Source organism: Halobellus inordinatus (assembly GCF_024464655.1).
Lineage (GTDB): Archaea > Halobacteriota > Halobacteria > Halobacteriales > Haloferacaceae > Haloquadratum > Haloquadratum inordinatus.
The window spans coordinates 54,447-110,292 of the sequence record NZ_JANHAV010000008.1; the positions used below are offsets into that span (position 1 = coordinate 54,447).

57 protein-coding genes, 1 tRNA gene, 1 other RNA gene and 2 pseudogenes (2 of these 61 only partly in view) are annotated in these 55,846 nt (G+C 64.5%); 25 read left to right on the forward strand and 36 right to left on the reverse strand.

The window, feature by feature from the left end:
- From NO347_RS13935 to NO347_RS13945, 3 genes are all read left to right on the forward strand, one after another.
- Positions 1-827, forward strand: the 3' portion of a protein-coding gene (locus tag NO347_RS13935) for an Hvo_1808 family surface protein (protein WP_256290239.1). Its footprint begins 622 nt before the window's first position; the window shows 827 of its 1,449 coding nt (coding positions 623-1,449); its start codon lies beyond the left edge, outside the window; its stop codon occupies positions 825-827.
- Positions 828-925: 98 nt separating this feature from the next.
- Positions 926-2,089: a nicotinate phosphoribosyltransferase gene (locus tag NO347_RS13940; RefSeq protein WP_256290240.1), complete on the forward strand. Its 1,164-nt coding sequence runs from the start codon at positions 926-928 to the stop codon at positions 2,087-2,089.
- Between the two features lie 45 nt (positions 2,090-2,134).
- Entirely contained in the window at positions 2,135-2,749 is a 615-nt protein-coding gene (locus NO347_RS13945; RefSeq protein ID WP_256290241.1) for a histidine phosphatase family protein, read from the forward strand.
- Between the two features lie 63 nt (positions 2,750-2,812).
- Here NO347_RS13945 and NO347_RS13950 read toward each other — a convergent pair whose 3' ends face one another.
- On the reverse strand, positions 2,813-3,418 hold the full coding sequence (locus NO347_RS13950) for a TIGR00296 family protein (RefSeq protein ID WP_121569112.1): 606 nt from the start codon (positions 3,416-3,418) through the stop codon (positions 2,813-2,815).
- Positions 3,419-3,687: 269 nt separating this feature from the next.
- Here NO347_RS13950 and rnpB point away from each other — a divergent pair.
- From rnpB to NO347_RS13965, 3 genes are all read left to right on the forward strand, one after another.
- An RNA gene (gene rnpB / locus NO347_RS13955) (RNase P RNA component) lies at positions 3,688-4,111 on the forward strand.
- Between the two features lie 106 nt (positions 4,112-4,217).
- On the forward strand, positions 4,218-5,318 hold the full coding sequence (locus NO347_RS13960) for a matrixin family metalloprotease (protein WP_256290242.1): 1,101 nt from the start codon (positions 4,218-4,220) through the stop codon (positions 5,316-5,318).
- Between the two features lie 213 nt (positions 5,319-5,531).
- On the forward strand, positions 5,532-5,864 hold the full coding sequence (locus NO347_RS13965; RefSeq protein ID WP_121569114.1) for a WNWW family protein: 333 nt from the start codon (positions 5,532-5,534) through the stop codon (positions 5,862-5,864).
- Positions 5,865-6,006: 142 nt separating this feature from the next.
- Here the strand turns inward: NO347_RS13965 and aceB are convergent, their stop codons facing one another.
- The 3 genes from aceB to NO347_RS13980 form a co-directional block, all read right to left on the reverse strand.
- Positions 6,007-7,305, reverse strand: coding sequence for a malate synthase AceB (gene aceB, locus NO347_RS13970; protein WP_305148889.1), 1,299 nt, complete (start codon positions 7,303-7,305; stop codon positions 6,007-6,009).
- A gap of 158 nt (positions 7,306-7,463) precedes the next feature.
- Complete coding sequence (aceA, locus tag NO347_RS13975) at positions 7,464-8,495, reverse strand: isocitrate lyase (RefSeq protein WP_256290243.1); 1,032 nt, start codon at positions 8,493-8,495, stop codon at positions 7,464-7,466.
- A 1-nt stretch (position 8,496) separates the two neighbouring features.
- The gene (locus tag NO347_RS13980) at positions 8,497-8,901 is read right to left on the reverse strand and encodes a hypothetical protein (RefSeq protein ID WP_256290244.1); all 405 of its coding nucleotides are present in this window, start codon (positions 8,899-8,901) and stop codon (positions 8,497-8,499) included.
- Between the two features lie 393 nt (positions 8,902-9,294).
- On the opposite strand from NO347_RS13980, the gene NO347_RS13985 reads away from it, so the two are divergent.
- A complete protein-coding gene (locus NO347_RS13985) occupies positions 9,295-10,527 on the forward strand; it encodes an MBL fold metallo-hydrolase (protein ID WP_256290246.1) in 1,233 nt (410 codons plus the stop codon).
- Positions 10,528-10,537: 10 nt separating this feature from the next.
- Here the strand turns inward: NO347_RS13985 and NO347_RS13990 are convergent, their stop codons facing one another.
- Positions 10,538-11,305, reverse strand: a complete 768-nt coding sequence (locus tag NO347_RS13990) for a DUF5806 family protein (RefSeq protein WP_256290247.1) — start codon at positions 11,303-11,305, stop codon at positions 10,538-10,540.
- 338 nt (positions 11,306-11,643) lie between these two features.
- On the opposite strand from NO347_RS13990, the gene NO347_RS13995 reads away from it, so the two are divergent.
- From NO347_RS13995 to NO347_RS14005, 3 genes are read left to right on the forward strand one after another with little or no spacing between them, the layout of a single operon-like run.
- On the forward strand, positions 11,644-12,561 hold the full coding sequence (locus NO347_RS13995; RefSeq protein WP_256290248.1) for a winged helix-turn-helix domain-containing protein: 918 nt from the start codon (positions 11,644-11,646) through the stop codon (positions 12,559-12,561).
- 45 nt (positions 12,562-12,606) lie between these two features.
- Positions 12,607-12,975, forward strand: a complete 369-nt coding sequence (locus tag NO347_RS14000) for a universal stress protein (RefSeq protein ID WP_256290249.1) — start codon at positions 12,607-12,609, stop codon at positions 12,973-12,975.
- A complete protein-coding gene (locus tag NO347_RS14005; protein WP_256290250.1) occupies positions 12,972-13,526 on the forward strand; it encodes a GNAT family N-acetyltransferase in 555 nt (184 codons plus the stop codon). The genes NO347_RS14000 and NO347_RS14005 overlap by 4 nt, the downstream gene beginning before the upstream one ends.
- Before the next feature lie 9 nt (positions 13,527-13,535).
- Here NO347_RS14005 and NO347_RS14010 read toward each other — a convergent pair whose 3' ends face one another.
- Positions 13,536-13,994, reverse strand: a complete 459-nt coding sequence (locus tag NO347_RS14010; RefSeq protein ID WP_256290251.1) for a universal stress protein — start codon at positions 13,992-13,994, stop codon at positions 13,536-13,538.
- 138 nt (positions 13,995-14,132) lie between these two features.
- On the opposite strand from NO347_RS14010, the gene NO347_RS14015 reads away from it, so the two are divergent.
- Together NO347_RS14015 and NO347_RS14020 are read left to right on the forward strand one after the other, a co-directional pair.
- A complete protein-coding gene (locus tag NO347_RS14015; protein WP_121569124.1) occupies positions 14,133-14,600 on the forward strand; it encodes a universal stress protein in 468 nt (155 codons plus the stop codon).
- A 135-nt stretch (positions 14,601-14,735) separates the two neighbouring features.
- Complete coding sequence (locus NO347_RS14020; protein ID WP_256290252.1) at positions 14,736-16,007, forward strand: DHH family phosphoesterase; 1,272 nt, start codon at positions 14,736-14,738, stop codon at positions 16,005-16,007.
- Positions 16,008-16,114: 107 nt separating this feature from the next.
- Here the strand turns inward: NO347_RS14020 and NO347_RS14025 are convergent, their stop codons facing one another.
- The 11 genes from NO347_RS14025 to NO347_RS14075 all read right to left on the reverse strand — a co-directional run bounded on the left by NO347_RS14025 (position 16,115) and on the right by NO347_RS14075 (position 24,303).
- Positions 16,115-16,597: a DUF5807 family protein gene (locus tag NO347_RS14025; RefSeq protein ID WP_256290253.1), complete on the reverse strand. Its 483-nt coding sequence runs from the start codon at positions 16,595-16,597 to the stop codon at positions 16,115-16,117.
- Positions 16,598-16,674: 77 nt separating this feature from the next.
- A complete protein-coding gene (locus tag NO347_RS14030) occupies positions 16,675-16,830 on the reverse strand; it encodes a DUF7563 family protein (RefSeq protein WP_199723024.1) in 156 nt (51 codons plus the stop codon).
- Positions 16,831-16,983: 153 nt separating this feature from the next.
- On the reverse strand, positions 16,984-17,631 hold the full coding sequence (locus NO347_RS14035; protein ID WP_256290254.1) for an HAD family hydrolase: 648 nt from the start codon (positions 17,629-17,631) through the stop codon (positions 16,984-16,986).
- Positions 17,632-17,720: 89 nt separating this feature from the next.
- Entirely contained in the window at positions 17,721-18,596 is an 876-nt protein-coding gene (gene truA, locus NO347_RS14040) for a tRNA pseudouridine(38-40) synthase TruA (RefSeq protein WP_256290323.1), read from the reverse strand.
- A gap of 13 nt (positions 18,597-18,609) precedes the next feature.
- Positions 18,610-19,146: a universal stress protein gene (locus NO347_RS14045; protein WP_256290255.1), complete on the reverse strand. Its 537-nt coding sequence runs from the start codon at positions 19,144-19,146 to the stop codon at positions 18,610-18,612.
- Positions 19,147-19,225: 79 nt separating this feature from the next.
- Positions 19,226-20,521, reverse strand: coding sequence for a histidine--tRNA ligase (gene hisS, locus NO347_RS14050; RefSeq protein WP_256290256.1), 1,296 nt, complete (start codon positions 20,519-20,521; stop codon positions 19,226-19,228).
- 76 nt (positions 20,522-20,597) lie between these two features.
- Positions 20,598-21,479 carry an EamA family transporter gene (locus tag NO347_RS14055; protein ID WP_256290257.1) on the reverse strand — a complete coding sequence of 294 codons (882 nt, stop codon included), beginning with the start codon at positions 21,477-21,479 and terminating at the stop codon, positions 20,598-20,600.
- 60 nt (positions 21,480-21,539) lie between these two features.
- Positions 21,540-22,139, reverse strand: a complete 600-nt coding sequence (locus tag NO347_RS14060; RefSeq protein WP_256290258.1) for a DUF7411 family protein — start codon at positions 22,137-22,139, stop codon at positions 21,540-21,542.
- Between the two features lie 7 nt (positions 22,140-22,146).
- A complete protein-coding gene (locus NO347_RS14065) occupies positions 22,147-22,509 on the reverse strand; it encodes a DNA-binding protein (protein WP_121569132.1) in 363 nt (120 codons plus the stop codon).
- A gap of 67 nt (positions 22,510-22,576) precedes the next feature.
- Positions 22,577-23,032 (reverse strand): 30S ribosomal protein S19e, encoded by a 456-nt coding sequence (locus tag NO347_RS14070; protein ID WP_256290259.1) that lies wholly within the window; start codon positions 23,030-23,032, stop codon positions 22,577-22,579.
- 224 nt (positions 23,033-23,256) lie between these two features.
- Entirely contained in the window at positions 23,257-24,303 is a 1,047-nt protein-coding gene (locus NO347_RS14075; RefSeq protein WP_256290324.1) for a lysylphosphatidylglycerol synthase transmembrane domain-containing protein, read from the reverse strand.
- A 141-nt stretch (positions 24,304-24,444) separates the two neighbouring features.
- On the opposite strand from NO347_RS14075, the gene thiL reads away from it, so the two are divergent.
- Positions 24,445-25,317 carry a thiamine-phosphate kinase gene (gene thiL, locus NO347_RS14080; RefSeq protein ID WP_256290260.1) on the forward strand — a complete coding sequence of 291 codons (873 nt, stop codon included), beginning with the start codon at positions 24,445-24,447 and terminating at the stop codon, positions 25,315-25,317.
- A gap of 55 nt (positions 25,318-25,372) precedes the next feature.
- Here thiL and NO347_RS14085 read toward each other — a convergent pair whose 3' ends face one another.
- From NO347_RS14085 to NO347_RS14095, 3 genes are all read right to left on the reverse strand, one after another.
- A complete protein-coding gene (locus NO347_RS14085; RefSeq protein ID WP_256290261.1) occupies positions 25,373-26,512 on the reverse strand; it encodes a site-2 protease family protein in 1,140 nt (379 codons plus the stop codon).
- A 179-nt stretch (positions 26,513-26,691) separates the two neighbouring features.
- Complete coding sequence (locus tag NO347_RS14090; protein ID WP_121569137.1) at positions 26,692-26,961, reverse strand: DUF7123 family protein; 270 nt, start codon at positions 26,959-26,961, stop codon at positions 26,692-26,694.
- Positions 26,962-27,264: 303 nt separating this feature from the next.
- Complete coding sequence (locus NO347_RS14095) at positions 27,265-28,086, reverse strand: molybdopterin synthase (RefSeq protein WP_256290262.1); 822 nt, start codon at positions 28,084-28,086, stop codon at positions 27,265-27,267.
- A 153-nt stretch (positions 28,087-28,239) separates the two neighbouring features.
- On the opposite strand from NO347_RS14095, the gene pyrH reads away from it, so the two are divergent.
- Positions 28,240-28,959: a UMP kinase gene (gene pyrH, locus NO347_RS14100; protein ID WP_256290263.1), complete on the forward strand. Its 720-nt coding sequence runs from the start codon at positions 28,240-28,242 to the stop codon at positions 28,957-28,959.
- Positions 28,960-28,962: 3 nt separating this feature from the next.
- Positions 28,963-30,609: a lysine--tRNA ligase gene (gene lysS / locus NO347_RS14105; RefSeq protein WP_256290264.1), complete on the forward strand. Its 1,647-nt coding sequence runs from the start codon at positions 28,963-28,965 to the stop codon at positions 30,607-30,609.
- Between the two features lie 155 nt (positions 30,610-30,764).
- On the opposite strand, the gene NO347_RS14110 is transcribed toward lysS, so the two are convergent.
- Positions 30,765-31,304 (reverse strand): hypothetical protein, encoded by a 540-nt coding sequence (locus NO347_RS14110; protein ID WP_256290265.1) that lies wholly within the window; start codon positions 31,302-31,304, stop codon positions 30,765-30,767.
- A gap of 222 nt (positions 31,305-31,526) precedes the next feature.
- Here NO347_RS14110 and NO347_RS14115 point away from each other — a divergent pair, with 222 nt between their 5' ends.
- Entirely contained in the window at positions 31,527-33,341 is a 1,815-nt protein-coding gene (locus tag NO347_RS14115) for a site-2 protease family protein (protein ID WP_256290266.1), read from the forward strand.
- 101 nt (positions 33,342-33,442) lie between these two features.
- Positions 33,443-34,984: a heme-binding protein gene (locus NO347_RS14120; protein WP_256290267.1), complete on the forward strand. Its 1,542-nt coding sequence runs from the start codon at positions 33,443-33,445 to the stop codon at positions 34,982-34,984.
- Positions 34,985-35,345: 361 nt separating this feature from the next.
- On the opposite strand, the gene NO347_RS14125 is transcribed toward NO347_RS14120, so the two are convergent.
- The 6 genes from NO347_RS14125 to NO347_RS14150 all read right to left on the reverse strand — a co-directional run bounded on the left by NO347_RS14125 (position 35,346) and on the right by NO347_RS14150 (position 41,922).
- A complete protein-coding gene (locus NO347_RS14125) occupies positions 35,346-36,428 on the reverse strand; it encodes an aldo/keto reductase (RefSeq protein WP_256290268.1) in 1,083 nt (360 codons plus the stop codon).
- Positions 36,429-36,481: 53 nt separating this feature from the next.
- Positions 36,482-37,873: an FAD-binding oxidoreductase gene (locus NO347_RS14130; protein WP_256290269.1), complete on the reverse strand. Its 1,392-nt coding sequence runs from the start codon at positions 37,871-37,873 to the stop codon at positions 36,482-36,484.
- 65 nt (positions 37,874-37,938) lie between these two features.
- Positions 37,939-39,729 carry an oligoendopeptidase F gene (gene pepF / locus NO347_RS14135; protein WP_256290270.1) on the reverse strand — a complete coding sequence of 597 codons (1,791 nt, stop codon included), beginning with the start codon at positions 39,727-39,729 and terminating at the stop codon, positions 37,939-37,941.
- Between the two features lie 90 nt (positions 39,730-39,819).
- Positions 39,820-40,248 carry a DUF7112 family protein gene (locus tag NO347_RS14140; protein WP_256290271.1) on the reverse strand — a complete coding sequence of 143 codons (429 nt, stop codon included), beginning with the start codon at positions 40,246-40,248 and terminating at the stop codon, positions 39,820-39,822.
- Between the two features lie 6 nt (positions 40,249-40,254).
- Positions 40,255-40,677 (reverse strand): 30S ribosomal protein S6e, encoded by a 423-nt coding sequence (locus tag NO347_RS14145; protein ID WP_256290272.1) that lies wholly within the window; start codon positions 40,675-40,677, stop codon positions 40,255-40,257.
- Between the two features lie 114 nt (positions 40,678-40,791).
- On the reverse strand, positions 40,792-41,922 hold the full coding sequence (locus NO347_RS14150) for an aminopeptidase (protein ID WP_256290273.1): 1,131 nt from the start codon (positions 41,920-41,922) through the stop codon (positions 40,792-40,794).
- Between the two features lie 61 nt (positions 41,923-41,983).
- On the opposite strand from NO347_RS14150, the gene NO347_RS14155 reads away from it, so the two are divergent.
- The 6 genes from NO347_RS14155 to NO347_RS14185 all read left to right on the forward strand — a co-directional run bounded on the left by NO347_RS14155 (position 41,984) and on the right by NO347_RS14185 (position 48,712).
- The gene (locus NO347_RS14155; protein WP_256290274.1) at positions 41,984-42,901 is read left to right on the forward strand and encodes an ATP-grasp domain-containing protein; all 918 of its coding nucleotides are present in this window, start codon (positions 41,984-41,986) and stop codon (positions 42,899-42,901) included.
- Positions 42,902-42,940: 39 nt separating this feature from the next.
- The gene (gnd, locus tag NO347_RS14160; RefSeq protein ID WP_256290275.1) at positions 42,941-43,840 is read left to right on the forward strand and encodes a phosphogluconate dehydrogenase (NAD(+)-dependent, decarboxylating); all 900 of its coding nucleotides are present in this window, start codon (positions 42,941-42,943) and stop codon (positions 43,838-43,840) included.
- Positions 43,841-43,941: 101 nt separating this feature from the next.
- Positions 43,942-44,529 carry a 2Fe-2S iron-sulfur cluster-binding protein gene (locus tag NO347_RS14165; RefSeq protein WP_256290276.1) on the forward strand — a complete coding sequence of 196 codons (588 nt, stop codon included), beginning with the start codon at positions 43,942-43,944 and terminating at the stop codon, positions 44,527-44,529.
- Positions 44,530-44,605: 76 nt separating this feature from the next.
- Positions 44,606-44,678: transfer RNA gene (locus tag NO347_RS14170), tRNA-Arg, on the forward strand.
- A 289-nt stretch (positions 44,679-44,967) separates the two neighbouring features.
- Positions 44,968-45,825, forward strand: a complete 858-nt coding sequence (locus NO347_RS14180; RefSeq protein WP_256290278.1) for a universal stress protein — start codon at positions 44,968-44,970, stop codon at positions 45,823-45,825.
- Positions 45,826-45,982: 157 nt separating this feature from the next.
- Positions 45,983-48,712, forward strand: a complete 2,730-nt coding sequence (locus NO347_RS14185) for a cation-translocating P-type ATPase (protein WP_256290279.1) — start codon at positions 45,983-45,985, stop codon at positions 48,710-48,712.
- A 61-nt stretch (positions 48,713-48,773) separates the two neighbouring features.
- On the opposite strand, the gene NO347_RS14190 is transcribed toward NO347_RS14185, so the two are convergent.
- Positions 48,774-49,256, reverse strand: a complete 483-nt coding sequence (locus tag NO347_RS14190; protein WP_256290280.1) for a hypothetical protein — start codon at positions 49,254-49,256, stop codon at positions 48,774-48,776.
- 473 nt (positions 49,257-49,729) lie between these two features.
- On the reverse strand, positions 49,730-50,563 hold the full coding sequence (locus NO347_RS14195) for a universal stress protein (RefSeq protein WP_256290281.1): 834 nt from the start codon (positions 50,561-50,563) through the stop codon (positions 49,730-49,732).
- A 181-nt stretch (positions 50,564-50,744) separates the two neighbouring features.
- Here NO347_RS14195 and NO347_RS14200 point away from each other — a divergent pair, with 181 nt between their 5' ends.
- Positions 50,745-51,212 carry a 2Fe-2S iron-sulfur cluster-binding protein gene (locus tag NO347_RS14200; RefSeq protein ID WP_256290282.1) on the forward strand — a complete coding sequence of 156 codons (468 nt, stop codon included), beginning with the start codon at positions 50,745-50,747 and terminating at the stop codon, positions 51,210-51,212.
- Between the two features lie 155 nt (positions 51,213-51,367).
- Here the strand turns inward: NO347_RS14200 and NO347_RS14205 are convergent, their stop codons facing one another.
- The 7 genes and pseudogenes from NO347_RS14205 to NO347_RS17395 all read right to left on the reverse strand — a co-directional run.
- The gene (locus NO347_RS14205) at positions 51,368-51,643 is read right to left on the reverse strand and encodes an amphi-Trp domain-containing protein (protein ID WP_256290283.1); all 276 of its coding nucleotides are present in this window, start codon (positions 51,641-51,643) and stop codon (positions 51,368-51,370) included.
- 68 nt (positions 51,644-51,711) lie between these two features.
- Entirely contained in the window at positions 51,712-52,140 is a 429-nt protein-coding gene (locus tag NO347_RS14210; protein ID WP_256290284.1) for a pyridoxamine 5'-phosphate oxidase family protein, read from the reverse strand.
- Between the two features lie 109 nt (positions 52,141-52,249).
- Positions 52,250-53,140, reverse strand: a complete 891-nt coding sequence (locus NO347_RS14215; RefSeq protein ID WP_256290285.1) for a universal stress protein — start codon at positions 53,138-53,140, stop codon at positions 52,250-52,252.
- 29 nt (positions 53,141-53,169) lie between these two features.
- Positions 53,170-53,457: an amphi-Trp domain-containing protein gene (locus tag NO347_RS14220; protein ID WP_256290286.1), complete on the reverse strand. Its 288-nt coding sequence runs from the start codon at positions 53,455-53,457 to the stop codon at positions 53,170-53,172.
- Between the two features lie 115 nt (positions 53,458-53,572).
- Positions 53,573-54,034, reverse strand: a complete 462-nt coding sequence (locus NO347_RS14225) for a DUF2267 domain-containing protein (RefSeq protein WP_256290287.1) — start codon at positions 54,032-54,034, stop codon at positions 53,573-53,575.
- 131 nt (positions 54,035-54,165) lie between these two features.
- On the reverse strand, positions 54,166-54,999 hold the full coding sequence (locus tag NO347_RS14230) for a universal stress protein (RefSeq protein WP_256290288.1): 834 nt from the start codon (positions 54,997-54,999) through the stop codon (positions 54,166-54,168).
- Positions 55,000-55,115: 116 nt separating this feature from the next.
- A pseudogene (locus tag NO347_RS17395) lies at positions 55,116-55,247 on the reverse strand (DUF2267 domain-containing protein); the annotation flags it as partial.
- Between the two features lie 107 nt (positions 55,248-55,354).
- On the opposite strand from NO347_RS17395, the pseudogene NO347_RS14235 reads away from it, so the two are divergent.
- Positions 55,355-55,846: pseudogene (locus tag NO347_RS14235) on the forward strand (universal stress protein) (its annotated part continues 3 nt past the right edge of the window); the annotation flags it as partial.

A 55,846-nucleotide genomic window follows, 5' to 3' on the forward strand; every position in this document is an offset into this window, starting at 1 on the left:
ACGGCGGCGAGACCCAGGACGCACAGCTCGCGACCGACGGGCTCATCGAAGGCGACGCGAAGTACGTCGAACAGCGCTACGCCGACCGCTGCGGCGGCGCGTGGGAGTGCGTGGCGACGCCGTCCAGTAGCGGCGACAGCGGTGATGGTGGCGGTGATATGAATCTCGGGATCTTCCTGACGATCTTCCAGCCGTACTCCGACGGCCCGGTCTACGTCCACGACCTCGTCACGGCGGAGGGCTGGAGCGCCGTCGACGAGCGCTTCGAGAACCCCCCAGAGTCCACAGAGCAGATCATCCACCGGACCGGCGAGGAGCCGACGCCGATCAATTACCGTGACCGGGCGCAAAACGGCTGGGGTACGTTCGAAAAGCAGGGCGAAGGCGGCTCCGACACCGTCGGCGAGGCATCGATGTACGTGATGTTCTGGTACCAGGCGCGGAACGCGGGTGCAGACACGATCGACCCCCGGAGCATCAGCAGCGTCGACAGTCCCTACGACACGTACAACTACGACGCCGAACCGTCGGCTGGCTGGGCGAACGACCGTCTGTTCCCCTACCAGAAGCAGACCAGCGCCGGGAGCCAGTACGGCTACGTCTGGGCGACCGAGTGGGACACCGAACGCGACGCGCGCGAGTTCCAGCGCGCCTACCGCGCGATCCTCGACGCGCACGACGCCGAGCAGCGCGCGGCGAACACCTACGTCGTCCCTGACGGTCAGTTCGCGGACGCGTTCCGCGTCACCCGCTCCGGCACGCGCGTGACGATCGTGAACGGCCCGACCGTCGCAGACCTCGACGACATCCGACCGCGGGCCGCCTAGACCCGCGCCCAGCATCGCTGTCCCGGTTGAAGACAGATCGCCTTCGGAGAGTCGAGACGAACGAGTGAACTTTTCAGCGATCCCCCCGAACGGCGTGTATGGAGTTCGACATCGTCGGTCCCGACGCCATCAGGGATGGGAGCGCGACCGACGCGTACTTCGATCGGACGGAGACGACGCTCCGTCACGCGGGACGGAACCCCCGCGTCGTCGCAGAGATCACCGCCGATCAGTTCCCTGACGGCGATTACGAACTGCTGGCGGGCGTGAAAGACGCCGCCGCCCTCCTCGAAGGCCGCGACGTCGACGTCGATGCGATCCCCTCGGGTCGGCTCTTCGACGGCGGCCCGGTGATGCGGATCGAAGGCGACTACCTGGAGTTCGCGCGGCTCGAAACGTCGCTACTCGGTTTTCTCTCGCACGCTTCGGGCGTCGCGACCGCTGCACTCGACGTGCGGCGGGCCGCACCCGACTCGCTGGTTCTCTCCTTCGGTGCGCGGCACGTCCACCCCTCGATCGCGGCGATGATCGAGCGGAGTGCCGTCATCGCCGGGCTCGACGGCTTTTCACACGTCGCCGCGGGCGACGTGATCGGTCGCGAGGCTAGCGGGACGATGCCGCACGCGCTGCTCATCTGTTTCGGCCGTGGCAACCAAGAGCAAGCGTGGAAGGCGTTCGACGAAGCGGTCGAGGAGGACGTCCCGCGCGTCGCACTGTGTGACACCTACTCCGACGAGACAGACGAGGTCCTCCGCGCGGCGGCAGCCCTCGGCGACGACCTCGACAGCGTCCGACTGGATACGACCGGCTCGCGGCGGGGAAACTTCCGCCACATCGTTCGCGAAGTCCGCTGGACGCTCGACGCACACGGTCGCGAGGACGTCGACATCTTCGTCTCGGGCGGGCTGGGACCGGCGGACCTTCGAGAACTCGGAGACGTCGCCGACGGCTTCGGCGTCGGCGGCTACGTCTCGAACGCCGATCCCGTGGACTTCGCGCTCGACATCGTCGAGGTCGACGGCGAACCGGCGGCCAAGCGCGGCAAACTCACCGGCGCCAAAGCGGTCTATCGGACCGCCGACGGCGGCCACCACGTCGGCCTGCGCGACCGAGCGGGGCCGGACGACGGCGACGCCCTCCTCCAGCCGTTGCTTCGCGACGGCGAGATCGTCGGGGACTTCGACTTCGGCCTCGACGCCGCGATCGAGCGGGCCGCCCGCGACGCAGACCTGTGTGAGTACGAACCGCCGATGTCAGCGTAACGAAGTGGACGGGACGCCTATTCATCGGGAGCGCTTAGCGTCGCTATGGCGGATGAAGTATGGGTCGTCAGACACGACCAGCGGCGCGACAGCGTCGACCCGGACTGGCCCCAGACCGGAGAGCGCGTGCACGACCCGCCGCTGACCGAGTTGGGACGGTGGGCGGCGTGGCGCGTCGGCCGGCGGTTCGTCGAGTCGGGTCAGACCTTCGATGCAGTGTACGCCTCGCCGTTTCTCCGGGCCGTCGAGACGGCCGACGAGGTCTGTCGCGAGACCGGGAACGAGGTGTTGCTCGAACCCGGACTGGGCGAGCATCGGAACCCCGAGTGGTTCGACGCGGACCCCGAAACGCTCTCGAACAGGCAGCTAGCCGAACGGTTCGACACCGTTCGTGATTCACACGAACCGTACGTCGTTCCCGAGTTCCCGGAAGACCACGCCGAGGCGGCCGCGCGGGTCGGCGAGACGGTCAGGCGGATCGTCGACGAGGTGGACGGGACAGTGCTGTTGGTCGGCCACGGACTCACGGTCGGCGGCGTCGTCGGTGGACTGACGGGCGACACCGCAGGCGTCGAGGCGCCGCTATGTGGGCTGGCGCGGCTCGAACGGGTCGAGGGGACGTGGCGGCTGGATTTCTCCGGAGAGACCGCACACCTGTGAGTCGCGTGCGGGAGCCTCCGGCTACAGAAATCGAGTCAGTGTGCGTGTCGTCCGCGGCGAGCGTTACAGTTCTTCGACGCTGCCGCCGTCGGCGCGCTCGCGGAACACCTGTCCATCGAACAGCGTGACGGTCGTGTCGTCGTCGTTCTGCCAGGCGAGCGGCGAGATGCCTGCCTTACGGCAGGCGTGGGTGAGAAATTGTTCTTCGTTCCAGCCGTTTTCGAGCGGAATGGTCGGATAGAGCCAGCCGTGGTTCCCGTCTTTGTCGATCACGACGCCGTGTGTCCCCAGTTCGAGGTCTTCCAGCGGTCGATCCGTCTCGGTGTAATCGCAGACGACGCAGACCGAGATCGTCAGATTCGAGAGCTCGGGTTGCTCGATCTCGGAGCCACAGGAGTTCTCCGAGGCAGCCTGGATCGCAGCGTCGACGATCGCGTGTCCCAGTTGGTCGTTACCGCGGTACGCGCCGGCACAGCCGCGGAGTCGCCCGCGTCCGCGCGTCGATCGGATGCGGACGAACGCGCCAGTGCGAGCGTAGAATGCATCACGCATACTCCCTGGCTGTTCACGTTGTCCGTGTAGAACGTACGATTCGACCGATTCACGCGCTAACTCGACCGCCCTCGCCCCGTCGTCGTAGGTGAGACGAACGGTCTGCGCCTCGGACATATATTCGTACAAGCGCTCGCCTGACTTGAACGCTTCCCTTCATTCCAGGGGGTATGAGCCCGGAGCCGTGCGTTCCGGACAATTGCGGTACCCGACTGTCGATGCGTCATCTCGGTCCCGAATGTCCAGAAGTTCGTTATCAATTGTTGGAGATTCGGCGTCGTGTAGTCGATCTATCGAAAATATCGACGGTTCCGGTGTCCGAATCGAAATGCGCGTCTAACCGGACGACCGAACGGCTTATTGGACTCACTCACCTCCGATCGAACGGCAGAGAGAGCTCGGCTCCCGTCGGTCCGATTTCGGACTGACGAGGAAAGTCCCCCCACCGTCCGGACGGGTGACCGGGCGCAAGCCCGGAGTCGGAGACGGCTGGCTCTGGAACAGAGACGAGACCCCTCGGCCCGACCGATGAGACGTGAGCGGCGGAGCGATCCGCCGCCGGCACGATCGGGATACCCCCGATCGCGCGCGAACCGACCCGCGAGGGGAGGGAGCTAACCCGTCGAGGGAACGCAGTCGCGAGGTGATCACCTCGCGTTGTGTGCGCGGCCTCGCCGCGCTGACGGCCGAGAACGGATGGAACGGCGAATCCTCACCGGTGCAAGTCCGCGCCGCCAAGGTAGTCCGGACAGGGCGCGGCCGCTTAGCCGAATGCCGAGACGAACAGAAGGGGGCTTACTCCTCTCAGCCGCTTTCCGCTCCCGAGCGACGGCTGTCGCGACCGAGACCGTACCGCGGTCGACCCCCACCGACAGCGTGCCGAACTTTCTTGTCCGTCTCCGCCTTCTCTGCGGCTATGCCGACTCGGTCCGCCAGGCTCGCGGTCCTCTCGCTGGCGCTCGTTCTCGCCCTCGCCGGGTGTGTCGGTCCGGTCGTCGAGTTCTCCGAGCAACGACCGTCGACGCCGGTGCCGACGGCCGATAGCGACGCTCCGGCGACGGCGTCGTCGCCGATGCCCGAGTCGACGGTGACGGGGGGCGGCGCGACCACGACCGCGACGGCGGCCCCGGAAGCGAGGAATCCGTGGGGCCGGAAACCGATCGTCGTCGCCGTCGAAGATCCGGCGAACACCGGTCGGGAGTGGACGCCGCTCGTCCGGGAAGCCGCCGCCTACTGGGAGCGGCGGGGCGAGCGCTTCACGGGCTTTCCCGTCGACTACGAGGTCCGCCCGAACGCCGACGATCCCGACCTCGTCGTTCAGTTCGTCGATACGGTGCCGGACTGTGACGGCGCAGACGACGCCGCGGGCTGTGCGCCGCTGATCGAGAATCGCCGGCAGATCGACCGCCCGGAGACCGTCTCGGTCCGCACGGGCTTCTCGGACGACTCGACGGTGCTCGTCGTCAAGCACGAACTCGGCCACACGCTGGGGCTCCGACACACCGATGCGCCGAAAGACGTGATGGCGAGTAGCTCCGTCCTCTACACCGAGCCGCTGCCGGACGCGGAAGACCGGGCGTTCCCCTGGGACGACGGCGACTTCACGGTCTACGTCGACACCGCGAACGCGACTGGTCCGGCAGCGGCGCGCCAGCAGGTCCACCACGCCCTCGGGTACTACGAGCGCGGGGCACCGGGGATGCCGTCGAACCTCTCGTTCACGATGGTCGACGACGCCGACGACGCAGATATCGTCGTTCAGTCCGTCGAGGCCTCCCCGTGCAGATCTGATGCGGCTTCCTGCGGCGGAACTGTCGGCTGGGATCCCGACGGTGACGACGCCGTCGAGACCTACTCGAAGCTCCGGATCTCGCTGGTCGACCTCGACACCGACGCCGTCGCGTGGCACGTCGGCTACTGGCTGGCCTACGGCCTCGGCGCGGAGGACGACAGCGACAAGCCCGAACCGTTCCGGGACGCCACGTACGAGGAGCGCCGCAGCGAGTGGTGGGAGTAGCCCCGAGAGGAGTGATGGGGATTATCGTAAGTCCTCATATATTTCTCGCCGGACGGTCGGCGAGAATCTCCGAACAGTGACGATAATCCCTATGAGTACCGGCGTGGGCGCCACGGACGAGGCGTCCGCGATCGGTCGAACACACCCGGCTCGCGTGCGTCCAACTGGTCCGACGCCGGCGCTTTCTTTTCCTTCGGGACCGAACAGAGAGGTATGACCGAGCACAGTGACACCGGCGGCGACGGGCTGCTCGAAACGGCGGGATTCGACGCCGAAGAGCTAGTGGCAGCCCTCGAATCGGCCTTCGAGGGCAGCGAGTCCGAATTCCGCGTCGTAGCCAGACAGGCGCGCGACCTCGCCGACGCCGGCATCGTCGCCGCCGACCGCGGAGAACCGCTCACCGTCGAGGAGATCGTCCGGAACCTGGAGGACGCGCCCGAGGAGTCCAGCGTCGCAGACCGCTGGAACTGGTGGCTCGGCGCGCTCGAAACCGCCTACGGCGGCTACCGGGAGTTCGAGGTTCGAGCCGTCCCAACAGAAGAGTGAGTCCGTCGCGACGGCGTGAAAAAACGTAGCGTGGGCCCGTCGCGGCGTCGACACACCGACGTGTGCGCCACGGCGGTGTGCGGCTCGCGCGGGCGCAGATCACTGACTTCTGCTGCGATTCTGAGCGTCGTGCCGAGGGAAGTCAGTTCCCGACGGCCGTGGCCCGGTCGACGACGTCCTCGCTGTACCGTTCGATCAGTTCCTCGTGTTGGTCCGGACGGTGTTCGTAGACGTCCTGGAACAGCGCGATGGGCGTCATCGCGGCCTGGTAGGTCGCTTCGTCCCACATCCGGTCGGCTTCGATGTCGATCTCGACGCCGTCGAGGCGGAGCGTGGCCGCGCGGGTCATCGCGATGGCACCCTTGCCGGCTTCCTTCGCCGCCTCGAACTCCTCCATCGAGTCGACGACGTCGTCCAGACTCGGGATGTAGGCGGTGCGGTCGAGCAGTTCCTCGCGCAGTTCGTCCTCGTCGAGTTCGAGTTCCTCGCTGCCAACCGTGAGGTGGTAGCCGTCGGGCGTCTCGACGAGCGAGAGGCGGTCGCCGTCGTAGACCTGCGCGTCTCCGGCGTCTTCGAGTTCGACTTCGCGGCCTCCCAGATCGAGCAGCCAGCTACCGGTCTTCGGTGGAAGCGGGGCCGTGTTGGCCTCCTCGACCTGTCCGGGCGTGAGCGACCAGATGCCGTTCATCCCCTTCGCCCGGTTTTCGGTCATCCGTTCGCGGTACCCCTCGACGTCGCGGATGTCGTCGTAGGGGCCGTCGACGGCGATACAGCCGGCGGCACTCGCCCCGCGGGAGGTGTTGTGCCGGAGTTCGGGCCAGGCCGGGAGTTCGCCCGTCGGCGTCATCGCGCGCATATCCTTGGTGTAGTCGACCTCGCCGTCGACGAGGAGGAACAGGCGTTCGAGGTTGTTCGAAGGCTTGCCCATCTCCTCGCGGAGGTCGCCCATCGCCAGTTCTGCCGCCCCGCTCTCGACGATGACGGACATCGTGAGGCTCCCCTCGTCGAGTCCGTTCTCGGTCTCGACCCAGGTGATGGCCTCGTCGGCCTTCTTCCAGTCGTCGATGTCGCCGACTTCGGGGATCACGAAGCCGTCGATGTGTTCTGCGGCGCCGCCCTCGGGGTCGGTGATCGTGAGCATCTGCTGAAGCCCCTGATACCGGGTAGCAGGGCTGTCGCGGTGCCACACGACGCGCGGGTGGATCTCGCCGGGGAAGTCGGCCCCGTGCTCGGAGACCACCTCGACGATGTTCTCGGCACCTTCATCGCGCATCGAGGGCGCGGTGGCGTCTTCGTTGTCGGGGACCCAGACGTCCGGTGCCTGGAGTCCGCGAAGCGTTGCGGCTCCTTCGAGCATCTTCGCGCTGTTGTCTTCGCCCTCGACTGCCGTCGGCGAGGTGAAGAACGTCCGCACGAACTGCCTGTCGTGTCTTCGTTCCATAATTGTGGCTCGTAGTGGTGGGTAAATATCTGTGGTGGTTGCTATCGAATTATTATGTAGGCCGACAGACCCGTGGATCGGTCCGTTCGGGCCGTCGAACGACGTGAGAAACGCCGGCACTCCGAGGTGCCGACGTCGTTCACGTCTGTCCGACAGGATCAGTCGTCAGACTGGAGCGGCTCGGACTCTTCCTCGGTGAACCCGGCGCTCGACTCCATTCGGCGCTGGGCCTCGGGGTCGAACTCCGTCTCGATGTCCTGGAACCGGGAGACGAACGAGAGTTCGTGGTGGGACTCGGTCTCGTGTCCGAGGTACCGGTCTTCGAGTTCCATCTGGGCCTTCTCGTCGCCTTCGGCCAGTCGCTCGAAGTCCTCGTAGACGCTGTGGGCGCCCGAGTGCAGGCCGAAGAGCGTGATGAAGATGTACTTGTAACCCAGCTCGCCGAGTTCCTGGAACGTCAGCGGGTCCTCCTCTTCGGACCACGCGAACGACGAGGAGTAGTTGAACGCGAGGTCGAGATCGGGGTGCGTCTCGTGGATCGTCTCCGCGTAGTTGACCGCGTCCTCGCGGCTCGGGTCCGGCATCTCCGGCCAGACCAGGTCGACGCCGGCGTCGGCGTAGATGCGCCCGCGTTCGAGGTGTTCCTCCCAGTCGCCGTTGGCCGAGCCGTAGGCGTCGGTTCGGGCGATGATGACGGTGTCGTCGCACTGCTTCGCGTCGACGGCGGCCTCGAAGCGGGAGCGGGCAGTCTCGCGGTCCTCGATCTGCTTGCCCGCGATGTGACCGCAGCGCTTCGGCGACGTCTGGTCCTCGATGTGGATGGCGGCGACGCCGGCCTTCTCGTACTCGCGAACGGCCCGGCGGACGTTGTGGACGCCGCCGTAGCCCGTGTCACAGTCGGCGATGACGGGGAGCGTGGTCGACTCGACGATCCGCTTCGCGTTCTCGACCATCTCGGACATCGTCACCATCTCCAGATCCGGGAAGCCGAACTGGCCGAGAACGGTGGAGTACCCCGACATATAGGCGGCGTCGAGGCCGGCCATCTCGGCGAGACGGGCGTCGAGAGCGTGATAGATGCCCGGCGCGAAGGTGAACGTCTGCTCGTCGAGCATCTCGCGGAACTCGCGGGCCGCGGGATTGTCGAGGTCGTCGCGGATATAGGGATCAGACGGAATGTCGAGCGGCATCTCAGCGACCCTCCTGCGTCGTCGAGCGGCTGTCGGTCGTCGTGCGAGTCGTGTCGGTATCGGTCGCAGTGTCGGTATGTCGTGTCATCGAGTCAGATCGAAAGCGTGAGTCGGTTCGGTCGGTCGTCTCGCGAGTCTCAGAGCGCAGCGTCGTCGACTGGCCGGCCTGGATCCCGCGGAGGTCGGGGACCAGCGGCGCGTCGCGTTCGTCTTCGATGCGGGGGTATCGAGGCGTCGACTGGGCCGTGCGGGTCGTCGTCTCGGTCGTCGTCGACTGGCCGGCCTGGATCCCGCGGAGGTCTGGGACCAACGGCGCATCGCGCTCGGCGTCGGTTCGGGGGGCGTTCGTGGTTGGCTGTCGGGTCGTTTCGTCGGTCGTCGTCTCGTACTCGTTCGAGCGTGTCATGTCGGTGGATTCGGCGGTCGTGTCGGCGAGTTCGGTCGTCTGTGGCGGTCCAAACGGGCGTGCTCCGGATTGGAGTGAGAGATTCCGGAACTGGGTACGTGTTTCATCGTTCAGTGCTCGATTTGTCGTGGCTGGTGGTGGGAAATAAATATTATGATCTATAATGATAATATTCTATAATGGGTTTATTGTGTGCAGTTGGATAAGAGGTGTATAATTGAGTGAGAATCTCTGTCACAGTACGTGACGACGCCCCGCTACCGTCGACCGGCGGGTGCGCCGCGAGCCAGCGACACCCCGACGTGAGAGCGAGGCGAGGGAAGGCGCGTGGACCGTCGAGAGTGCGACTCGAAAGCGACGAGGCCAAACGCCCCGGGCGGATACATCGGGTCAATGGACGTTCGCTTCCTCGGCGGCGCTCGCGAGGTCGGCCGAAGCGCCGTGCTCGTGAACGACGCGCTGCTGCTCGATTACGGGATGCTCACCGGGAACCCGCCCCGGTTTCCGGTCGAAGCGCCCGATCCGGAGGCAGTCGTCGTCTCTCACGGCCACCTCGATCACGTCGGGGCGGTTCCCGCACTCCTCGCGGGCGATCGTCGCCCGCCGATCCACTGGACGCCGCCGACGCGCGAACTGGGGCTGACGCTCGCTCGCGACACGCTCAGGCTACACGGCGGGACCTACGACTGTCCGTTCACCGAGGAGGAGGTCCGACGCGTCACGCAGGTCTCAGAGGCTCACGGCTACCGGGAGTCCTTCGAGGCGGCGGGCCACGAGGTGACGTTCTACAACGCGGGCCACATCCCCGGGAGCGCGCACGTCCTCGTCGACGACGGCGACACGCGCCTGCTCTACACCGGCGACTTTCACACCGCCGACCAGCGGCTGGTCTCGGGGTCGACGGCACGCCCGGACGCCGACGCCGTCATCTGTGAGAGCACGTATTCGGACGTCGAACACGAACCACGGGGCGAGATCGAACGGCGCTTCGTCGAGAGTATCCGAACGACCGTCTGGGAGGGCGGGACGGTCGTCGTGCCCGCGTTCGCCATCGGCAGGACCCAGGAGATGCTGCTGATCTGTGCGGCCAACGACGTCGACTGTTACGTCGACGGGATGGGAAAGCGAGTGACCGAAACGCTCCGGTCTCACCCCGAGTTCGTCCGGGACGCCGCGGCGCTCCGCCGCGCGAAGTCGAACGCCCGCTTCGTCGACGGCCGCGACGGACAACGGAACCGCATCGCAGAGCAGAATACGGTGATCGTGACGACGAGCGGGATGCTCTCCGGCGGACCGGCGATGACGTACGTGCCGGCGATTCGGTCGAACCCGACGAACAAAATCGCACTGACCGGCTATCAGGTCGAGGGGACGCCCGGACGCGAACTGCTAGAAACCGGCCGTGCCGAGATCGACGGGCGAGTGATGCCGATCAGCGCGCAGGTCGAGCGATACGATTTCTCCGCACACGCCGACCGCGATGGGCTGTTAGACCTGCTCGGATCGTACCGGGACGTACCGATCCTCGTGAACCACGGGGACCGATGTGAGACCTTCGCCGACGAACTCACAGAGCGGGGACACCGGGCGTCAGCGCCGGCAGTCGGGGAGACCGTGACGCTCTGAGCGACAGCGGTCACGCGTCATCGTCTGAGGCGTCCTCGTCTTCGGTCAGTTCCTCTGTGCGAAGATCAGCGCTCGCCTCTCGAACCTCGCGCATCACGCTCGAAATGCGCTCTTCGGCCTCCAGTTCCTCCTCGACGGAGAGGTCGACGCCCTCGACTTCGAGCAGGAACTTCGCGATTTCGGTCACCTCGTACATCAGCTCGTCGAGTTCCTCGGCGGTGAAGAAGCCCGACATCGCGCCGTAGAGGAACGTCGCCCCCGACTTCCGGATCTTGTCTTCGAACGACGAGCGGGCCTGATTGACCGCCTGCGGCGTGTACGTGTCCGTCATAAATGGAACGAGCTCCGGGAGGTTCTCGCCGATCTTGGTCATCTCGACGCCCGTCTCGGTCCGAAAGTCCGCACACAGTCGGGCGATCGCCCACTCGCGTGCGGTGATGTAGGTCCGATCCCGGAGGAAGTCGTTGACGCGGTCGTACTGCGCGCCGTCGACTTTCTTGAACCGTGCGTACTTGCGGACGTCGGCCGGCGTCTCGGTCTCGTCGCCAACCGCCCCCGCGGATGCGGCATCGGATCCCGATTCGGAGCCGCCTGCGTCGCTGTCGGCGCTCGTGTCGTCCGTATCCGCCGAATCGACGTCGGCGTCCGGTTCGGCATCGGCCCCGGACTGGACGCTGGCGTCGTCGCTCTCGCTCGATTGGTCCGACCGCGAGGCCGACGCGTCGACGTCGGTCCGCGGCGCGTCGGCCCTCGACGCCTCGGCGTCGTCGTCTTCCATACTGCCGCGTGTCGCCCCGACGCAAAAAAGCGTTCTGTCGGCGAAAACCGGATGATGTGTCCGGATCGAAACAAAGCAAAAGATCATTTCAGATAATAGGTGAATGAAATTTCACCGCGCCTTTTTCAATCACAATAAAGTCCAATAGAGTGCCGGGGTGGAAACTCGGCGAGGTGCCGTCCGGTGTTGGTGCCTCTGCACCGGGCGGTTTGGTGCACCGCTGTTTACTACGATCCGACTCCGATTATCGACGATCGAAACATCTAAGCGCCTGCTCACCGCGTGACGGGAATCGGGTTGGCAGAACTGTTTTCAACGCTGATAGGAAACAATGGATCGTGACACGACAGACGGCCAACCATATCGAGATCGAGGACGGGGCGCTCAAGGCTATCGCCAACGAGACGCGTCTCCGGGTCGTAGAGTGTCTCGGTGCGGCCGTCGAAGACGGACGGTACGGAACCTGCCGCTTCTCGGAATTGATGGACGAGGTGGGGCTGACCGACAGCGGACAGATGACGTATCACCTCAACAAACTCCGCGAGCAAGGGTACGTCGAACGAACCGACGACGGGTACCAACTCACGCTCCGGGGGTTGCGAATCTACCAGTTCGTCCGATCGGGCGTGTTCGAACAGGGTCCGACCCTCGGTCCATTCGAGATCGACCTCGTCCATCACAAATGCGGGAATCCGCTGTCGATCTACTACGAGGAGCAGCGGCTGTACGGGATGTGTGAGACCTGCGACGAGCTCATCGGCGTCAATCCGGTCCAGCCGAGCGCGTTCGATCCGACCGATCCGGAATCGCTCGAAGACGCGTATCGACAGCGGTTCTGGATGGACAACTTCGCGATGACGCAGGGGTTCTGTCCCTACTGTGGCGGCGATGTGCGGTCGACCATCGATTACCGACCCACGGCGGCCGTCCCCGAGGACGCACAGGGAGAGGACCCGGCGATCACGTTCACGTGTCAGGTCTGTCGCTGGTTCATCAACACGACGATCGAGTATCCCGGCTATCTCCACCCGGCCGTCGTCTCGTTCTGCTACGACCACGGCCTCGATATCCGAGCGCACAATCCGCTGAACGTGCCGCTAGAGGTCCCGCAGTACGTCGTCCATTCCGAGAATCCCTGGCGCGTCGCCGTCACCTACGCCTACGAGGGGGACGCGATCACGCTCACCTTCGACGAGAAGTTAGCCGTCCACGACGTGACCTCAGAGGTGGACGTCGAATCGCCGTCGGGGGCGTAGGGTACACCCGACGATTTTTCTACTCCGGCGACGACATCCGGGCGTATGAGAATTCTCTTGGGCATCGGCGGCGCCGATGACTCTCTGCAGGCGCTGGCGCGGACGGTCGAGCGCGCGGTCGAGGCGGGCGACGAACTGACTGTCGCGATCATCGACGAGGGGGGCACAGAGCGCTCTGTCGAGGAGATCGAATCGGCCGTGACGGAGACACTCGAAGAGAACGGCGTGGACGCCGAGATCCGCTACGTCGCCGGCGATCCGGGGAGCAAACTCGTCGACGTCGCCGAGTCCGAAGGGTACGACCGCATCGTCCTCGGTGGGGGAACGACGAGCCCGATGGGGAAGATCCAACTGGGAAGCACCGCGGAGTTCGTCCTGTTGAACTCCCACGTCAGCGTCACGCTCGTCCGATGAGCCGAAATCGCCGCTATCCAGACGAGATCGCAGGCCCCTTCGAGAGCCCGCCGATCACGTTCGAGGATCGGGACGGGCGCGAGATAGATATTCGCGCGCACGACGGCAGCGACGAGGAGTACGAGGCGCTGGCGTCGATGTACGATGCGTTCGACCCCGCCGACCGCGCCCAGGGGATTCCCCCGAGCGAGGAGCGGCGCATCCGCGAGTGGCTCGACAACATCCTCTGTGCAGAGTGTCTGAACGTCGTCGCGTGGGACGGCCAGACGGCCGCGGGCCACGCGACGCTCGTCCCCGACGGCGACGCCTACGAACTCGCGATCTTCGTCCTCCAGGCGTATCAGGAGGCCGGGATCGGCACGCACCTGATGAAAGGACTGCTCGGGTACGGCGCGGAGTCCGGCGTCGAAAAGGTGTGGCTCACCGTCGAGCGGTGGAACAAGGCCGCTGTCGGCCTCTACAAGAAGATCGGCTTCGAGGTCAGTGACTCCGAGAGCTTCGAGATGGAGATGGGGATTCGCCTCTCCGATGGGAGCGACGAGGGCGGATAACGACCCGATTCAGACCGACAGAACAGGCTGGCTGGCGTACAACAGGACGTACTCGGCGGCCTTCGCGAGTACTTCGCCGGGGGCGCCCGAGAGCGGTTCGCGCGGCACCACGAGGAAGTCGGCGTCGAGTTCTTCGGCGGTGTCGAGAACGACGCTGCCCGGATGGCGGAGTTTCATCTTCGTCGAGAAGCCGTAGGCGACGGACGTCGACAAGGAGACGCCGTGGTCCTCGGCGATCCGTTCGGCCGTCTCGGTTATCGCCTGGCCGTCGGCGGCGACCTCCGTTTCGTCGACGATGCCGTCTTCGATCGCCTGGACGACGTCCTCACCGAGCATATGGACGACGTGGACCGTCGCGTCGTACTCGGCGGCGATGGCGGCGGCGTGCGCTACCGCCTCGGTCGACTCGTCGCTTGCATCCACCGGGACGAGTACGAGGTCGACAGACAGCGGCCGGCGTTCGGTCATACCCGCACCTGCGGCGTCCGACGGCAAAAATCCTCACTTCGACGGTCGGCGGAGTGCGAACCGCCGCGGCGGACGTGAGTCCCCCACCGAACCGCCGAGCCGTCGGGATTTATCCCGAGCGAACGTGAACCGTCGGCTATGTTCGAGACGATCGTCATCGCCACCGACGGCTCCGAGAGCGTCAGACGGGCCGTCGACGTGGCGCTAGACCTCGCCGACCGCTTCGACGCCGAGGTACACTGCCTGTACGTCGTCGACGAGGGCGACGTGGCGTCCTCTCCGGAGCGTCTTCGCGACGAGATGCAGGACGCGCTCGTCGAGCGGGGCGAGGAAGCGATCGACGAGGTCAGAGAGTCGACCGACCGCGACGTCGTCACCGCGATCGAGGAGGGCCACCCACCGTCGGTGATCGACGAGTACGCCCGGAACGTCGACGCCGACGTCGTCGCGCTGGGGACGCGAGGCCGACACGGCGAGAATCGCTTCCTCATCGGCTCGGTCGCAGAGCGCGTCGTTCGGACGTGCCCGATTCCCGTCCTCACCGTCCGCCAACTCGCCGCCGACGAAGGAGAAGACGAGTTGACGGGCACGCCGGAGATGGGCTGACTAGCACGCCGAAGATGGGCTGACGGGCACACTGGAGATGGCCTAACGAGCGCGAACACGGGGGCGGAGAACCGCATCCAGGCCCCTGTCCCCGGAACCACGCCGGTTTTCACCCGGGCACCCCTGGTGTGGGCTATGGACGACGAACTCATCGACAGCGCGAGCCTCTCGCTCCCGCGGAAGTCCCAGCTCCCCGGAACCGGCTTTTTCTACCCCGACTCGCTGGACGAAGACCGGACCGAAGAACGCGTCGCCGAGGCCGTCGACGGGGCCGAAGCCGTCGTGATCGCGGACACCGACGCCGACGGACTGGGCTGTGTCGCCCTGCTGCGCGAGATGTACGACGCGACGCTGGAGTGGGCGACGTTCGAATCCGACGTCGCAGCGCGCGTCGAGCGCTGGGAACGCGACGTACCGGCCGCAGAGGAGGACGAAGCGGAGGCCGACGACGAAGCGGACGAACCGCCGCGCTCGACCGTCGCCCTGGTCGGCGCGGGGCCGTACTCGCTGGACGAGGCGCTCGAAAACGTCGCCGAGTACGCGCCCGATGGAATCGATCTCTACGTCTGTGACCTCTGCCCCGACGAGTACGCGTGGATCGAAGACGAACTCGCCGCCGCGAGCGACCTCGCGGCGTCGGTCGCGTGGTACGACCACCACCAGTGGGACGACGAGACGATGGCTGCGGTCCGCGAGGCGGGCGTCGACCTCGTCGTCGGCGAGTCCGACGAGGAGTGTTCGACCGACGTGACGCTTCGTTCGCTCGACTACGACTTCGACGAGCAGTGGGTCGAACTCGCGGCGGTCACGCGCGATCACGACCTCTGGCAGAAGGAGGATCCCCGCAGCGACGACCTCGCGGACTACGCCTACTGGGTCAGCCCCGAGGAGTACGTCACCGTCGTCGGGACGTTTGGCGTCGACCTCCCCGAGGTCGTCGAGCAGTACATCGAACTGCGCCGCGTCGAGAAGCAGGAACTGATCGAGGCCGCCGTCTCCAGAGCCGAGATGAAACAGATCGGCCCCTGGACGGTCGGCGTCACCTACGGCCGCTGCTCGCAGAACGAGGTCGCCGAGGCGCTCCGCGAGCAGGGCTCCGACGCCGCCGTGATCGTCAAGCCCGCCGGCAGCGCGAGCATCCGCGGTTCGGAGGGCTTCGAGTTGGCGCACGAAGTCGCCGGGAAAGTGAACGGCGGAGGACACCCGCGCGCCGCCGGCTGCAAGCCCGACATCTACGACGATATGCTCGATTACGCGCACCACTGGACGACGCAGGGAGCGACCACGAAGCGCGTCATCCTCCGCGCGTTCGAGCGCGTCGCCGACGAGGTCGCAGCGGAGAGTGAGGAAGACACGGCGGACGACGGGAGCGACGCCGACGAGGACGAAACCGACGAAAGCGAGTAACCGAGGCGCGGTTTGCGGAATCGCGATTACGGGGCCGCAATTCACGGAGTTGCGAGTACGGAACTGCGGAAAAATCGGGGTTTCGGAACCGACGGTCCGAGCGCGCGCTATTCGACGTCTTCGACCGGCTCGGCGCCGCCGGGCTGGACGCCCGTCTCGGTCTCCTCGCCGACGACCCACTTATCGGAGTAGCTCTCGCCGCACGCGCAGTGCGCGTAGGCGTGGATGACGTCGCCGTGGGCGTAGAGGCCGCCCACTTCCTCGTTTTGCGCCTCCGAGAAGGCGAAGATGAACTCGACCGCGTGGTCCTCATCGTCGCCGTCGGCCGCCGGACACTCGCCGCCGTCGACCGTCCGAGAGATGTGCCCGCGCTGGTCCATCGCGCCGCGGGCGAACTCCATCGCGTCCATTCCGGTGCCGGCGGCGAACGCGCGCCGGCCGTCGTCGCCGGGGACGACGAGCACGTAGCCCGAATCGACCGTCTCGCCCATCTTCGGAAGCTTGCCCTGGCTGTCGAGGTACTCGTCGGTGAGAAACAGCGCGACGTCCTCGTGGCGCTCACCGGCGAGGAAGTCTTCGAGTTGGCTCATAGCGTCGAAAGGCCGTCGAGCGATAAAAGCCGCGTGAAATCCGGTGCCGAGATCGCGGCGTCGCCCCCACGGTCCTCTCAGTGTCTCGTCGCCCGCGCTTCGCGGACGTCGGCCCCGTCGCGGACTTTGTCTTCGCAGTTCGGACAGACGCGTGGGTGCTCCATTCCGTTCGGCGCGAATACCCGGACGTACTCCGCGGTGACGAACGAGCCGCAGTTCTCGCAATTCGGCATCGATCGGAGATTTGTGTTGAATCAAAATAATATTTAGGGACTAACATATTATACCTGGGAATTTTCGGCCAGCCACTTCGACACGACGGGTCACCCAGCGCAGATCGGAGCCGTCGGCGTATCGGAGAGAGGGGAGAGTTCTGTCCGACAGTATCAACAGAGGGCGGCGATAGCATCGAGTGATTCGACTTCGTAGGTGGGGTCGGCGACGAGTTCGTACTCCGTGCGGTGCGGGCGGCGGACGAACGCCGAATCGACGCCCGCGCGGTTCGCGGCCACGATGTCGACGTTGCTGTCGCCGACGTATAGGACGCTCTCGCCGCCGATCTCCTCGATCGCCGATTCGAGATAGTGCGCCGAGGGCTTCCGGCGGCGGAACCCTTCGACAGACGGCTCACGTCCCGTCGCGAGCGTGAACAGTTCGTGGAGCTCCCAGTGGTCGACGATGGTCTCGATCGTTTCGTGTTGGTTGTTGCTGACGACGCCGAGCGTCCGGTCGACGTCGTAGAGGGCGTCGACGTCCGCGTACAGCGTCTTCTCGCCGCGCTCGATAGCCGCTCGCTGGGCTGCCGCGGCGTTGGCTTCGTGCCGCGGCCAGAACGTCTCGTGATCGAGGTCGAAGAGCGAACACACCGCTCGGATGCGCGAGAGGCCGCCGTGGATGACAGCGTCGACGGCCTCCGTCGTGGGTTCGACGTCGAACTCGGCGAACGCCGCTCGGACTGCTGCCCGGTGCACGGCTGTCGGGGTCGGACGGGTCAGCACGCCGTCGTTGTCGAAGAGGATCGCGTCGTACGCCATACGTACCGTCCGAACCGGAGTCTTCAAACGCTTGCTATGAGTGCTCATTTCGACTCCCGAGCGCTATCGAGACGGCAAGAGTGGCAGAGCTATCTCGGGTCGTCGCGGCCACCGTCGGTGCCCTCGGCGGTGCGGCCGGCGACGCTGTCGTCGCGGCTACCGTCGATGCTGTCGGCGATGCGACCGGCGACGCGGGCGCGATCGAGACCGTCACGTCGGCGCGCCGCGAACACGTCGGCTGCACTCGCCGCGGCCTGCGGGTCGCGTTCGAAGTCGAGCGCGGGGTAGTCGACGGCCGCGAGCAGCAGCGGTTCGGGGGGTGCCGACGGAACTCCCTCGGGACCGTCGAGTGGGTCGGGGCCGAGGAGTCGTCGCACGTCGTCGAGACTCCGAGTCCCTGCGGCGACGCTCCGGACGACCGACGCCAGTCGGCGGACGAGTTCGCGCGGGAAGCCGCCGGCGTCGACGCGAAGCACCAGGAACTCGCCGTCGCGTTCGACGTGGATAGAGACGTCGCGGACGGTCCCCCGATCGTCGAGCGTGAGATTGTGGAAGTCGTGCTCGCCGTCGAGTTCCGCCGCAGCAGCCGTCGCGCGTTCGTCGTCGAGGTCGGGGGCGTAGAGGTCGTAGACGTACTCGCGGCGGGCGGCGTCGTGCGTCGCGTGAAAGTCCGCGGATGCGTCCGCGGCCGCCCACGCTCGGACGCCTGCCGGTAGCGCGCTATTCAGCGCTCGCGGCGTACACCACGCGGGACACTCGAACGCGACGGTCTGCGCCAGCGCCGAGACACCGGCGTCCGTGCGGCCGGCCGCCGCGTAGTTCGTCGGCTTGTCCTGCGCGGCTCGATCGAATACGTCCAGAGCGTCGAGCGCGTCGAAGATGGCGTCCTCGACCGTCGGAACCGAGGGCTGTCGCTGGAAACCGTGGAACGGACGACCGTCGTAGGCGACTCGGAAAGCACGCACGCGCTCTGCGCGCTCACTCATCCGCAGTGTCGAACTCGTTCGCCGCGTCGGCATCGTCCGCGGGAGTTTCGACGTCGTGACCGGCGGCATCGCGGTGGGCGGCGTCGGGGGCGTGATAGCTGCTGTCGTCGCCGCGAAGCACTAAGACGGGGATCGTCGCGAGTCTGAGCACGCGCTCGGTCGTACTCCCGAGGAGGTAGCGTTGGAGGCCGTGACGGCCGTGGCTGCCCATCACGACGAGGTCCGCGTCGACGGCGTCGATCTGATCGAGGATCGCCTGGTACGGTGAATCGCGGCGAACGACAGTCGCGACGTCGACGTCGGCCTCGCGAGCACGATCGGCGACGGCTTCGACGTGGCGTTCGGCCTCCGCTTCGTATCCGTCGAGCAACGCCTCGGTGTCGAGTCCGGCAGCCGAGAGGCGCGGGACGTCGACGACCGAGAGGACAGAGAGCGTCGCCTCGGTGTCCCGTGCCATCTCAATCGCACGGTCGGCCGCCGCGTCGCTCGGGGCACTCCCGTCGACGGGGACGAGGATCGTGTCGTACATACCACATAGACGCGCCAGGAGAGATAAAATTCCACCGCGTGAGCGGATCGCGTAGTCGAGAGGAAACGCGAAGTAGGTATCAGACGAGGTCGTCGTAGGTCGGCGACGCGCGGTCGCCGGGGAAAGAGTCGACTGGAGCGGTCGTCTGCTCGCCGGAGCCCATATCTTTCACCGTCACCTCGCCGTTCGCGAGGTCCTGTTCGCCGACGATAACGACCGTCTCGGCGTTGATTCCGTCGGCGTAGCCCATCTGCGCGCCGAAACTCCGATCGGAGACGTCGACTTCGACGACGTTGCCCGCCGCGCGGAGGTCGCGGGCGATCCGCGAAGCCACCTCGCGGGTGTCGCCGACGGTCAGGACGTAGTAGTCGGTCGCGAGCGCCTCGTCGGGCCAGACGCCGGCGCGCTGACAGAGCAGCGAGAGCGGGGCGAGTCCGGGGGCGACGCCGACCGCCGGGGTGGGCTGGCCGCCGAAGCTCTCGATGAGGTCGTCGTAGCGACCGCCGCCGAAGACGGATCGGGAAATCTCGCCCGTCGAGTCGAAGCATTCGAAGACGACGCCCGTGTAGTAATCGAGACCGCGGGCCGTCGTCAGCGACACCTCGCAGAACTCCCGCGCGCCGAAGTCCTCGGCGGCCGCGAGGACGTTCCGGAGGTTCTCGACGGCGGCTTCGACGTCGTCGCCGCCGAACGCCGCGATCTCGTCGAGGTCGCCCGTCGCGACCAGGTCGTCGAACTCCTCGGCCTGTTCGTAGGAGAGGCCGGCGTCCGAGAGCAGCCCGAGGTATTCGGTCTCCTCGACTTTCGCGCGCTTGTCGACCGCGCGGATCGCAGCGCGGGTGTCGACGTCGGCGTCGAACGTCTCGAGGAGGCCGCCGAGGATGTCGCGGTGGGAGACGCGGAACTCGAAGTCCTCGCCGGTCAGGCCGAGATCGGTGAGCGCGTCGGCGGCGAACGCCAGCACCTCCGCGTCGGCTTCGGGGGCCGAAGAGCCGAAGATGTCGACGTTCGTCTGGTAGAACTCTCTGAACCGCCCCTGCTGGACCTGCTCGAAGCGCCAGAACGGCCGCGTCGAGTACCACTTGATCGGCTTCGAGAGTTCCTGTTGCTTGGCGACGACCATCCGCGCGACCGTCGGCGTCAGCTCCGGCGTCAGCGACACCCCGCGGCCGCCTTTGTCCTCGAAGGCGTACAGTTCCTCGACGATCTCCTCGCCGCTCTTGTCGACGTACATCTGCGTGCGTTCGAGCGCTGGCGTCGAGATCTCGCGGAAGCCGTACCGGGCGGCGGCGTCCTCGAGCGTGTCGACGACCTGCCGCCGGGCGGCCATCTTCTCGGGGTAGAAGTCCCGAAAGCCCTTGAGTCGGTCGTACATACCGCGGGTTTCGGCGGTGTCGCGCTTGAAACTGTTGAAGGCGCGTAGGGAGGTGCCGCCGCTCCAAGCCGTCACGTCAGGCCGCGATGAGGCCGACGCCGACCACGGCGAGCGCGGCCGCGACGAGTCGAGTGCGGAAGGCGTCCTCCCGGAGGAGAACACCGCCGAGAAGCACCGCGACGACCGCCTGCGTGTTGATGATCGGCGACGCGATCGACGCCGGCACGGTCGAAAGCGCAAGCGACGTGATGTGCTCGCCGAGCGCGACGCCGCCACCCGCGAGCAGGAACTTCGGCAGCGCATCGCGGATCGGGACCCACTCGCGGACCGCAAGCGGGAGCACAGCCACGAGGACGCCGCCGAGCACCGTCGGGACCCACAGTTCCAGCGGCAGGGCGAGTTCCTGAAGCGCCACCCGCTTGCCGACGTCGCTGAGAGCGAAACAGGCCGCACTCAGGAGACCGAACTGGGCCGCCCGCGAGGAGGCCGCTTTCCGAATCGGGTCCAAGAGCGAGCCGGTGCGGTAGTTCGCCACGTACACCGCGAGCGTCGCGACGACGACGCCCGTGACCTGTAGCGGCGTGAGTCGCTGCTGGAGGAAGACCACCTCGATCGGCAGGACGAACACGGGGACGATCTTGCTAATCGGTGCGACGTAGGAGACCTCACCCGCATCGAGCGCCCGCAGGAAGATCAGAAAGGCCGCCGCGGTCGCGAGAATCGTCCCGAGGACGATCGCGCCCTCGTGCAAATTGAACGACGCGATCGAGGGCACAGTAGCGGGGTCGGTGCGGCGAACCGTGAGCGGGAGATACCACGCGACGGCCGCGGCGTTGATACCGACCGTCAGGACCGTGCCGGGGTACTCCCCGAAGTACTGCTTGAGGGCGAAGATGTACGTCCCCCAGACGAGGGCAGCAGCCAGGGAGTAGCCGATGCCGGGAGAGAGCGAGAACACGTCTCGACGTGGCCGTCATCGGGAGAAATGTGTTCGGATTCCGGCCGGGAGCGTCCCGGGCTACCCGTCCTCACGGAGTCCGCGGACGTACGACTGAGTGTGGTCGGGGAAGACCGAGTCGACGGCCGAGTGGCCGTGCTCGGCGGCGATCAGCGCCCGAAGTTCGGCTTCGTAATCGCCCTTCGGGATCGTTTCTGACGGCCCCGTCTCGACGGCCAGCGTCTCCTCGACCACGCGGTCGATAGCGCGCCGTCCCAGTCCGGAGAGCGGCGAGAGGTAGTCGACCCCGTGTCGGTCTTCGAGGCTCTGCGCCTGCGCGCGCGAGATCGTCGGAACGCGGTCGTCGCGACGCGTCCCGTCGGCGACGGCGTCGACGTCGAGTTCGGCGACCCGTTCGAGAGCGTGCTCGTGCACCCGCTGGATACCGTTCCGCGGGTAGCCGTCCTCGAGCATCTGCGCCGTCGCTTCCTCGGCGACCGACCGATCCAGGTCGACGACCTCGAAGGGATAGCCGAGCCGGTCGGCGGCGGCTTCGGCGTGTTCCCAGTCGTCGGTAGCGCCGAAACAGCCGGTGACGAGCGTCACGTCGTAAAAGGAATCGAGAAACAGCGCGGCGAGCGTGGAGTCTTTCCCGCCGCTGTAGAGGAGCGCGAGGTCCACGAGTCCGCTACCGCCGGCGGATGTCGAAGCTCTTCGATTCGGGCTGGAGTTCCCGGAGCAGGTCTCGCATCTGATCCTCGTCGATGCGGTCCTGAATGCGGCCGCTCTGTGCGAGCGCGACGATCTGTTTCTTCACCGACTCGGCGAAGTCGGGTTTCGACATCTCGACGGCGTTCAGACGCTGTCGCGCCCCGTCGGTGAGATACTGCTTCAGCATCGCCTCCTGCTGGGCCTCGGCCCGTTCGCGCGCGGCGTCCTGTGCGGCCTCGTTGGCCTGCCCGCCCTGCTGACCCTCAGCCTGGTCGCGGAGCTCCTGCATCTTCTTTTCGCGCAGTTCCTCCAGTCGGTCGTCGTCGGGGTTTCCACTCATCGCCTTACGATTCCGTCGCGGCGCTAAAAACGGTTACGTCGTTCGGCCTCGACAGTCGTGGGCGAAATTACGCGTAGCGTTCGAGTTCCGGGCGGTCGAGCTCTTCGAGCACGTCGGAGGCGGCGTTGTCGAGGAAGCTCTGACCCTCGCTGGTGATGCGGCGGCCCTGGCCCTTCGCGGTCTCGACGAGGTCCTCGTCTTCGAGCTGCTGGAGGATTTTCCGGATGATCTTCTTGCTGCCGTTGCCAGAGCTGTTGCCGGAGACGCGGTAGCGGTTCGAGCCGCGCTTGCGGCCGCCGTACTCCGTCGCGAGGCGGTCGACGCCGATCGGACCCTCTTTGGCGACCTTGCGGAGGAGCGACGCGGCGCGGACGTGCCAGAAGTCGTCCTGCTGCGGCGGGAGCTCGCGGGTCTGGCCGGTCTTGGCGTACTCGATCCAGTCAGGCTCCTCGATTCGATCCGAGAGGCGGTCGGCGACGTCCTCGATGAGGGCGTCGGCCGGAACGTCGTAGACACTTACCATAGGGATCAATTCCCGACGGCGTCGTTTAAAGCCATCGTATCGGGTCTACAGCCCGTGAGACGGAACCTCACTGCTGTGAGCCCGCAGACTGTCGGACACGAGTCCGTGGAGTCGTCGTCGCTCCGAGTCTCGGAATCTATCGAAGCAGTCGCGTCTGTCAGTCTCGTACTGTCGGGCAGAACTATGTGAAGCGTATCGGCACCCCGCAGGGGCCATAATCCCTATCAGCTATCGGCTCCGATGCCGATTCCGCTCCCGATCCAGGCCACGACGACGCCGCCGAGTACGGTCGGAATCCAGTAGACGGCCCCGCGGAAGATGACGACGGCCGCGACCGCGATCGGTTCGGTCACCTGCGGAAGCGGCGCGGCGAGCAGCAGCACCACGAGCACGGTCTCGATGCCGCCAGCACCGCCGGGTAGCGGCGTCACGCCCGCGATCGCCGCGATCGGGACGACGATGAGCGCGATCGAGAGGCGGACGTCGACGCCGATCGCGCCGAACGCCAGCCAGAGGGCGACCATCTGACAGAGCCAGCCAGTCGCCGATGCACCGAGCGCCAGTGCGAGTCCGCGAGGGTTGGAGGCGACGCGCTCGATCGCCCGGAAGAAGCCGTTGATGCGGCGTTCGATGCCCTCGGGCGTCGGCACGGGAACGCGCGGAATCCAGTCTGCGATCGACCGGATGACTGGTGTCAGCGCGTCGACGACGCGGGATTCGAGACGGTAGCGACGCTTCCAGCCGACGTAGACGAGCGTGGGCACCGCCAGCGCGAGCACGACGACCGCCCCGAACGCCAAGAGGAGGTTCTCGTTGGAACCGAGTGCGACCTCCGTGGCGAAGTAGCCCGCCCCGACGAGCGCGATGGTGATCGACGGGACGAAGTTGAGCGTGTCGACGCTGGCGATGGCGGCGAGGCTCCGTTCGTACTCCGCGTCGGCCGCCTGCGAGATGAGATACGCCGTCACGGGTTCGCCGCCGGCCTGGCCGAACGGCGTGACGTTGTTAGAGAAGGTCGCGCCTGCGAAGACGAGAAACGACGTGAAATACGACAGATCGACGCCGAGGACGTCGAGGACGGTGTTCAGCGCGAGGCTCCAGGCACCGAGCCACGCGAAGATGGCGAGAACGACCAGCGCGACGTAGCCGAGATCGGCCATCCCCAGCGTATTGAGCAGGTCGTCGACGCCGGCGAAGTAAAACAGGAGTGCGAAAACGCCCACGGTCGCGAGGAACCCGAGAATCGTGGCTCGAACGTTCTCGCGGGCCATATGTTGCTCGTCGGCGCTTCCGGGCATCAAGCCATCGAAACACCCGACGGTGTGGGAGTCGTTCACGGGCGTGGGTGCCGGGGACACTCGCCACCGACAGCGTGACGTCGGGTTTTTGCCCACCCGGGGCGGACACCCCTTATGGACGAACGTTCGGCGCTCCGGCGGCTCGCGGCTTCGCTCCCGGCCGCTGGCGACGACGCCGCCGTCGTCGACGGACTCGTCGTGACGACGGATATGCTCCACGAGTCGACGGACTTCCCGGCCGGGACGACCCGCTACACAGCGGGCTGGCGCGCGGTCGGCGCGTCGCTCTCGGACGTGGCCGCGATGGGCGCGTCCGCGACCGCCGCGGTCGCCGCCTACGCCGCGCCGACGCTCGACGAAGCGGAACTCGACGCGTTTCTCGACGGTGCAGTGGACGTCTGTGAGGCCGTCGACGCCGAATACGTCGGCGGTGACCTCGACACCACGAGCGAGTTTACGGTCGCGACGACGGCGCTCGGCGAGACGGACGCTCCGGTACTGCGCTCCGGTGCGGCTCCCGGCGAGGTCGTCTGTGTGACTGGCGCGCTCGGACGGACCGCCGCTTCCCTCCGGGCGTTCGCCGCCGGCGACACTGAACGCGGGAACGAGCTGTTTCAGTTCACACCCCGCGTCGCGGCCGGCGTCGCGCTCGCTCCCCACGTGACGGCGATGATGGACTCCTCGGACGGCCTCGCCCGCTCGCTACACCAACTCGCGGAGGCCTCGGGGGTCGGATTCGAGGTCTCCTCGGAGGAGGTCCCCGTCCACGACGCGGTCGAGGAGTACGCCGTGGACGCGGCTGATAGATGGGAGATGACGACGACCGTGGGCGAGGATTTCGAACTCGTCTGTACGTTGCCGGCCGAAGCCGTCGACGCTGCGGAGGCAGGGTCGCCCGTACCCCTCACCGTCGTCGGCGACGTCACCGAGGACGGGGTCCTCGTCGACGGCGAACTGCTGGCCGATGAGGGCTACACCCACGGGTGAACGCGTCGGGTTCTCGGCGGAGCCCCGATTCTCGCTCGATCAGACCACGATAAGATCAGACTGCCATCACTTCGATCGGCACGAGGAGGAAACAGAGCGCGCCGAGCGCGAAGGTGGCGATTCCGACGAGCACCCGCGGCGTATCGAGCGGCGAGTCGTCGATCGGATCCGCCGGTCCTTTGAACGCGATCACGGCCGAGAGCAGTCCCCAGAACGCCCACAGTCCGACCGATTCGTTCAGCGCGTAGCCGAGTCCGTAGTGGAGGTACGCGGCGAGCCCGAACAGGACGGCGGGAACGAGCGCTGCGACGCGCTCTTGGGACTCACCGAGCATCGCGCGCAGGACGTGTCCCCCGTCGAGTTGCCCGACCGGAAGTAGATTCAGGACGGTGAAGAACATCCCGACCCAGCCGCCGATGATGACGGGGTTGACCGCGACTGTCGGGTCGGCGTACTCGGTCGGTTCGCCGAGGAGACCTGCGAGGAGGTTCAAAAGCGGCGGATTGTTGAACACGATGACCTGCCCGCTCCCCTGGAGCGCCCACGGCGGCACCTCGACCGGCGGGAGTGTGAGGCCGACCGCAGTGACGACGATCGTCGCCGCCAGGCCGGCTAGCGGCCCCGCGACGCCGATGTCGAACAGCGTCTTCCGGTCCGGCATCTGCCCGCGCATTCGGATGACTGCGCCGAGCGTCCCGAACGGGAAGATGAAGGGAATCACGTAGGGGAGCGACACGTCGACGCCGTGGTACCGTCCCAGGGCGTAGTGACCGAGTTCGTGGGTCGCGAGCACTCCGAGTACGGCCGCCGTGAAGGGCCACGCACGGAGCACGAGGAGCGGATTCGCGAGGACGTCCGAGAGCGGGATGTAGTACCACGTCAGCGCGCCCACCAGAAGCGTCGAAACGACCGTCGCGAGGAAGAGCCCGAGGTTCTTCCACGGCACGCCGTCGATCCCGTTCGTCACGGGGCGTGCGACGACGACGTCTTGGCGGTTGTCCCGCGTCGTCGACACCTGTACCTCGTAGCCCGCCTCGCGGAACGGCTCCCACACCTCACGGACCAGCATCTGCTCGGGGACCAACGACTGGCCGTAAAAGAGCACGCGGTCCCCGTCGCGTCGGGTCTCGTGGAGATGAAACACCGACTGGAGGTCGTCGACCGGCGGCTCCGCCGCCGAATCGGGGGAATCCATCACGACGTGATATGGCGTACAGTCGGATAAACTCCCCGACGGAAGGGAGTCGTGCGCGGAGCGTCGGGACTGCTCGGTGGTCGACGAATGGGGGAAGATGGGGGACGTTTGTCGGGCGGTCTACAGCGTGGCACCACGGAACCTGCGGTCGGACGGGCTCGTGGGAGCGCGATCCGAGGTTACGCCGCGTCCTGTGCGGGTTCGATACGCCACGTGGTCGCGCTCGTGTACGACCACTTTTCGACGGTGAGCTCCGAGGCGGAGTCTTTGAGTTTCACCATCAGCGCGCCGATCTCCTTGGGAGAGAGACCGACTTCGTCGGCGATGAACTTCGATTTGAAGTACATCTCCCCGTCCTGCGCCTTGTCCAGCAGGAAGGACTTCAGGCGCTCTTCTTTGGACAGGTCTTCGCCGGTGGCGTCAGTGGAGGGTGTCGCGGTTGCGCTCATTGAGTGTCACCTCACTCACCCCTTGTCGTCAGGGGAGTATATAAAGGGAGGAACGTTGGTGGAAATTCGGCTCGATTCACCGGTAAATCGTCGTCAGACGGTTATTTTAAGACGTATTCAGTATCTTTTAGACCTTTTAAAAAGCTCTCTGTATATTTATCTCAAGATTAGTTATTTGGAAGAAATTGTAGTCAGAGACCGTCGTTTGACCCTAGTATGGGAGGTGTACGCCGGCAAAAAGATCCGGTTAGTACGAAAGAGCCGCGCCCGCGACGCGTCGGATGAGTCAGTAGTGCGAACGTATCAGGGCCGATCGTGGACCCAGAAGTCCTCCTCGACGGTCGTTTCGCGCTTGAAGATCGGAACCTCGTCTTTGAGACGGTTGATCCCGTCGGAAACTGTCTCGAAGGCCTCCTCGCGGTGCCCGGCGAGGACGACGACGAAGACGATGTCTTCGCCTGTTTCGAGCGCCCCCGTCCGGTGGAAGAGGACGACCTCCTCGACGCCCTCGCGCTCCATCAGTTCCGACTCGATCGTTCGCATCCGCTCTTCGGCGACGCCCTCGTACTTCTCGAAAGTGAGTCGGAGCGTCTCCGGGTCGTCCTCGCCGTCCTTGGCGCGGACCCGACCCGTGAACGTCGCGATGGCCCCCGCACGGCCGGCCCGCGGCGACGCCTTCACCTGTTCGACCAGCGTGTCCAGCGTCACGTGGGGTTCGGCGTCCGCGAGCGCATCGAGGACAGCCTCGACGTCGACGTCGTCGACGGTTTCGGCTTCGATGGCGACGTTTTCTGCTTCCTCGCCACCGAGCGCAACGGTCGGGAACGTCGTGTCGGGAGCACCCGTGAGGAGAGCGTGGTCGTACTGTGGCGCGAGATCGTCGAGCACGTCTTCGAGGCTCCGTCCCTCGCCCGCAGCGGCCCAGACGCCGTCACCACTGATTTCGTACGCCGCATCCGTCCCGTCCGGGCGCCCTTGAAAGCTCGAGCGGACCGACATATCCGCCTGTGACTGCCCGAATCCGCCCGGCTGCTGCTCGACGAGGGCGACGCGGCCGTCCAGATGCGGTGCAACGCGTTCACAGAGAGCGAGCGCGCCGGGTCCAACGACTCCGAGTACCTGCATACTCCGAATTCGGGGCGGGAAGCGGCTTTATCCTGTCGGCTACGGTGCTGCACGCGGCGGGGCGACCCGCGCCGGCGTCACTCGCTCGTGGCGCTGCGGCCCCGCGTACGCGGTTGACAACCCTTAAGCCCGGTTCGCGGCAACGTCGGTGCAATGAGAGTCGTCGTCTCCATCGGTGGGAGCGTGCTCGCTCCGGACCTCGACGCCAGGCGCGTCGAGGGCCACGCAGCGGTCGTCGAGACACTCGCGGAGGAAGGCTGTGAGATCGGCGCCGTCGTCGGCGGCGGCGGCGTCGCGCGCGATTACATCGGCGCGGCCCGCGAGCTGGGAGCCAACGAGGTCCAGTTGGACCAGATCGGCATCGACGTGACCCGAATCAACGCTCGATTGCTCATCGCCGCACTCGGTCCCAGCGTCGACCCGAAAGTCGCCCACGACTACGAGGACGCCGGCGACGCGATCCGGCGCGGCGACGTCTCGGTGATGGGCGGCGTGATGCCCGGGCAGACGACCGACGCTGTCGCGGCGGCCCTCGCCGAGTACGTCGGAGCCGACCTGCTCGTCTACGCGACCAGCGTCGACGGCGTCTACAGCGCCGACCCAAGCACCGACGACGACGCCGAGAAGTACGAACAGTTGACTGGTGGGGAACTGGTCGACGTGATCGCCCCGATGAGTCGCGACGCCGGCGCGTCGGCCCCGGTCGATCTGCTGGCCGCGAAGCTCATCGAGCGCGCGGAGATGCGGACGATCGTGCTCGACGGAACCGACCCCAGTCGGATCGAGGACGCCGTCCTCCGCGGCGAGCACACCGGCACCGACATCGTCCCGACGGGCGTCGACGGCGAACCGAGCTACTGGACGCAGCGATAACCGATGAGCGAAGACAGAGAGACGCAAGACGCAGACGACGCGAGTGCAGAACCGAAGCGCGCGTTCTGGGCCGACGAGGTCGCAGACGAGATCGAGGCACGCGATCCCGAGGACCCGATCGTGATCAAAGGCGGCGTCTCCCCCTCCGGCGTCGCCCACCTCGGGAACTTCAACGAGATTATGCGTGGCTACTTCGTCGCTGCGGTGCTCCGCGAGCGCGGCCACGAGGTCCGGCAGGTCTTCACCAGCGACGACCGCGACCCGCTCCGGAAACTCCCCCGAAAGCTCGCCGACACGGACGGGAACATCGTCGGTCTCGGCGACGTCGACGCCGGGGCTCTCGGCCGGAATCTCGGGCGGCCGTACACGGACATCCCGGACCCGTTCGGGGAGTCTGAATCCTACGCCGCTCACTTCGCGGCGCTCCTGAAAGCCGACGCCGACCGCCTCGGTGTGCCGGTCGAGATGCTCTCGAACACCGAACTCTACGAAGACGGCACCTTCGACGAGGTCGTCGAGCACGTCCTCGGACACGCCGACACGGCGCGGGAGGTGCTCTCGGAGTACCAGGCGAAGGTCGACGCCGACTACGTTCCGTTCAACCCCATCTGCGAGGAGTGCGGGAAGATCACCGAGAGAGTCACGTCGATCGACCTCGAGGCCGGCACTGTCGACTACGTCTGCACCGATATGACCGTCGGCGACGAGACCATCGAAGGCTGCGGCCACGAGGGTACGGCAACGTTCCGGGAAGGGAAACTCCCCTGGCGCTTCGAGTGGCCCGGCCAGTGGCAGGTGCTCGGCGTCGACTTCGAGCCGTTCGGCAAGGACCACGCCGAGGGATCGTGGCCGTCCGGTGAGGACATCGCCCGCAACGTCCTCGGCATCGAGCCACCCGTGCCGATGGTCTACGAGTGGTTCACGCTCAACGGCGAGGCGCTGTCGTCCTCACAGGGCAACATCGTGACCGTCCCGGAGATGCTCGACCTCCTCGAACCCGAGGTACTCCGGTACTTCTTCGCGCTCAATCCCCGGAAGGCCCGGGACCTCGACATCTCCCGACTGGACCAACTCGTCGACGACTTCGACCGCTTCGAGCGGGCGTACTTCGGCGACGTCGACGACGAGACGCTGACCGCGTTCGCCGAGCGCGCGTACCCCTTCGTCGTCGACGAGGTGCGCGAGGACCGCGTGCGGCTTCCCTACACGTTCGCGGCCGTCCTCGGGATGACCGACGACCGCGACCTCCGGATCGAGATGGCCCGCAACGAGGGGTACTTCGACGACGACACGCCCGAGTGGGCGATCGAGGAGGCACTCGAACGCGTCGACAGAGCCCGGGCGTGGGCCGAACGCCTGGACAACGAGTACAACTACCGGATCCAGGAAGACCTCCCGGAGGTCGACGTCGACGACGCGGTCGCGGCCGCACTCGACGAGCTCGCGGAGTTCGTCGCGGTGGGACACGACGGCGAGGAGATCCAAGGGGAGATGTACGAGACGGCGCGCCGGCACGACATCGAGGTCGGCGACTTCTTCGAGGCGGGCTATCTGCTGTTCTTCGATCAGCCGCAGGGGCCGCGTCTCGGGGAGTTCCTCGGCGAACTCGACACCGAGTTCGTCGTCGCGCGGTTGCGGCGCGAGTCGTAGCGGTGCAATGCGGTGCAGTGCGGTGCGGCGCGGAGACGGGCGATCGAACCGCGAGGCGAGCGCAGCGAGCCGAGCGGGTTTTTTGGTCCAGCTTTTTTGACCGGGGTCGAGCGCCGCCGAAGGCAGCGCGAGGCCCCGGTGAACAAAGGTGGGTGTTAATTCTCCTCGATCGCGTCGACCACGACCATCCCGACCACGAGCAGCCGAGGGTCGACCTCGTCGCCGTGGAGTTCGATCGAGTACTTATCGCGGAGCGAGAAGTGCTCGTGGGCCTCGCCGACGACGCGTCCGTCCGGCGTGACGACCTCGTAGGAGAACGGAATCAGCGTCGTGAGGAGGCGGCGGGCGATCGCCAGCGGGACGTTGTCCTCGCGGATACTCGCGACGACGGTCCCGTCGGGGGCGAGCAGCGAGTACTCGTGTTTGAAAAACGAGATCACCTCGCGTTTGACCGCGCCGACGCGCTCGCCCGACTGGGAGTCGACGATGTCGTAGGCGGAAGCGATGTCGAGGATGCTGCTGGCTTTGACTCGAAAGCGCTCGGCACCCGTCTCGGGATCGGTGAAGCGAAAGTCCTCCTTGAGCCGGAACTTCTTCTGGGCTGATTCGAGGATCGGCGTGTCGTCCTCGTAGACGCGGTACTTGTTTCCGATGGCGATCTTCTGGCGGACCTCATAAGAGCGGCTGTCGAACATTTGCCGTGGATTGCGCGGCATCTGCAAAAGGGGTTCGCACGGGGAGAATCACAGACCGTAGGCTGCGTTTGCGACCGACTCTCGGCCGCAAAGCGTAGACCGCGAGTCTCGCGGTAGTTTTTGAACCAGCTTTTTGCAAGGAGGGTGCGCCTTCGGGACACTCGACGCAGTAAAAAGGTAGAGAGGGAACATCTTTCTGCGCGCGACCCTTGCGTTCCGACGATGAACACGCTTCTGTGGGTGCTCGTCGGGCTCGCCGCGTACTCGGCAGCCGCGCTTTTCCTCTCGCAGCGCGGACTCTTGCCCTCCTCCGTTCGAATCCAGGGACCGTTCACGACCGTCCACACGAAACGCGGCCGGGACTTCATCGACTGGATCGCGACGCCGAAGCGGTTCTGGCGCGCGTGGACCAATCTCGGCGTCGGCGCGACCCTCGTCGTGATGGCGGGGATGTTCTTCTTCCTGCTCGTGCAGGGGATCGCGATCGCGCGCAACCCGCCGCCGCCGTCCTCGGTGAATCAGCCACAGAACTTCCTCGTGATCCCCGGCGTCAACGACTTCCTACCGCTCTCTGTCGCCCCCGAGATCGTCTTCGGCCTGCTGGTCGGCCTCGTGGTGCACGAGGGAGGCCACGGCATCCTCTGTCGCGTCGAGGACATCGACATCGAGTCGATGGGCGTCTTCCTCTTCACCATCATTCCGCTGGGGGCGTTCGTCGAACCCAACGAGGAGAGCCAGCGAAACGCCAGCCGCGGCGGTCGGACCCGGATGTTCGCCGCGGGCGTGACGAACAACTTCTTCGTCACGTTCGTCGCGTTCGTCCTCCTCTTCGGCCCGATCATCGGGAGCATCGGCGTCGCGCCGGGGATGGCCGTTCAGGGCGCCTACGACGGCTCGCCCGCGTCGACCGCGGGGATCGCACAGGGCGATCGGATCACTGCTGTCGGTGGCGTCCCCGTGAGCAACGAGAGCTCACTCGATACGGCTCTGCTCGGCACCGACCAGCGAACAGTGACAGTCGAACTCGACAGCGGCGAGAGCGCGGCTGATCGGGAGGTGCGAACCGTCGACGTCCAGCGGTCGCTCGTCGTCGCGGGGTCGGTGGCTGGAAACCCGGCGAACCTCAGTATCGAGGGCGAACCGATCGCCGTCACCCAGGTGAACGGCTCGGCGGTCTACACGCGGACGGGCTTCGCCGAAGCCGTCGGTGAGAGTCGCTTCGCAGAGCTCACGACCGACCGCGGAACTGTCACGATCCCGGTCGGCGCGTACCTCACGCGAGTCGCTCAGGACGGACCGCTCGCACAGTCCGGCGCGCCGACCGATCCGGGCGTGATCGTGATGGCGATCGACGGCGAGCGCGTCGCCTCCTCGACGGAACTCACCCGCGCGCTCGACGCGACCGAGCCGGGCCAGACGGTCGCTGTCGAACTCTACCACGACGGGACGGTCGAGACCTACGAGGTGACGCTCGGCGAGAACCCCCGGGACGGCACCGGCTTCCTCGGTGTCAACATCTTCCCGGGGACGAGCGGACTGCTGATAACTGACTTCGGCGTGCAGTCGTACCCGGCAGGGACGTACGTGGAACTCCTCGGCGGCGACGGCGGTCCCGACGCGACCGGGCTCACCGGCCCCGTCGCGGACTCGCCGCTCGCGACCGTCTACGTCGCGCTCGTGCTCCCCCTCGCGTCACTCGTGCTGGGAATCCCGAACTTCCCCGGCTTCACCGGAGCCGTGTTCAACTTCTACGCCATCACCGGACCGCTCGGCTTCCTCGGGACGGGCGTGTTCCTCCTCGCGAACGTCGCCTTCTGGATGGCGTGGATCAACCTCCAGCTCGGGCTGTTCAACTGCATCCCCGGCTACCCACTCGACGGCGGGCGAATCCTCCGAGCGAGCGTCGAGGCGGTCGTCTCGCGACTGCCGATCTCGGACCGTGATCGGGTCGTGACAACCATCACGACCGGTATCGGACTGACGATGTTGGCGTCGCTGTTGCTGCTCGTGTTCGGCCCGACCGTCCTCGGCGGGTAAGGCAAATTTCGGCTGCGACCCCGCGGCCACGCCGCAGATCGATTCCCGTCGGCCGAGAACGACTCGCAACGCCCATACGGGTGGCGTGCTAACCCCGGCGTATGCCAGAGGCCCCACCGACAGACGAGGGCTGGTTCGTGCTGCACGACTTCCGCACCATCGACTGGGACGCGTGGCGCGACGCGCCCGAGCGCGAGCGCGAGCGCGCAGTCGAGGAGGGGACGGCGTACCTCGACCGTCACGAGGACGTCGCCGACATCGACGCCGACGAGGGGGCGTCGGCCGTCTTCTCCGTCCTCGGACACAAGGCCGACCTGCTCGTCGTCCACTTCCGGCCCACGCTCGACGATCTCTCGCGGGCCGAGCGTCAGTTCGAACAGACCGCACTCGCGGAGTTCACCGAACAGCCGACCTCCTACGTCTCTGTCGTCGAAATCTCGGGGTACACCGCACCCGAGTACTTCGAGGACCCAGAATCCGTCGACCAGGGAATCCGGACGTATATGGAAGACAAACTGACGCCGGAGATCCCCGACGACGAGTACGTCGCGTTCTACCCGATGTCGAAGCGGCGCGGAGAGGAGCACAACTGGTACGACCTCTCGATGGAGGACCGAGCGGAGATGATGGCGACGCACGCCGAGACCGGAAAGGAGTACGCCGGCAAAATAAAGCAGGTCATCGCCTCCTCGGTCGGCTTCGACGACTACGAGTGGGGCGTCACTCTCTTTGCCGGTGATCCGACCGACATCAAAGACATCGTCTACGATATGCGCTTCGACGAAGTCTCCTCGAAGTACGGGGAATTCGGCCAGTTCTACGTCGGCCGCCGCTTCCCGCCCACAGACCTCGGCGCGTATCTCGACGGCGCGGCCGTCCCGACGAGCGAACACGAAGACGAGGGGCACGCCCACGGCGAGGGCGGCCACGGACACGCTCACGGCGAAGGTCACGAACACGGCCACGGCGAATCTGCCCACGGTGACGGGCACGGACACAGCGGCGAAGACGGCGACGGCCACCACGGCGGCGCTCACGCGACCGACTCCGAGAGCGACGACGGCGACATCCGCGCGGAACTCGCCGATCTGGACATCTACGCCGGTCAGCCGCACGGCGAAGACGTCTACGCGACGGTTCTCTACTCAGAGGCCGACACCGACGAACTGTTCGACGAAGTCGAGGGCCTGCGGGGGAACTTCGAGCACTACGGCACGCACGTCAAGACTGCAGTCTACGAGGCCCGCGGGCGCGACCGCAGCGCCGTCGTGAGCATCTGGGACACCCAATCTGCTGCCGAGACGGCCGCGGGCTTCCTCTCGGAACTCCCCGAGATCGTCTCCCGCGCCGGCGAGGAGTCCGGCTTCGGAACGATGGGGATGTTCTACACGGTCAAGCCCGAGCATCAGGAAGACTTCGTCGACACGTTCGACACCGTCGGAGAACTCCTCGAAGAGATGGAGGGTCACCAGGACACCGACCTGATGGTGAACGTCGAAGACGGGAACGATATGTTCATCTCCAGCCAGTGGGACGCCCGCGAGGACGCGATGGCGTTCTTCCGCTCCGACGAGTTCAGCGAGACGGTCCAGTGGGGTCGCGACATCCTCGCTGACCGGCCGCGACACGTCTTCTTGGCGTAACAGAACGTTCCGACCACTCACAGAGGGTCGCTTCCACTCCACGTGTTCCTGCGACTGCAGCCTATGACACACCGCAGTCATCCGGTTTCGAAGCGAAACGAGGGGGTTCGGCTGTTACTTCGCCCGCTCGTCGACGACAGACGGTCGCGAGCGGTGAATCCGGCGAGACGGTCGGTCAGCGCTGCCGCCGGTATCCGAGGACGCCGACGACGCCCGTCAGGAGCGTCAGGGTATCCCACGGCGACGGGTCGACGTCGCGTTCGCGCGCGTCACGCCGGACCCAGAGGGTCAATACGACGTGTGCGACCGCGGTCAGCACGAAAAACGCTGTTTTTCGATCGGTCACGGCGAGAGGTGAGGGTCAGTCCGAGGACGCGGAGTTTCGCGGTCCGCTCGTCGCGCGCTTGTCGATCCCGGCGGCACGGATGTCCTCGCCGCCGACCGACGAGCGGAGTTCGTCCATCCCGTCGTCGCGGTCGACGCCGAAGTTGTCCGCATAGAGGTCGGCGACGCGCGCCATCTCCTCGTCGGAGAGTTTTGGCACCTCGGAAGCGGCGGCCCACTCGGAGATGTCTTCTTTCGTGTGGAACGTCGGCGTCACCGACGCGACCTCGTCGTAGGTGAGGAGGTAGGCGATGGCGGCCTGTCCCATCGTGCGCTCGCCGTCGCGTTCGAGGAAGCGCAGCGCGTCGACTTTCTCCCAGCCCGTCTCGTACCACGCGTCGGGGCGGAAGCCGCGGTGGTCGTCGAGGTCGTGACCGGTGTCGGGCGTCACCTGCTCGTTCAGGAGGCCCGAGGAGTGCGGCACGCGCGGGATGAGGCTGGTCGAGGAGCCGGTCTTCTCGATCGTGTCGAGGAAGTGGTTGCCGACCTCCTGCTCGAAGAGGTTCCAGACGAGTTGCAGGGAGTCGAACTCCTCTTCGATCGCCATATCGCCCTCGGCGAGCCATCCGATCGAGGGGCCGAGCGCCCAGCCGATCGAGCGGACGAGCCCCTCTTCGCGGAGTTCATCGAGCGCTTCGAGAACGTCGGCGTCGACTTCCTCGACGTTCGCGTTGTGGAGCTGGAGAACGTCGACGTACTCCATATCGAGCCGATCGAGGCTCTTTTCGGTCGCCGAGCGGACCCACTCGCCGGACATCTCCTTCGGGAGTTCGCCGTGTCCAGCCTGGGGGTTGTTGTAGAAGTCGTAGCCGACTTTCGTGGCGACGGTGACCTCCTCGCGGTAGTCGGCGAGCGCCTCGCCGAGGACTTCTTCGCTTTCGCCGTGGCCGTACACGTCGCCGGTGTCGAAGTACGTGATGCCCTCGTCGATGGCGTGGTGGATCATCTCGATCGCGTCCGATCGCGTCCGGTCGCCCCACCAGTCGGTGCCGACGACCCACGCGCCGAAGCCGACTTCGCTCACTTCGACGTCGGAATCGCCCAGTGTCCGATGGTTCATATCCCACGGTTAGAGGTCGATTCACTTATACTGTCTGCTACCGCGCTACAGGGTCACTCGCGCTCGTATCGGAAGACGCCAGCGGGGTCGTATCGCTCGCGCACCCGGCGGAGTCGGTCGGCGTGCGTCGCGTACACGTCGTCGGCGTCGGGGGCGCTCCCGCCGGCGAAGTTCGGGAGCGTGCCCGGCGTGGAGTCGAGAGCGCGGAACTCTCGACAGGTCTCACGCACCCACTGGACGTTCTCCGGCGTCGCCATCGGGTCGTCCCAGGCGGCTTCGACGTTCACGACGACCGCCGCGTCTCGGCTGACCACCGGACTCGTCTCGTCGGAGACGCGTTCGACCGCGCCGTGCATCGGCCAGACGACGACCGTCGAGAGGTTCGAGGGCGCGCTCGTCGCCGCATCGGCGAGGAGATCGATCGCGTCGTCGCCGAGTTCCGGGAGCGGCACCGACTTCCAGAAGTAGTGACGGCCGTCGGGGAAGTCGTGGTCCATCATCGTCTGGAGGTCGGTGTACGCCATCGTGTCGGTCGACGCCGCGAAGGCGTCCGCCCGGTCGATGAACGGTGCACATTCGTCACGCCCGGCCACAGGATCGCCCGCGTAGACCCCCGAGAGAACGAAAGCGAACTCGCCGTGCCGGTCGGCCGGAAACTCCGCCGTCGCCGGGACAGCAGCGAAGTACGGCGAGACACAGGACTCGTCGGGTGCGTCGCCTTGGTACTCGCGGTACGCTCGGAGCGCGTCGGGGGCGGCATCGACCGGCAGCCACGACTCGAAGTAGAGCACGTCGTGATCCAGCGGGTGGAGGTCGAACTCGAACGCAGTGACGATGCCTACGGTGCCACCACCGCGGGCCGCCCAGAACAAGTCTGTGCGTTGGTCCGGACCCGCCGTTACGCGCTCGCCCTCGCCGGTGACGACGTCGATCGACCGGAGGTTGTCGGCCGAGAAACCGTGTTTCGGCGAGAGATAGCCCGTTCCGCCGCCGAGCGTGAGGCCGGCGACGCCGGTGTCCGAGAAGACCCCGCCGGGCGTCGCGAGGCCGAACGACTGAGTCGCGCGGTCGACTGTGCCCCAGGTCGCTCCCGGGCCAACGCGTGCCGTCCGGTCGTCGGGATCGACGCGCACCCACTCCATTCGGGAGCAGTCGACGACGAGCGCTCCGGACGCGATCGACGCACCCGAGACGCTGTGTCCGCCGCTTCGGACCGTGAGGTCGACGTCGTGCTCGCGAGCGAACGCGACGCTCGCTCGCACGTCGGCAGTGCTCTCGCAGTACGCGATGGCCGCGGGGTATTCGTTCACCATCCCGTTCCAGACGCGGCGCGCCGCCGCGTAGGAATCGTCCGTCGGCGTGACGAGCGACCCGTCGAGTCCCGACGAAAACCGATCGAACGGGAGTGAGGCGGCGATCGCTCGCGCCTCTCGATTCGCGTCCATATCGGGTCGAAGAAGTGGTGTGGCTTACCGCTTGGGGCTGACGCCGCCGCCTCCGAAACCGCGGCTTAGAGCAGGTCGGCCATCTGATCGAGGTAGTCGTCGTACACCGAGAGCGCGGATTCGATCGGTTCCGGCGAGGTCATATCGACCCCGGCGGTGTCGAGGACGTCCATCGGGTATTCGGCGCCGCCGAGCGCCAGCGCCTCGCGGTACGCCGCGGCGGCGTCCTCGCCCTCTTCGAGGATCCGCTCGACGATCGCGACGGCGGCCGAGATGCCGGTGGCGTACTGATAGACGTAGTAGTTGTAGTAGAAGTGCGGAATGCGCATCCACTCGCGGGCGATCCGGTCGTCGAGTTCGGCCGGGTCGTAGAACTCCGCTTTGAGGTCGCGGTACGTCTCGTCGAAGCGGTCGGGCGTGAGCGCGCCCTCGACCTCGGCGACCTCGTGGATCTGGAGTTCGAAATCTGCGAACATCGTCTGGCGATAGAGCGTCGAGCGGAAGCGTTCGAGGTACTCGTCGAGGACGTGCATCCGGAGTTCGTCGTCTTCGACGGTTTCGAGGAGGTGCTGCGTCAGAAGCGTCTCGTTGACCGTCGAGGCGACCTCCGCGACGAAGATCGTGTAGTCGGCGTACTGCCAGGGTTGCTGGTCTTTCGCGAGTTCGGAGTGCAGTGAGTGGCCGAGTTCGTGCGCCAGCGTGAACATCGAGGCGATGTCGTCCTGGTAGTTCATCAGGATGAACGGCTGGGTGTCGTAGGTGCCGGCCGAAAAGGCGCCCGAGCGCTTGCCGCGGTTCTCGTAGACGTCGACCCAGCGCGACTCCAGGCCTTCTTCGACGCGTTCTTGATACCCCTCGCCGAGCGGTTCGAGCGCGTCGACGATGTACTCGGTCGCCTGCTCGTAGGGAATTTCGGGCCCCTCGTCACCCGTCATCGACATATACAGGTCCCACATCTGGAGATCGTCGACACCCAGCGCCTCACGCTTCAGTTCGCCGTGGCGGTGGAGACTGTCGAGGTTCTCCCGGACGGTCTCGACGAGGTTGTCGTACACCTCGACCGGGACGTTGGGGCCGTCGAGCGCGGCCTCGCGCGCGGTCTCGTAGTTGCGTGCGCGGGCGTACTTCACGTCTTTCTTGACGCTGTTCTTCAGCGAGGTGCCGACGGTGTTGCGGACGTCGGCCCACTCGTCGTAGAACCGTTCGTAGACCTCCCGGCGGAACGCACGGTCGGGGTGTTTCTGGAGTTTCGTGAAGTTCCCCTGCGTGATCTCGACGTCCTCGCCGTCTGGACGCTCGACGGTCGGAAACGTCATATCGGCGTTCGAGAGCATCCCGTAGATGTCCGAGGAGGCGCCCGCGACTTCGCCCAGCTCGGCGAGCAGCTCTTCGACCTCCGCCGACCGGGTGTGCGGCTTCATTCGCAGGACGTCGTCGAAGTAATGCTCGTACTCCGCGAGCTCGGGCTCGGCGTCGACGAAGGACTCGACGTCGCTCTCGTCGAGTTCCTGTAGTTCGGGTTCGAGGAAACTCGTCGCCGACTGCGCCGACGACGAGAGGGACTCCGCTTTCGCCTGGAGCGCCTGGTACTCCTGATTTCGGGTGTCTTCGGCGCTCCGGAGGCTCGCGTAGCTGCTCACTTTCGAGACCTCTCGGAGGATCTCCTCGCGGAGTTCCAGCAGTTCGAGCAGCGTTTCGGGACTCTCTGTCGCGCGGCCCTCGTACGCCCGGAGGTCGTCGACGCGGTCGCTGACGGACTCGTAGGCGGCCTGCCAGGCCTCGTCGTCCTCGTAGATGCTCGCGAGGTCCCACTTGTCCTCGGTGTCGATTTCGCTCCGTTCGGGAACCTGACTCATACCTGGAGAAACAGCGGAGTGGTGGTAAGGCTTACTCACGCGGGGAAATTGGGGGACAGAGCAGAAGCGAGACGAGAGAACCCGAACGCGTTACTCGCGGAGCGAGGAGGCGATGTCCTGAAGCGACTCGTTCGGGCGCGCGGGGACGTCGTAGACGAGTCGGTCGCCGGGTTCGCGGAGCCCATAGCAGAATCCCGGATCGAGTTCGTCGAGTTCGACTGCGTCGTCGGGGCCGCGGTCGTGTTCGTCACACCACTCGACGAGTCGGTTCTCGCCCTCGCGTGGCTCGCGGGCCAGCCGTTCGTTGTCGTAGGACCCGCGAATGAGCAGCCCAGTCGAGTCGGAAACGACCCGCGCGTACGTCGTGACGCCATCGAGTAACAGTCGGACGACGTCGCCCTCCTCGGCGGCGACACCGTCGGGGAGGCGAAGACAGGGGCGTCTGGTGCCGCCGCTGCGGGCGAGCGTCGCGTGAAGGCTCGTCACCGAGGGGTGGTCGCTCGGGACGCGCTCGGACACGGTCGCTTACTCTTCGTCGGCTTCGTCGCCGGCTTCTTCGCCGGCTTCTTCGTCTTCCTCGTCGCCGCCGAGGACGTCTTCGATTGCGCCGTCGACGACGGAGGCGTTGACCTGCGCCGTCTCTTCGGAAACCTGCCGACCGCGGACGGTGATGCGCTTGCGCTCGCCGTCGCGGGAGGGCTTGTAACCGACGCCGCCCTCCAGGAGCAGTTCCTTCAGGTTCGATCCGGCGACGTTTTCGCGCATCGGGCGGCCAGCCTCGTCGGAGCCACCGGTGAGTTCGAGGGTGAGTCCGTCGAGACCGACGGCACCGCCGTCGACCTCGTCGCCGAGTTCGCGACCGAGGAATCGGTTCGCGTCCTGTCCGTCGACCTCGAACTGCTGGGTGTGTCCGGTCTCGTCGGAGACGACGACCTTGAATTCAGCCATAGGGGAGACGAGACGGCCGCCGATAAAAAGTACGTCGAAAGCGACTCTCGGGTGAACGCCGTACGGGGCGGCTCACGCCCCTGTGCTGGTCGGTGTTCTGTCGGCGCTGACAGTCTACGTCTCGGAGTCGGTCTCGAAGCCGTCCTCCCCATCCTCGAAGCCGTCCTCCCAGTAGAATCGCCCGTTCCGCTGGATCACGTCGCCGTCGACCTCCAGCCGGGAGTTTTCGCTAACGTCGGTGATGAGGTCGGTATGGATGGCCGAGTCGTTGCCGGATTCGCCCGCGGGCACGCAGGCGTCGTACGCGCGCCCGAGCGCGAGGTGGACAGTATCGCCCATCTTCTCGTCGAAGAGGACGTTGTCGGTGACGCGGTCGATGCCGCGGTTCATCCCGATGCCGAGTTCGCCGAGTCGACGCGCACCGGCGTCGGTATCGATGAGGTCGGCGAGAGTGTCTTCTCCAGCGGCGGCGGTGAAGTCGACGACCTCGCCGTCTTCGAATCGGAGCCAGACGTCGCGGACGCGTGCCCCGGAGATGGTCATCGGGACGTCGAATCGAACCTCGCCTTCGGTGTCGTAGGGAGCCGTGAAGACCTCTCCGGAGGGGAGATTGTGCGAGTCGTAAGCGACAGAGGCCGCAGAGTTCACCGCGTTCCGACCCTCGATCGACATCGTCAGGTCGGTGTCGCCGGACACCAGCCGGACTTCGCTGCCGGCGTCGAGAACGTCCTTCACGCGGCTCATCTCCTCGGCCAGGGACTCCCAATCGCGGAGGATCGCCTCGTAGACGAAGTCCTGGTAGGCCTCATACGACATCCCGGCCTGCTGGGCGAGCGAGCGGGTCGGGTGGACCGTCGAGACCCAGTCGGTCGCGAGGCGGGCCTCCCGAACTCGCTGGTTCGCGCGGGCGGCAGCCTGTCGGGTCTCGCCGTCGACGTCGGCCGTCGCGAACGTGTTGCGACCGCCGCCGAGAGCGAGGACCGAGTCGGCGTTCTCGTAGAGTGCGAGTTCGTGTGCCGGCGCTTCGTCGAAGTCTCCCGCGTGCGCGCGGAGGTACGCGCGAGAAACCTCTCCTGACGCGTACGTGGTGACGACGTTCGCGCCGCGTTCACCGAGCACCTCCGCGACGGCAACTGCGAGGTCGTGTGCGCCTTCGGCGACGCTGACGACGACGTCGTCTCCCTCTTCGATCCGAGCGCTCCAGTCGACAAGGATCTCCGCGTGTTCGCGGATGCGTTCGTCCATACTCGGTCCTCGCGCGGCGCGGTGAAAAACGCTTATCGCCCGGCGGGAGGGAACCTCGGGCGTGACCACTATCGCACTTGCCACCTGCGAGGAACTTCCGTCGCTCGTCGACGACGACGCCTCCTTCGTTTCTGCTCTCCGCGACCGCGACGTGACCGTCGAGCCGGTCGTCTGGTCCGACGACTCGGTCACGTGGGATCGGTTCGACGCCGTGCTCGTCCGATCGGTCTGGGACTACTATCGCCACCCCGAGGAATTCGCGGCGTGGATCGACCACCTGGAAGCGGCCTCGCGTCCGGTGTGGAATCACCCCGAGACGCTGCGGTGGAATCAGCACAAATTCTACCTCCGCGACCTCGAAGAACGCGGCGTCTCGACGCTCCCGACGGAGTACGTCGAACGCGGTCGCGACGTCGAACTATCGACCATCGTCGACGACCGCGAATGGGACGAGGTGGTCGTCAAGCCCGCCATCAGTGCGGGCGCATTCGAGACGAGACGGATCGCCCGTGCGGACGCTGCAGACGAGCAAGTCTGGTTCGACGACCTACTGGCGGAGCGAGATGTTCTCGTCCAGCAGTTCGCCGGCGGGATCACGGCAGGCGAGTGGTCGCTGGTGTTTTTCGACGGTGCATTCAGCCACGCCGTCGTCAAGCGTCCGAAGGCGGGCGACTTCCGCGTACAGGAGGACCACGGCGGCAGCGTCGCGGTCGAGAGTCCGAGCGAGTCGCTCCGCGCGCAGGCCAACGACGTCGTCGATGCAGTGACGGCAGAGATGGACGGCGAGCGCCCCCTGTACGCCCGCGTCGACGGCATCGAACGCGGAGAGTCGGGTCGTCTGGATCAGACCGAACCCGGCGCTGGCGTCGACACCGACTTTCATCTTCTCGAAGTCGAACTGATCGAACCGGAACTGTTCTTCCGCGTCGACGACGGCGCCGGCCCGCGACTCGCTGAGGCGCTCGACGAACGGCTCTAAACCACAATCACTACCACCTCCGGCGGCGGAATCGGTCGTATGCAACTGGGCGTTATCGGACTCGGCCGGATGGGACAGATCGTCGTCGACCGTGTGCTAGACGCGGGCCACGACGTGGTGGCGTTCGACCTCGATGCGGAGGCAGTCGCGACCGCCGCCGACGCGGGGGCGACGCCCGCGGAGAACCTCGACGACCTCACCGACCGACTCGGCGCAGAGAAACGGATCTGGCTGATGGTGCCGGCGGGCGAGGCCGTCGATGCGACGCTCGAAGAACTCGAACCGCACCTCGGCGCAGACGACGTCGTCGTCGACGGCGGCAACTCACACTTCGAGGCGTCCGTCCGCAGAGGGGAATCGACCGACGCGGCGTACCTCGACTGTGGGACCTCCGGCGGTCCGGCGGGAGCCGAACTCGGCTTCTCGCTGATGGTCGGCGGCCCCGAGTGGGCCTACGAGGCGATGACGCCCGTCTTCGACGCCGTCGCGACCGGACCCGATGGCCACGACCGGATGGGGCCGAGTGGGTCGGGCCACTACGTGAAGATGGTCCACAACGGCGTCGAGTACGCCCTGATGCAGACGTACGGCGAAGGCTTCGAGTTGCTCGCGAACGGTCGCTACGACCTCGATCTGGAGTCGGTCGCGCGCACTTGGAACAACGGCGCGGTCATCCGCTCGTGGCTGCTCGAACTCTGCGAGGAGGCGTTCCGCGAGGAGGGCAGCGACCTGGGCGACGTTGCTGACCACGTCGCCGGCGGTTCGACCGGGACGTGGACGGTTCAGGAAGCGCTCGAACAGGAGATCCCAGTGCCGCTCATCTACCAGGCGCTCGCAGAGCGGTTCGATAGTCGCGCGGACGACGGCCGGTTCGCCCGGCGACTCGCCAATCGGCTGCGGTACGGGTTCGGCCGCCACGAAGTGAAGCGGCGCGACTAGCACGACGGAGGTGAACTCCCTGTTCGTCGGGTTCGTTCGTCGCTGACGACCGCGGCGCGGCAATCACAATTTCCTTAACCCCCGACTCCGTAGCCGGCGATATGGTCGAAATCAACCTCGTGGGGCTGGGCACCGGGGTGGCCCTGGCGCTCCTCGCGGTGGCGCTGCACTACGCTCGCGGCACCGGATGGACGCCCACCGCGGACATCACCCAGGAGGTGCTCGAACAGCGGGCGAGCACCGTTTCGGAGACGGACTTCCCCGAACCGATGAACCGGTCCATCGGCGGCGGTGCCGCCCCCGCAGGGGCTGTCACCGGCGGCGAGGAAGGGGCCGAACTCGAAGAGAGCGGGGAAGCCGAGGAATCGAGTCCTGCCGACATTCCCGAAGACGAAATCGAGTACTTCGACGTCGAGTACGTCAAGCAGGGCGAGACCATCGAGGTCGCGAACAACGAGACAGTTCTCGAGGCCGGCGAAGACGAAGGCTGGGATATGCCGTACGCCTGCCGTCAGGGTCAGTGTGTCTCCTGTGCCGGCCAGATTACCTCCGGCGGCAACTCCGAGGACTACGTCGTCCACGACAACCAACAGATGCTCGACGACGCCGAGCTCGACGAGGGGTACACACTCACGTGCGTCGCGTACCCGCGCGCCGAGTTCTCGATCGAGACTGGCGAGGCTCCCTGAGACGGCCGCGCTTTTGATTCGACGTCACAGACCTGTTCACAACGGTTAAACCACCGGCCGGTCTATCCAATTTCGAGGGCCCGTAGCTCAGTGGACAGAGTCCCTGGTTCCGGACCAGGATGTCGCGGGTTCAAATCCCGTCGGGTCCGCTAACGTCATAATCGCAAAACTGCGGTCGAATTTTCTTCACGGGTGTATCTGATTCGTCTCGACGCGTGACGGACTCCCCTCTCTGTGCTGGGTGGCCGAGATACCGTACTCAAATGCGAAGCGCTCGGCTGGAATCGACAGTCCTATGAAATCGTCCTGATGTTCGCTATCTCGAACACAGAGCCACTTTGTGAACCACTTTTACCATGAAGCCAGTATCCATTCAACATAATAGATTATGAATAGCCGACTCCCATCTTGATGTGGCCCCCTGAACAAATTCAGAGTGTGTTCGACAACATCCTCATTCCGACGGACGGAAGTGACTGTGCGCAGGCGGCCCTCGGTTACGCCACGGATCTGGCGACGCGCTACGAAGCGAACGTGCACGCCCTATGTGTGGCCGATTCCAGGACGCTCGATACCGGCCCCCAGTCAGACGAGGTCAGAAACGAACTCGCGGCGGTCGCAGAGAGAACCTGTGCTGAACTCTCTCAGAGCGGCATCTCCACACAGCAGGCCGTCAAGACAGACATCCCCCACAAAGCGATTCTGAGATACGCAACCGAACAGGAAATCGATCTCATCGTCATGGGGACGCACGGCCGAACCGGCGTCGAACGGTATCTCCTCGGGAGTGTCACCGAGAAGGTCGTCCGGCTTTCAGATGTGCCAGTGTTGACGGTCAAAACAGAGGATGACGGTAACGTCACGTACCCCTACACCGACATCTTGGTGCCGACCGACGGGAGTGAGGGGGCTGAGGCCGCGATTGGCCCCGCTGTCAGTGTTGCGAGCAGGTACGATGCTCGCATCCATGCGTATTCTGTCATCGATACGGTGGCGATAGGAGTCGATGTCCGTTCCGGTGCAATCCTCGAAGCACTCGAAGAGTCAGCCCAATCCGCGGTAGATACCATCGAGGAGCAAGCGACCCAAGCGTCTGTGTCTGCGGTCGAAACTGCGATAGAATACGGGAGCCCCTACCGAGGGATTCGTTCCTACGTTGAGGAGCACGATATCGACCTCGTCGTGATGGGTACCCACGGACGCAGTGGGCTTGAGCGATACCTCCTCGGAAGCGTCGCCGAAAAAACTGTTCGCACGTCACCAGTTCCTGTCATGACCGTTCGTCAGCCTGAGTGAACAGCGGTCAGGAATGTCTCTTGGGCTGTCTCACAGCGTAGAATCTGCCGTTCTCAACACTGGCTCCGTCCTGAATTGCCCCTCCGGTCAACGGACACCCTGCTTCTGTACTCGACACTGACCACTAAGTCGCCCCCCAGCGTACTTCCAGTAACTAATGGCTGTCTCCGCTTCAACGGACACCGAATCCTGGTATTCGCGGGGGCTAAGCCAGATTTACGACTCTCTTGACGCCGATTCAGATGGTCTCTCGACCGAGGAAGCTGAAAGCCGACGATCCGAACACGGCCCAAATCGCCTGCCGAAGGCAAAGCCGGTCACCGTGTGGCAGATCTTCCTCCGTCAGTTCAAGAATCCGCTCATCTACATTCTCGCCATCGCGGCAATCGTCTCGTTCGCCATCGGCGAGGAGACTGACGCTGGATTCATCGCTGCGGTCCTATTGGTCAATGCGCTGGTCGGTGGTATCCAGGAATGGCGTGCGGAACGCAGTAGCCAGGCACTCCAACAACTCATCCGTACCCGCGCGACGGTCATCCGCGATAGGGAGACACGCGACATCGATGGTGAGGATGTGGTTCCCGGCGACGTCGTCCTTCTCGAATCGGGCTATCGTGTTCCTGCAGACATTCGCTTAGTCTCCACTCACGGCTTGGAAATCGACGAGTCGGCACTCACTGGCGAATCGGCACCCGTCCTGAAAGACGAAGAGTGGGCGGGTGACGACCGGGCCCCACTCGGCGACCGGCGCAACATGGCCTACGCGGGAACCGTGGTGAATCGTGGACGGGGCCGCGGTGTCGTTGTCGAAACGGGTGCTGACACGGTCGTCGGCCGACTGGCCGAGGACGTCACGGCCGTCGAGGGCGGGCAGCCACCTCTCGTGATGCGCATGGAACGGTTCACCCGCATCGTCGGCCTCGTCGTCCTCGTCGCCGCAGCGATCACTGCGCTTCTCGGGATTTTCGTCCAGCAGTACGACGCCGTCGAGATGTTCCTGTTCGCCGTGGCACTGGCCGTGTCGGCGATTCCCGAAGGACTCCCCGTCGGGATCACGGTCGCACTGGGCGTCGCCAGTCGGCGAATGGCCAAAGTCGGGGTCATCGTTCGCCGCTTGGTGGCTGTCGAGGGACTCGGCAGTTGTACGATGATCGCGTCGGACAAGACCGGGACGCTAACAGCCAATGAACTGACCGTCAAACAGATTCAACTCCCCGATGGAAGCACGTTCGAGGTGACTGGCGAAGGGTACGCTCCGGAAGGGAACGTCCTCCAAGACAGGCATCCTCCGAAGCCAGACCTCGCCGATGAGTTGTCTCGTCTCGCTCGCGCATCTGTGCTCTGCAACGAGGGTCACCTGTCTCGGCGGAACGACGAGTGGACGTGGCGCGGTGACCCGACCGACATCGCCCTCCTCGCGCTCGGTCGCAAGCTCGGGTGGTCCCGCCAGTCGGCGCTCGATGCGCATCCACAGATCGACGAGATTCCGTTCGAGCCGGAACAGCGATACGCGGCGACGTTCCACCGGACAGACGATGAGTCGCGGGTATTCGTCAAGGGCGCACCCGAGCGCGTTCTGGAAATGTGCACGGATGCAAGCGAAGGCGAATTTTCACTGCCAGTGCTCCAGCAGCAGGCAAACGAGATGGCTCACGAGGGATACCGTGTCCTCGCTGTTGCGGAAGGAACAGTGGAGACCAGCGGGGAGCTGGAACAGCCACCTTCCGAACCAACCGACCTGACGTTTCTGGGCTTTCTCGGGCTGATCGATCCGCTTCGATCCGGCGTGGCGGAAGCGATTGCGTCGGCGCAACAGGCTGGTATCACAGTCACGATGATCACCGGAGACCATCCGGAGACGGCACTCGCTATCGCCCGGAACCTCGGACTTGCTGAGTCGGCAGACGAGGTAACCACTGGAGCCGAACTCATGGATACCTCGCAGGAGAAACTTGCAGAAATCCTCGAAAAGACCCTGGTGTTCGCACGCGTCTCGCCGGACCAGAAACTCAAGATCGTCGAAGCTGCCCGGGGTATGGGCCACTACGTAGCTGTAACGGGTGACGGCGTCAACGATGCCCCCGCACTCCGGCAGGCGAATATCGGTATCGCTATGGGGAAGATGGGGACTGACGTGGCCCGGGATGCGGCGGAACTCGTGATCAGCGACGATAACTTTGCGACGATAGTCGCCGGTATCGAACAGGGCCGTGTTGCGTTCGACAACATCCGCAAGGTCATCTTCCTGCTCATCTCCACCGGCGCTGGCGAAGTCGCCCTCGTTCTGTTGAGTCTGGCGGCGGGACTTCCACTCCCATTAGTGCCCGTCCAGATTCTCTGGTTGAACCTCGTCACGAACGGGATTCAAGATGTCGCCCTTGCCTTCGAACCAAAGGAGGGGAACGTGTTGAATCGGCCACCGCGCTCGCCGGACGAGCGGATCTTCAATCAGATCATGATCGAACGGACGCTCGTCGCCGCGCTGGTGATCGGCGTTATCGGGTTCGGGACGTTCGTCTGGTTGTTAGATCAGGGGCTCTCAGAGGCTGCCGTCCGCAATCACCTGCTCCTCCTGATAGTCCTGTTCCAGATGGTTAACATCGGCAATGCCCGATCCGAGACGACGTCGCTGTTCCAGCTCTCACCGTTTCGGAGCCCGATCTTGCTCACCGGAACAATTACAGCGTTCTTGGTCCACCTCGGTGCGATGTACTTCCCGCCCGCTCAGGCGGTCCTCGGCACGGCACCTGTCGGGCTGGAACAGTGGCTCGTTCTCGGCGGGATTGCCCTGACCATCGCAGTCGCTATCGAACTTCACAAACTGAGCTGGAAGCTGCGATACCCTCCACGCTCCGAGATAGAGGTACAGACACCCCCCGAAACTTAACGAGGACGAAGCGGAAAGAAACGATTCTCCGTAGAAGAGTACGTGGACGAATCGAATCAGGTCACGAGATACCGCTCGGATACTTCCCGTGCTTCCGGTAGTGGGCAACGACCTTGATGAATGCCCCGACGTGCAGTCCGACGACGATGACGATGGAGAGAACGTACAGGAGGTGGAGCGGATCTTCTGTCGGACCCTCGCCCCGAAGGAACGCCTGATCGTAGATGTGGACAGTCAGGAGCCAGAACATAACGTACGTTCCGTGGCTCTGGTGCCACTTCCAGGCTTTGGGCCCCATGAAGCGGTATGCCCAGATGTTCGACGTGAACAATAGAATGACGGCGATTAAGACACCGACGATAGCAGCGAACGCCCACGGACTCATACCAACCACGAATCCAATGACGTCCCAGCCGAAGAACTGGAACACCAGGCTCACGTGGACCAGGGACCAGAGTACGAACCAGATACCGAGTTCAGATCGGAAGTACAGCGGGAAGTTCCCCTTGAACCGCTGATTGATCGACGGCCAGATCTTCGTCACCGGCCCGATGACTAATACCAGAAATAAAAGGGACCAGGGAACGGCGGCGACGATCCGAGAAAACCTGTATCCAGCCGCCCACAACAACGCTGCTAACGCGAAACTTCCGACAACGACGGCAGCGTGATGTTTGCCGCGGTTGAACGGATCGACTGTCATATCTACTATCATTGGCCGCACTCGACTTTAAAACAGGGTACGTAGGTGTCAATATCGGCGGATACGTGTTGTCTGCGAGGAAACTATGCGCGTTCGGCTCCTGTTACATAATTGTTGATCCGTTCTTCGAAGACTCTTCGAGGTTTTTCACGGAGTCAACGAGATCGGAAACGGCGGAGGAAATCATGGAATTTCGAGAAGAGTCCGCCCGCGATTCCGGCCGAACACAAACGATGGTACGGAAATGTGAATACCGTCCATCGGACTTATTGAGCGACTTCACAAGCTCTACAGACCAGCGACAGTTGCTTTCATCATTCTGTGTCTTGTCGCACGGTAAGTACGGGCGCATCGCTCGTGCGCAAGACCCTCTCAGTGACGCTTCCAAGTAAATGACGGCGAATCCCCGAGCGACCGTGTGTCCCCATTGTAACGAGGTCTATCCCATGAGCGCTGACGAAATTGTTGATCGCCTCGTGGGGCATCCCGGGCTGGACGTGTGTGGTCAGGGAGATGTCGCGTTCCGATGCTTGCTCCGCTACTGCATCAACGATCTCGACCGCTTCGTCACGGAGCGGATCACCGATTGGTGGAAGCCCTATCTCATTTTCAATCACACAGAGCACGCGTACCGCGGCTCCCAACCGTTCGGCAATGGATATGCCGTGGTCGACCGCAGCAGTAGCACCAGGACTCCCGTCTGTCGGGATCAAGATCCTCTCGTATCCCTCCCTCTTTCTGCCGATTGCATGGGGTGGCACTGCTACAACGGGGTCGTTACTCAACCGAATTACGCGTTCAGTGACACTGCCGAGCAGGACACGGCTCAGTCCACGTCGCCCATGTGTCCCCATGACGATGAGATCAATGTCGTTCTCTGCCGCATAGGAAAGGATCGCTTCGTACGGACTCCCGTGCTCGATGACTGACTGGCAGGAGAGGTTTGATTCCTGCTCGAAAAGCTCCTCAAAGTGAGAGATGGCGTCTTGAGCCTGTGCTTTCGCAAGCCGATCATCGCGTTCTTTCTCACCAGTGACGCTAATGACGTGGACGGACGCGTCGAATGCTTCTGCGATTACGATCCCATGGTGAGCGGCGGCTTCTGCAGATCGACTCCCGTCGGTCGGCACGAGTATGCGGTCGTACATAGGGGGGATTTTGGCGGCCCTCGTACTATGTTCTTGTGTGCCATTGGTTGCTGACACCTGGTCTGGATGAAAGACGTGTACCGAGGATGGCTCCGAAAGATGCGAACGAGTAGGTGAGCGCAAATCATCGGCCGTGTTGCGACACTATGGCTTATGTTGGTGCCTCCGTTATCTCAAACGTATGAACGAGCGACAGAACTCCAGCGCTTGCCAACCGTCGAGCGACCCGAAGACAAGTGCTACAACCTCTCGGGACCTGCCGGACGAGGAACGTCGCCGCCTGTTGACTGCGATGGGTGGTGTCGGAGTCACTGTGCTCGCGGGATGTCTCGATGAGGGCGAGAGCGACGTCGCCTCGTACAGCGTGGTGTTTCTGGACCAAGAAGAACGGACCGAGGTCGAGATATCCGAAGACGAGAAACTGCTGTACCCCGCCCTCGACGCCGGTGTCGATATTCCGTATGCGTGTGAAGTAGGTAGATGTGGACAGTGTACGGGGAAGTACGACGGTAATGCCAACGAGGTAATTACCCACGACGGTAACGAATTCCTCGATGAGGATCAGATCGAGGAAGGGTGGCTGCTAACCTGCGTCGCGTATCCCAGAGGCGATTTCGAACTCGAAATCGCCCATCCAGACGACGAGTGACCCCCCTCATAAGTATATACTCGACTTAATTATTACCGATAATCCACCGCTCACGGTGTCCAAACCGATTCTATCATAGGCAGGAGCGCTGATTCTCTAGGTGGTGCTCTCGTTGCCGTTCTATATATTTACTACCGGAAAACGGCGGTTAACAGTTATCCGATTTCAAGTCCGCCACCCTCTTCACTGTCTTCCGGCCATTCGAGTTCGAACTCGATGCTCAACTCTTTCGGCCCGTTGGTCGGTCCTTCGCGTTCGGCTTTCACCTCGAACGTCGGCTGAGCGGGAGGATCGAGAATCACGGAGTCGCCACCCGCCTGGAGTGTGACTGCGTCACCGGCGTTGAGTTTATCGACGACTGATTGAAGGTACGATGCAATCTGTTCTCGGCTCATGCGCTGCTCCGATTTGAAGAGGACTTCCTCTGGCATACAGCGAGTGACTACGTGACGAGGGTAGTTAAGAGAATATGCACCCGCTCTCTTCGATTTGCTCGCTCTCAAGTTCCTGCTTCTTGTTGGCCAGTCACCTCGTCCGGGGTGAGCCGGAAGAATCGGAACTCTAGCGTAAGGGGATGACTGTCGTACACGTCCACGAAGGGGATTTTCACTCGCTGAATCGCCTCGGCGACTTCGGGGTCGAGTGCGGATTTCGTGATCTCTTCCAGGCTGCCGGTTGCGATGACGCTTCGCCAGCCACGGTCGGTTTCGTCGTACGTAACGAACGAAATCTCCCTGTCTTCATCGATGAGATCTTTCTTTCCGGCGTCCTTCGGACCGACGGCCAGCCGGAAGTAGAAATTCCTCGCCTCTGCGTCGTATCCATACGAAATTGGTCGGGTGTACGGGGGACCGTCGTCCGGCGGGTCGAACGAGATGACACCGGTTCCACCACTCCCCAAGAACTCGTTCCGTTCCTCCGTACTCATCCGTACCGAGCGAACATCTTCCATGCGAATACTTCGGAGCGGGTTGTCAAAAGATGTCACCCGACGTCGAACCCTACCGGAGGTGCGGTTCTGCACTCAGCCATCCCACTCAGGAATCGGAGGGATCATCTGCGTCAGATTCTCGAACCCACATCACCGGCACTGGCGACGTTCGGACGAGTTTGGCGCTGACGCCTCCCATGATATACCGACTGAAATCGGTTCGGCCGTGGGTTCCCAAGACGGCGAGGTCAATTTCGTTCTCGGCGATGTAGTCACGAATCACTTTCGACGGCTCACCGTGCTGTATCACGTTGGTGACTGGATCAAGCGACGCTTCCCTAGCCCTCTCGGAAGCTTCGTCGATGACTTCGTGCGCTCGCTCGCTCAATTCGCCCTCTTTCAGCACGGATCGTGCATCCGGACCGAGGCTTCCCGTTTCGACCACATGAAGCAGATGAAGCCTGGCATCTGTCGTCTTCGCCGCATTGATTCCTGCCGTCAACGCGAGTGCTGCTCCCCGGCTCCCGTCCGTCGGGACGAGGATGCGCTGGGGTGGATACGCGAGTGGCCGATTCCGATCAGGATTGACTGCGATTACCGGTACCTCTGCGGTGTTGATGACTCGTTCAGTGACGCTCCCGAGGAGGAACCGTTGGAGTCCACGTCGCCCGTGCGTCGGCATGACGATACAACCGATGTCCGACTGCTCGCTGTAGTCAGTGATCGCCTCGTACGGGTCGCCCTGGAGTACCTCCGAGACGACGGGAATGCCGCGTTCTGTTGCACGCTGTGCCGCTTCCGTTACGATCTCTTCTCCTTCCTGCTCTAGGATGTCGGTTACATTGCCGCGAATCCGGACGAGGCTGTCTTGGCTGGTGTCCGCAACGTTGAGGATGTGGATCGTGGCTTCGTGTTCGGACGCTATCTGAAGTGCGTAATCAAGGACTGTATCGGCTGGCTCACTTCCGTCCGTTGGAAATAGGATTTGGTCGTACATAATGACGTAATCCGGGGAGAGGAGGGACCTTACTCCCCCTCGGAGCTGATGTCCAGGCTTCCCTCTTCCGGCGTCTGGGCGTCACGCCACCAGACTAGCTCGAACTCGATACTCTGTTTCGCCTCGGTATCGCCTTCGGTCCAGTCCGACTCGCCTTCCAACTTGAAGGTCACTGGATTCGTCGGATTCAATCGCACCTGCTGACCACCGAGTTCGAGCGTCACGTCTCCACCGTCGTCGAGTTGATCTGCTAATTCGCGGAGATATGATGCGATCTCTGACCGTGATTTCTCACTCTCGGTTTCGAGCTCTCCCATACCGAGTGGTACGTCGGACACTCCAATAAGCGACAGGGGGAGGTTTCGAACCCGGGAAACCAGTCTTGACGATGAACGAGGGACACGACTCAAGTGGCCGGGGGACCCCTCAGACTCAGCTGGATTCGTCTTGGGGACCGCCTCCAGTTTGTGCCTCTTGAGCGTCTCCCCATCCCCCGGCGTCAACCACCTCGAAAAGTTTCCGCCAGTTTTCGTCGTCTTCGCTCTCGGGCAGTTGATTGCGGAGTTGTTGGAGGTCGGATGGGGGAACGAGTGTACTCACGAGATCAACGATAACCTGTGCGTGGTAGGCTGCCTCCGGTCGATCTGCACCTTCGATCTCACTGACGCGCGTAACGAATTCCTTCCAGTCGAATCGCTGGCCGTGTTCGTGGACGGCTCCAGTCATGTACCACTTTATCTCCATTGGGAGCGATGCGGCGAGATCCTCAGCGTTTCCCTCGGGGACTCGCTGACCCAACGTCATCAGCGTCGCTCTAATCGCACGGACAGCCTCACCAGTCGCCGGGAGTTCGAGACGGTGTTGCACCTCTCCGGTAAATTCGTCGAAATTCATGGTTTTCCTCCCGATGAAGTACGGTTCGAGTTCTCATAATTCCTCGCCAGTTGCCGTCACCGAGCAGTATTCGATCATCTATCCTCCCTCTGCACATACTCCCGGTCCAAGGGGGCGGCAAAGGGCGGCTCTCATTCAGTATCTTGTCGTACGGTGAGTACCGGTGCATCGCTCGTGCGCAAGACTCTCTCCGTGACGCTTCCGAGTAGATGACGGCGTAACCCTGAGCGTCCGTGCGTCCCCATTGCAACGAGATCGGTCCCATGTGCACTGACGAAATTATTGATCACCTCGTGGGGAGTTCCGGGCTGGACGTGAGTGGTCAGAGTGACTTCGCGTTCCGACGCTCGTTCTGCAACTGCTTCGAGTACCTCGACCGCCTCGTCACGCAACGAATCACCAAGTGGTGGAAGTCCCGTTTCACCTTCGATTACATAGAGTACACGCACTGTGGCTCCCACCTGTTCTGCAATGGCTAGCCCGTGATCGACTGCTGCCGTAGCAGCAGGACTGCCATCCGTCGGGATGAGGATCCTTTCGTATCCGTCCCTCTCTCGGCCCATTGCATACGGTGGGACTGCTAACACGGGGTCGTTGCTCAACCGAATTACGCGTTCAGTGACACTCCCAAGGAGGACACGACTCAGTCCACGTCGCCCGTGAGTCCCCATGACGATGAGGTCGATATCGTTCTCTGACGCATAGGAAAGAATCGCTTCGTACGGACGCCCATGCTCAATGACCAATTGGCAGGAAAGGGCTGATTCTTGCTCAACGAGTTCTTCGAGCGTAGATACGGCATCTTGAGCCTCTGCTTCTGTAGGTCGGTCACTACGCGCTTGCTCATCGACGACGCTTATGATGTGAACCGATGCCTCGAAGGCCTCTGCAATCACGATCCCGTGACGGGCAGCGGCTTCTGCAGAGGGACTCCCGTCAGTTGGGATGAGGATACGTTCGTGCATACAGGTTCTTGGCTGTGCCGACACTATGTTCTTTGGTAGCATGGGTTGGAAACAGACTTTTGGATGGTGGGGGATGACGAAGTTACCCATCAAAGTTGAACTCCATCGGGAAGGGTGGCGAGGAACTCGGCGTTCCCCTCCGAAATACGCTTGACTAGGGTCTTCAGGCTCCCTCGAATCGCCCGCACCGTTTCGCCAGTTCCCGGGAGTCCGTAGCGGTGCTGTTCCTCTCCTGTGAATTCGTCAATCCTCTTAGATTTCCTCTGGAACCACGTGATAAACTCGCTGCCATCTCGGCTGTCGAATGCACTCTGGCAAACGATGAAGGAAGTACCCGACAAAACTCCGTACAGATATGTACAACCGTATTGTGATCGCTGTAGACGGGAGTGACGAAGCGAAACGAGCAGCACGACGTGGGCTCCGACTCGCTCAGGGCTTCGACGCGACCGTCGATGCTCTCTCTGTCGTCGAACAAAAAGCACTCCGACTCACAGAAACCGCTAATGAGAAGGCTCAGTTGCGCGAACGTGGGGAGGCTGCCCTCACGGAAATTGAGGAACTTGCATCAGAGTTCAGTCAGACCGTTAACACGAATCTGCAAGAAGGAAAGCCCGCTGTCCGAATCAGCGAGTACGCTGACGAGCAGGACGTAGACCTGATCGTCGTCGGGAGACAGGGATTGACCGGGCTCAGTCGGCGTCTCTTGGGCGGTGTTACCGAACGGATCCTCCATCGAAGTGACGTCTCCGTGCTCGTCATCTCGGGCGAGTACAACGGAGATGAGGTGGAGGCCGATTATTCACGAGTCCTCATCACGACGGATGGCAGTGAAAACGCCGAAGTG

Coding starts and splice junctions, on each gene's coding strand:
- NO347_RS13965 (WP_121569114.1), top strand. CDS start 5,532: ATGACCGAGCACAGTGACACCGGCGGCGACGGGCTGCTCGAAACGGCG.
- NO347_RS14150 (WP_256290273.1), bottom strand. CDS start 41,922: ATGGACGAACGCATCCGCGAACACGCGGAGATCCTTGTCGACTGGAGC.
- NO347_RS14065 (WP_121569132.1), bottom strand. CDS start 22,509: ATGAGTGGAAACCCCGACGACGACCGACTGGAGGAACTGCGCGAAAAG.
- lysS (WP_256290264.1), top strand. CDS start 28,963: ATGAGCGAAGACAGAGAGACGCAAGACGCAGACGACGCGAGTGCAGAA.
- NO347_RS13945 (WP_256290241.1), top strand. CDS start 2,135: ATGGCGGATGAAGTATGGGTCGTCAGACACGACCAGCGGCGCGACAGC.
- NO347_RS14030 (WP_199723024.1), bottom strand. CDS start 16,830: ATGCCGAATTGCGAGAACTGCGGCTCGTTCGTCACCGCGGAGTACGTC.
- NO347_RS14090 (WP_121569137.1), bottom strand. CDS start 26,961: ATGAGCGCAACCGCGACACCCTCCACTGACGCCACCGGCGAAGACCTG.
- NO347_RS13985 (WP_256290246.1), top strand. CDS start 9,295: ATGGACGTTCGCTTCCTCGGCGGCGCTCGCGAGGTCGGCCGAAGCGCC.
- NO347_RS14070 (WP_256290259.1), bottom strand. CDS start 23,032: ATGGTAAGTGTCTACGACGTTCCGGCCGACGCCCTCATCGAGGACGTC.
- NO347_RS14225 (WP_256290287.1), bottom strand. CDS start 54,034: ATGAATTTCGACGAATTTACCGGAGAGGTGCAACACCGTCTCGAACTC.
- NO347_RS14075 (WP_256290324.1), bottom strand. CDS start 24,303: ATGGCCCGCGAGAACGTTCGAGCCACGATTCTCGGGTTCCTCGCGACC.
- NO347_RS14120 (WP_256290267.1), top strand. CDS start 33,443: ATGCCAGAGGCCCCACCGACAGACGAGGGCTGGTTCGTGCTGCACGAC.
- NO347_RS13950 (WP_121569112.1), bottom strand. CDS start 3,418: ATGTCCGAGGCGCAGACCGTTCGTCTCACCTACGACGACGGGGCGAGG.
- NO347_RS14210 (WP_256290284.1), bottom strand. CDS start 52,140: ATGAGTACGGAGGAACGGAACGAGTTCTTGGGGAGTGGTGGAACCGGT.
- NO347_RS14025 (WP_256290253.1), bottom strand. CDS start 16,597: ATGAGCCAACTCGAAGACTTCCTCGCCGGTGAGCGCCACGAGGACGTC.
- NO347_RS14045 (WP_256290255.1), bottom strand. CDS start 19,146: ATGTACGACACGATCCTCGTCCCCGTCGACGGGAGTGCCCCGAGCGAC.
- NO347_RS14205 (WP_256290283.1), bottom strand. CDS start 51,643: ATGCCAGAGGAAGTCCTCTTCAAATCGGAGCAGCGCATGAGCCGAGAA.
- NO347_RS14215 (WP_256290285.1), bottom strand. CDS start 53,140: ATGTACGACCAAATCCTATTTCCAACGGACGGAAGTGAGCCAGCCGAT.
- aceB (WP_305148889.1), bottom strand. CDS start 7,305: ATGGAACGAAGACACGACAGGCAGTTCGTGCGGACGTTCTTCACCTCG.
- NO347_RS14000 (WP_256290249.1), top strand. CDS start 12,607: ATGAGAATTCTCTTGGGCATCGGCGGCGCCGATGACTCTCTGCAGGCG.
- NO347_RS14110 (WP_256290265.1), bottom strand. CDS start 31,304: ATGTTCGACAGCCGCTCTTATGAGGTCCGCCAGAAGATCGCCATCGGA.
- thiL (WP_256290260.1), top strand. CDS start 24,445: ATGGACGAACGTTCGGCGCTCCGGCGGCTCGCGGCTTCGCTCCCGGCC.
- NO347_RS14200 (WP_256290282.1), top strand. CDS start 50,745: ATGAACGAGCGACAGAACTCCAGCGCTTGCCAACCGTCGAGCGACCCG.
- NO347_RS14220 (WP_256290286.1), bottom strand. CDS start 53,457: ATGGGAGAGCTCGAAACCGAGAGTGAGAAATCACGGTCAGAGATCGCA.
- NO347_RS13940 (WP_256290240.1), top strand. CDS start 926: ATGGAGTTCGACATCGTCGGTCCCGACGCCATCAGGGATGGGAGCGCG.
- NO347_RS14230 (WP_256290288.1), bottom strand. CDS start 54,999: ATGCACGAACGTATCCTCATCCCAACTGACGGGAGTCCCTCTGCAGAA.
- NO347_RS14010 (WP_256290251.1), bottom strand. CDS start 13,994: ATGACCGAACGCCGGCCGCTGTCTGTCGACCTCGTACTCGTCCCGGTG.
- NO347_RS14185 (WP_256290279.1), top strand. CDS start 45,983: ATGGCTGTCTCCGCTTCAACGGACACCGAATCCTGGTATTCGCGGGGG.
- NO347_RS14085 (WP_256290261.1), bottom strand. CDS start 26,512: ATGGATTCCCCCGATTCGGCGGCGGAGCCGCCGGTCGACGACCTCCAG.
- NO347_RS14145 (WP_256290272.1), bottom strand. CDS start 40,677: ATGGCTGAATTCAAGGTCGTCGTCTCCGACGAGACCGGACACACCCAG.
- NO347_RS14095 (WP_256290262.1), bottom strand. CDS start 28,086: ATGCAGGTACTCGGAGTCGTTGGACCCGGCGCGCTCGCTCTCTGTGAA.
- NO347_RS13960 (WP_256290242.1), top strand. CDS start 4,218: ATGCCGACTCGGTCCGCCAGGCTCGCGGTCCTCTCGCTGGCGCTCGTT.
- NO347_RS14035 (WP_256290254.1), bottom strand. CDS start 17,631: ATGGCGTACGACGCGATCCTCTTCGACAACGACGGCGTGCTGACCCGT.
- NO347_RS14115 (WP_256290266.1), top strand. CDS start 31,527: ATGAACACGCTTCTGTGGGTGCTCGTCGGGCTCGCCGCGTACTCGGCA.
- aceA (WP_256290243.1), bottom strand. CDS start 8,495: ATGCCGCTCGACATTCCGTCTGATCCCTATATCCGCGACGACCTCGAC.
- NO347_RS14125 (WP_256290268.1), bottom strand. CDS start 36,428: ATGAACCATCGGACACTGGGCGATTCCGACGTCGAAGTGAGCGAAGTC.
- NO347_RS14195 (WP_256290281.1), bottom strand. CDS start 50,563: ATGTACGACCGCATACTCGTGCCGACCGACGGGAGTCGATCTGCAGAA.
- NO347_RS14165 (WP_256290276.1), top strand. CDS start 43,942: ATGGTCGAAATCAACCTCGTGGGGCTGGGCACCGGGGTGGCCCTGGCG.
- NO347_RS14130 (WP_256290269.1), bottom strand. CDS start 37,873: ATGGACGCGAATCGAGAGGCGCGAGCGATCGCCGCCTCACTCCCGTTC.
- NO347_RS14005 (WP_256290250.1), top strand. CDS start 12,972: ATGAGCCGAAATCGCCGCTATCCAGACGAGATCGCAGGCCCCTTCGAG.
- hisS (WP_256290256.1), bottom strand. CDS start 20,521: ATGTACGACCGACTCAAGGGCTTTCGGGACTTCTACCCCGAGAAGATG.
- NO347_RS14015 (WP_121569124.1), top strand. CDS start 14,133: ATGTTCGAGACGATCGTCATCGCCACCGACGGCTCCGAGAGCGTCAGA.
- gnd (WP_256290275.1), top strand. CDS start 42,941: ATGCAACTGGGCGTTATCGGACTCGGCCGGATGGGACAGATCGTCGTC.
- pyrH (WP_256290263.1), top strand. CDS start 28,240: ATGAGAGTCGTCGTCTCCATCGGTGGGAGCGTGCTCGCTCCGGACCTC.
- NO347_RS13980 (WP_256290244.1), bottom strand. CDS start 8,901: ATGACACGCTCGAACGAGTACGAGACGACGACCGACGAAACGACCCGA.
- NO347_RS14020 (WP_256290252.1), top strand. CDS start 14,736: ATGGACGACGAACTCATCGACAGCGCGAGCCTCTCGCTCCCGCGGAAG.
- pepF (WP_256290270.1), bottom strand. CDS start 39,729: ATGAGTCAGGTTCCCGAACGGAGCGAAATCGACACCGAGGACAAGTGG.
- NO347_RS13990 (WP_256290247.1), bottom strand. CDS start 11,305: ATGGAAGACGACGACGCCGAGGCGTCGAGGGCCGACGCGCCGCGGACC.